Consider the following 56696-nt stretch of genomic DNA (forward strand, 5'->3'; position numbering starts at 1 on the left):
CGGAACGGGCCGCCCGCCAGCGGCGAAAAAACTCAGCCCGGCGGGCGCGGCACAGGCCGGACCACGACGCAAGCCGGTGCCGCGCGGACGGAACGGCCCAAATCGGTCGGGACGAGGTCACGCGTACAAGAAAGGGGTCTGGATTTGGAACGCGGAGTCGTCTAGCCGTTGGGGCGGCGCTCGATCGCCTGGAGGGACCAGCTGTTGCCGTCCGGGTCACGGAAGTAGACGAACCGGCCCCACGGCTGCTCGTCGACCTCGCCGACCTCGACACCGGCGTCCAGCAGGTGTTTGCGGGCCTCGTCGGCGTCGGCGACCACCACCTGGATCTCCTGGGTGCCCGGCGTCTTCTCGGTGAGACCTTCACCGATGGCGATGGAGCACGCCGACCCGTACGGCGTGAGCTGCACGAAGCGCAACCCCTCGCGCACCGTGTAGTCATGGTCGGCGTTGAAGCCGATCCGTTCGTAGAACGCCTTGGCCCGGTCGACGTCGGTCACCGGCACCGGAATGAGCTCGATCTTCCACGTCGCTGTCATGACCTGATCCTCGCGCCTATTGCGGCCATTTCCTGACCGCTACCCGAAAGCCTGACAGGATGTCCCGATGCGCGCAGTGATCTTCGATGCGATAAAGGGCCGGCCCGAGGTCCGCGAGGTGCCCGAACCGAAGGCTCCACTCGGCGGCGTGGTGGTCCGCGTGGCCGCCACCGGAATGTGCCGCAGCGACTGGCACGCGTGGGTGGGCCATGACGAGATCGCCCTGCCGCACGTACCCGGTCACGAGCTGGCCGGTGTGATCGCCGAGGCCGCCCCGGAGGTGACCCGCTGGAGTGTCGGCGACCGGGTGACGGTGCCGTTCGCCTGCGGATGCGGCCGGTGCGAGTGGTGCCGCTCCGGACAGGCGCAGGTGTGCCCCGACCAGGAACAGCCCGGCTTCACCCACTGGGGATCCTTCGCCGAGTACGTGGCCCTGCACGCCGCCGACACCAACCTGGTCGCCGTACCGGACAGTGTGGACTTCGCGGCGGCCGCGAGCCTCGGATGCCGGTTCGCGACGGCGTACCGTGCTCTGGCCGGCCGCGCCCGGCTCACCGAGGGCGAGTGGGTCACCGTCGTCGGATCCGGCGGGGTGGGCCTGAGCACCGTGATGATCGCCCGCGCCCTGGGCGGCCGGGTCATCGCCGTGGACCGCAACCCGGAGGCGCTCGCCGCCGCGGCCACTCTCGGCGCCGAACACACCCTGCTCACCGACGGCACCGACATCCCCGCCGCCGTCGCCGACCTGACCGACGGCGGCAGCCACATCGCGGTGGACGCCGTAGGCAGCGAGCAGACCTGCGCCGACGCCATCCTGAGCCTGCGCCGCCGCGGCCGCCACGTACAGGTCGGGCTGCTGCCACCGGTCGACGGCCACCCCCGCGTGCCGATGGCCCGGGTGATCGGCCGGGAGCTGGACGTGCTCGGCAGCCACGGCATGGCGGCCGCCGACTACCCGGCCATGATGGCGCTCATCGAGCGGGGCGCGCTGGCCCCACAACGCCTGATCGAGCGCACCATCGGCCTCGAGGAGGCCGCCGACCTGCTCCCCCGCTTCGACCGCGCGACGGTCGCCGGAATGACGATGATCGACCCGGCCGACGGTACGGACGCGGGTGCGCTGTGAGCTGGTCGCTGCACCGCCCCGCCGGTTCGGCCGACCGGCAAGCCCGGTGAGCAGCATTCTGATCAGCTCAGATGCCCGGCCCGGCTTGCCTCACCCCCGGCCTGAAGGCCGGAGCACTGGCCCGCATTCCGGTAGCCTCCTCGCCGAGAAGCGCCGGCCGACGACGGGGAGTGCGATGTTCGCGGGTCTGGACGAGATCGACTGGGCGTCCATGACGCACGCCTACGGGCCCGCGACCGCGATGCCGAAGGTGATCCGGGGGCTGGTCTCGCCGAAGAAGGGGCAGCGGACCCGGGCCATGGAGTACCTGGAAGGCGCGGTGCATCACCAGTTCGACGTGTACGAGTGCACGGTCGCGGCGATCCCGTTCCTCATCGAGGCGGCGGCCGCGCCCGAGGTGCGGGGGCGCCACGACGTTCTGAGGCTGCTGGTGAGCATCGGCAGCGCGGAGACCGACGACGTGGGGGAACTCGCCGACAGCGACGGGCGCCTGAGGCGTAGCGCGCAGCAGGCGGTGGCCGCCGGTTTTGAAACCTTTGCGGCGCTGTTGGCCGATCCCCAGCGGAGGGTGCGGCAAACGGCGCCGGAGGCGTTGCTGGTCTGCCACGACCGAGCGGGCGACGTCGCGGATCTGTTGCGCGACCGGATGTCGGTGGAGTCGGACACCGGGGTTCAGACGGCGCTGGTCGAGGCGGTGGGCGTCATCACCCGCCGGGCGGTCTCGGGCCACCAGCACGAGGTGGACGCCGCGTCGCTGCTTGCCTGGCTGCGGGCGGTGTACACCAGCCCGGCGCCGGTCGAGGTGCGGATCGTGGCGCTGAGGGAGCTGCTGCGCCTGGATGCCGGTGACCGGCCCGATCTGGTGCCCACTCTGCTCGGCCTGCTCGACGAGGCCGACGGCTTCGACCTGGGCGCCCTGTGCACGGCACTCGGCGACCGGGTGACCGAGCGCAATCAGGTGCTCAGCACCATTGTCCGCGACGGTCCCGCGGGCCGCCGCAACAGCGCCATGTGGGACACCCGCCGGAGCATGCAACAGTGGCGCGGCGACTACCGGGAACTGCTCGCCGCGTTCGCCGCGCTGCTGACGGAATCGGGGGAAGACCATCTGCTCGCGGTCGGTCTGCTGACCGACAAGGCTTGGCCGCTGACCGCGCCGGTGGCCGACGACATCGCCGCCAGCATCGCACGTTCGTTGGCCGCCGGTGCCTCGGTCTACTGCGGCGGATCGGCACACCCTCAGCATCCTCAGGGCGGGAACGTGTGGCCCCTGGCGCTGACTCTGATACGCCTTGGCGACCCACGCGGGCTGCCGCTGATCCAGCGGGCCTATGAGGGCGACGTCCTGCCGGACCACACCGGCCCACTGTTGAGGCCATACGGCGCCGACGCCGCCGGGCTCGTGCCGGCGATCCGACGATGGCTGCAGCGGTTGACCGCCGACGGTGACCACAAGCCGGCCATGCGCCTGCTCCGGGGTCTGACCCACATCGGTCCCGCCGCCGCCGACGCACTACCCGAGATCGTCGCGCTGCTGCCGTACCAGGACCACTGGTCCCTGCCGCTGAAGGCCCTCGCCGCGCTCGGCCCGGCCGCCGCGAGCGAGGAACCACTGATCCGCGCGAGCCTGGCGGATCCGCGACCGGAGGTCGTCGCGGCGGCGGCGAGGGCGTTGGCCGCCGTGGAGGCGGACGGCACGGAAGACGCGCTGCGGCCCCTGCTGACTCACGACGATCCCGAGGTCTGCCTGGGCGCGGCGGACGCCTTGCGCGCCGCCGGCGCCACCGACGTGCTGGTCGGCTACGAACACGCGTTGCGCACGAACCGCTACGTGCGTCACCACGCGCTGGAAAGCATCGGCACGATGGGCGCGGCGGCCGCACCGATCGCGGCCCAGGTGAAAACCCTGCTCACCGACGCCTGCAGCCAACAATTGGCAGCTACCACCACCCTGTGGCGCATCACCGGCGACCTCGACGCCACCCTGCCGATCCTCAGCGCAGCCTGGCAGCGCAAGCGGGCGGCGCACATCGGTATCGCCACGTGCTGGGCCGAGATGGGTCCCGCGGCGGCCTCGGTCGAGTCGCTGCTGCGCACCGAACTGGCCACCGCGACCCGGGCGACCCACTGGGGCTCGCGCGACGACGCCATCGAGGAAGACGAGGAGTTCCTGCGGGCGTGCACGCGCGCCCTGACCTCGATCACCTGACGGCGTGATCCCCGCTTCCTGATTCCACGGCGATGTGATTCTGTCGAGTCCCCGGCCACACCCCCAACAGCCTTCCTCGCCTGAATGGAGCCTCCGTCGCGGATCAGCCGGGACGAAACCGGCTCAGCGGGTGGCTGCGGCCGGGAACATCGCCGGGACGGAGCGCAAGGCCGCCAAAGGGTACGGACCGGTGGGGCCTGCCCCTCGGCTACCCGCAGGCCGCGGTCGATCGGGATCAGGGTGCCGTCGGGGACACGTAGGCGAGCAGCCGGATCCGGTTCATCGCGGCTGCGAGGTCGTCGGCGGTGGCGGCGAGCAGGTCGATGGCCTCACGGACGTACCGCCAAGCCGTGGTCACTCCGATCTCGAAACCGCAGGCCAGGCGGGCCAGGGTGTCACCGTTGCGCAAGTGGGCCAGGGCGAGCAGTGCCTGCCGGCCGGCCATGTCAGGGTTCCGTGACGGGTCGGCGAGACCGGGCAGAGTGCCGGCCGGGACGGGTAGCCGAGCATGATTGCCGCCATGGCGGGAATCGACCTGAGACTGTTCAGTGCGGCCGTTCACGCGCGTGCTGACGAATGGAAGAACGCCGGGGCCCGCTGGAGCCTCACCGTCGGATCCGAACGGGACGGGTCGGTGGCCTCGATCGACTGCGAGACCGGCCGGGCCCTTGTCCGTCTCGTCGTCAAGGCCGACGGCGATGCCGAGATGAAGGTGGTCGCACAGCCCGGCAGGCTGACCAGCCTCTACTACTACCGTCTCGCCACCGCCGACGACGTCACGACGTGCCTGAACGAACTCACCCGGCAGCTCGATCCGGGGCTCAGGGGTTGATGTCGAGGTCTCCGTCGACGCCGCGGACGATGCGGATCGCGCCGGTGGCCTTCGTGTTGGTCACCGACTGCTCGCCCTGCGGGTGGGACGGGGTGGCCGGGCGCTCGCTGGGCTGCGACGTGACCACCGGCGGGTGATCGCCGAGCCGGGCGTTGCCGGCCACGCCGTCGACCAGGTCGATGGTCGAGCCGGCCTCCACGTTGTCGACCCGCTGGGCAGCCGAGCTGGCGCCGGGACGGGCGAGCAGGAAACTCACCGTCGACAGGCCGAGGCCGGCGATGCCGGCGATCGCGCCGACGACGCTGGCCGCCTTGTCGGCGTCCTCCAGGCCGAGGTCCAGGAAGAACAACCCGACACCCATCAGGATCAGGCCGAACACCATCATCGTGATGATGACGATTCGCCGCTGTTTAGCTGCCATCGCTCCATCATGGCGCAACCGGGCGGGCCGTAGGGGGCCGGTCATTCCCGGGTGATCGGGACACAGTTGCCGGTGAGGTAGCCGTCGTTGTCGTCCTTGACCAGGCCGTGCCCGGCCAGGGCGATCCGGGCGCACACTTTGGGCGCGTCGGCGATCGCCCTGGTGTAGCGCTTGTCGTCGAGGTCCAGGACCGACTGGTCGCGGTCCTCGACGTACCATTCGCCCTGATCGGCCTTGGGGGCGTGGGAGCCCATATCGTGGTCGGCCGGATATTTGCCGTCTCCGCCCCACATGTGCAGGTGGTAGCCACCGCTCACGTCGGGTGTGGACCCGGCCCACTCGACGTCGTAGTCGATGGTGAGTTTCCCGTCGGCGACGACCGCCGAGGTGAGGCACACCCAGCGTTTGTTGCTCTTGATGGCGTCGCTGCACACCTCGTCGGCGGGCGGTCCGGCGTTCACGCTCGGCGAGGTCGGGGTCGTGGCGCCCGCGCCGGTCAGCTGCTTGTCCCGGTCCTTGAGGCCGAACTGGGCGTAGGCGACGCCGGCCGCCGCCAGGACGGCCGTGACCGCGCCCACGGCGATGAGCAGGGTGAGCCGGCGGCGCGATCGGCGGCGTTCGACGGCGGCCCGCCCGGTGGGCGCCGGTCGTGGCTTGACGGTGGGGAACCCGCCGCTCGGCACCGCCGCGGCGCGGGCCTTGACCGGCGCGGCCGGCGGGGTGGGCGAGGCGGCCAGAAAGGCGGTGGGTTGCGCCGGGAACGTCACCGGCGGGGCGCTGACCTGAGGAACGCTCACCGGAGCGGAACTGACCGGAGTAGAGCTGACGGGCGTGGAACTGACCGGCGCGGAACTGACCGGCGCGGAGCTGGCCGGGGTCACCGGGGTGGGTGCCGGTCGCGGCGGCCGCGCGCTCGCGCGGCCGGACACCGGCCCACTGGGCTGCGCCTGTTTGCCGCTGGCCAGCCACGCCGCGCCGAGCGCCACCGCATGCTTGGGATGCGCGTCGACCGCGACCGGCCGGTCGAACTCGGAGGCCACCAGCTGGGCGACGATCGGCATCCGGGACGAGCCGCCGACCAGCAGGATCGAGTGCAGCTCGCCGGGGGTGACGTCGGCGGATCGGATGGCGCGTTTCAGTGCCTCGACCGATCCGTACAGGGCCGGGCGGACCATGGCCTCGAACTCGGCGCGGGTGAGCCGGACCTCGGTGGCGACGTTGGGCAGCAGCACCGGGATGGTGGTGTCGGTGTCGGAGGAGAGCGCCTCCTTGGCGTGCACGCACTCCTCACGCAGCCGGGCCACCGCGGCGATCGCGGTGCCGTCGTCCTCGTCCAGTTCGGCGAGTTTGCCGCCCAGGGCGGCCTGCACGTGGCTGAACACGGCGGCGTCGAAGTCGATGCCGCCGAGCCGCTCGATGCCCTCGGGGCGGCCCAGGATGTCGAAGCCGAGGCCGGTCTTGCGCAGCACCGCGGCGTCGAAGGTGCCGCCGCCCAGGTCGTAGACGGCGACGATCGAGCCGGGATCGATGCGCTGCTGCTGGGCGTAGCTGACCGCGGCCGCCTCCGGCTCGGTGGTGTAGGTGACCGGGCCGTCCAGGTCGGCCATCCGCACGGCCTGCCGCATCAGGTCCGTCTTGTAGGGACCCCAATTCGCTGGGTACGAGACACAGGTCCCCGCCGGAGCGCCACCCTCCCGGGCGATCACCTGGTCGGCGACCGCGCGCAGCATGCGGGCGGTGAGCGCCTCGGCCGACTGCGGCACCCCGCCGAGCAGGATCGGGGTGGTGTCGCCCATCCGGCGTTTGAACTCGCGCGCGACCCGGTGCGGTTCGGTCAGGCCGCGCCGGCTGGCCGCCTCACCGGTCAGGAACGTCTCGTCCTCGCGGAGCAGGACCACCGACGGGATCGCGGCGCTGTGACTGCCGAGCGGGACGATCTCGGCGTGCCCGTCGCGCCAGGTGGCGGCCGCGGTGTAGGTGGTGCCGAGGTCTATGCCGAGTGCGTACATCGCCGGATGCTCCGTATCGTGTCGTGACGGTTGGGGGTACGTGTGGGGGTTTCCCCCAGGCAGGCGGGCGCGCGGCGCTCATAAGGTAGAGGCATGGAACCCCTCCGTGATGTGTTCGCCGGGCTCGCCGGCCCGGGCAGCGCCCCCGGCGACTTCCTGCGCGAGCTGCCGGAGGAGCTGGTCGCCGAAGCGGTGGTCAGTTACGCGGACACCGCTCCGGTCGAAATCGCCGAGCATCTGGCGTCGTTCGTGAGCGCCCACAGCGTGGTCGGCGCGGAGACTGCCGACGAGCTCGGCTGGCTGGAGCTGCTGACGACCGCCCCGGTCGAGGCCGGGCCGGAGATCGACGAGACGGACCTCGATTTCGGTACGGGCGCCGACGCCGTCGAGGTGGACCAGCCGGACCTGTTCGACGTGGAGAGCCCGGTCGCCGACGAGTTGCCGGAGACCGGCGACGAGGAGCCGGGTGAGGAGATCGGCCTGGACCTGACGGTCGACTGGCCGGAGATCGACGACCTGCCGGATGAGCTGGACGACGACGCCGACGACATCCTCTGAGCGGTTCATCGCCGCTGCTCCAGCCGGGCCAGCATGCCCTCGCAGGAGCGCACCGCCACGCGGGCGGCGACGGTCATCTCGTACGAGGTCAGCGGGTTCTCGGCACGGCGCTGCCAGCGGGCCAGCGCCTCCCGCGCGGTGGCGCTCTGTTCCTTCTCGGGCGCGTCCGCGGGCAGGTGCAGGCGGTCGCTGACGGTGCTGCCGGAGCCGCCGATGAGGCGTTCCAGGTCGGCGACCGCGTCCGGTTTCCCGGTGATCCATCCGGCCCGCAGGCTGGACAGCACCCGCAGCTCGTTGAACGGGTGCGCGGACGCCATGATCTCCTCGACCGCGGCGGCCACCGCCTCGCTGCCCGGCCGGGGGCGGTCCCGCACGATCTCGGCCATCGCGAGCAGCGCCGACCGGCTCTTGAGCACGTCGGCGCGGTCGTAGAAGAGCGAGCCGATGATCTCCTTGAGTTCGGTGAGGCCGCTGCGGTCGGTGAGTTCCTTGGCCAGGGCGGTCGCGGTCGTCGCCACCTCCCGGCGCAGAAGGGTGCTCGTCAGCCGTACCCCGTAGAGCCCGAAACGGGCCAGGAGCGCCTCCCGCTCGAGTGAGGTCAGACCCAGCTCGGGCATGGCCGACGCGAAGCGATCGGCCGAGAGCAGCAGCTCCTCTGCCTGTTTGACCGCCAGGGCGGCGATCTTCCGCAGCTGCGAGACCTCGGTCTCGGTGAGCGTCACGGCCGTTTCGGCGAGAAGACCCGCGACCGGTACGACGGACTGCACGAGCCGGCGCACGTTCCCGTCGGTGCCGAGCCGGGTCGCGATCCGTCGCGCCGACGCCATCGAGTCGGGACGGCCGGCCCCGATCTCGTCGGCCCGGGACAGCACCCCGATCGCGTTGACCGGGCTGGGCCGGGAAACCTCGGTGTCGTGGAAGGCGCGCAGGAACTCGATGTCGCCCGGATGCAGGTGCCGCAGCAGGTAGACGACCGCGTCGGCGGGTGTCTCCTCGTCGTCGGGGGCGAGCAGCTCCCAGGTGTGCCGGGCGGTCTGCTCGGACAGCGAGCCGATGCCGGGCGTGTCGATCAGGGTGACGGTGCGCAGTGCCCGCGACGGCCAGGTCACGGTGAGCCGGTCGATGTCGGCGGCGCTCAGCCCGTCCAGGTCGACGTCGATGGCGCCGTCGTCGCGGGTGAACCGCAGCGGCCGGGCCGGTCCCTTCTTGAGGGCGGCGTGCACCTGGTAGGCGTGGCCGTCCTGGTACCAGGTGACGATGCGGGTGCACTCGCCCGCGTCGGTCGGCGCCAGCCGTTCCCCGACGAGGGCGTTGAGCAGTGTGGACTTGCCGGCTTTGACGCGGCCGGCGACGGCCACCCGCAGCGGGGCGGCGAGCCGGTCGCGGATCGCGCCGAGCCGGGCCGCGTCGGCGGTGCCGCGGTAGGTGGCGATCGCCTGGTCGAGCACGGCACGGGTACGGTCGACGAGGTTCATGCCGCCACCGCCTGGGCGCGCTGCCGCAGTTGCTGGACCCGGGCCAGTTCGGCGTCCACGTCCTTGAGCCGTTTCTCCCGGTCGGCCTGGGTGCGTTTGGCGGCCTCGGCGGCGCTGTTCAGGGCCTGCGTGTTGGCCTTGTTGAGTTCCTCGGCGAGGCCGCTGTAGTGGTCGCGCAACTGCCGCTGGACCCGGCGCAGGGTGTCCCGGGAGTCCTTGCCGGCCACGAAGCTGACCTCGTCGCAGTAGCGGCGGATCGCGTTGCGGGCCTCGGCACGGCGTTTCGTGACCTGGCGTTTCTTCTCGTCGCGCAGGCCGCGGTGGCCCATCACGAGACCGATGCCGATGCCGATCGGGCCGAGCGAGACGCCGACCAGGCTGCCCAGGATGATGAACATGAGGGCGCCGCCGTACGCGCTCTTCAGCGCCACCATGGCCTGCTTGGTGAGCTTCATCCGCTCCAGGTCGATCTTGTGCTGGAAGTCGGCGACGGTGGCGAGCGGGGTCGGGTCGGTCACCGACGGCCGCCGCATGATCATCGTGGACGCCTCGTGGAAGTGGTCGCCCACCCGTACGCCCAGGTCGGTGGCCCGGTCGCGGAGCAGCTCGTAGTTGGCCAGCAGCTCGTCGGCCATCCGCGACTGCAACCACGCCTCCATCTCGGCCCACGTGTCGGCCGGGTCGCCCTCCTCGATGGCGGTGTCCGCCTCGGCGATGACCACCCGCACCCGGGCCCGCAGGTCGTGGTCCACGTCGGAGGTGAGGTCGGTGACGCCGTCGCTGAGGGTCTGGTTCCATTTGGCGGCGGCGCTCTTCAGGGACTCGACGCGTTCCTTCACGCCGGTCAGCTCGCGGACCACCCGGGCGGCGGCCTCCGGGTCGGCGAGCGCCGCCCGTTCCGCCTGGAATCGGCTGTCGAGTTGTTCGCAGAGCGCGAGCACCTCGGCCGACGCCTCGCCGGCCAGCCTGTCGACGGCCGAGGCGCCGATCTTCTCGGTGAGGAAGGCGACCAGGTGGGTGAAGCCGGACTCGGCGTTGAGGGCGGTGTCGTTGGCCTTCACCGCGCGCGAGCGCAGTGTCGACGACACCGGCATGAGCGGCATCGGGCAGTGTGCCGCCAGGTGCCGCTCGTTGAGTTCGCGGATGCGCCGCCACGCCGGGTAGAAGTCGGTCTTGGTGACGACGCACGCCACCACCGGGCACAGCGACCGGGCGCGTTGCAGGAAGTCGACCTCGCTGCGGGTCAGCTCCTGGGCGGCGCCGGTGACGAACAGGACGGCGTCGGCCATCGAGACGGCGGCCAGGCTGGCGGCGGCGTGCGGCGAACCGAGCCCGCCGACGCCGGGGGTGTCCACCAGGACCAGGCCACCGGCGAGGATCTTGCGGGGGATGCGAACCTCGACACCGGACACCCGGTCTCCGTTCACTCCGCCGGCGCCGCCTTCGAGGACGTACCGGCGGACGTCGGCGACCGGGATCGGCTCGCGGCGGCCCGGCTCGTACAGCAGGGCCGCCTCGGGTTTCGCACCGTGCCGCACGTAGGTCGGCACCGCCGTGGCCACGTCGTCGTCGACCGTGCAGACGGTCGCGCCGACCAGGGCGTTGACCAGGGAACTCTTGCCCTGTTTGAACTCGCCGGCCACGACGACGTGCAGCACCGGGTCGGCCAGGGACTCCTTGGCGGCGGTCAGGCGGGTGGCCGCGTCGGGTCGGTCGTACGCCGTACAGGCGTGCAGCGCCAGATCGATCAGGGCAACGGCCTTCGCGACCTCGGCCACGGTTCCTCCAGGGTCAGGCGCCGACGACGGTGGTGTCGTCGCCGCTCTCGATCGTGTCGTCGTCCGACGTCACGGTGGTGGTGTCGATGTCGGTGATGTTGGTGTCGTTGTCGCTGACGGTGGTGTCGTTGTCGTTGATCGTGGTGTCGTCGTCGGAGACGGTCGTCACGGTGGTGTCGTTGTCCTCGTTGTTGCCGCTGGCGTTGCCGCCCACCGAGATGGCCGAGCCGTCGTCGGCGGTCACGTCGGACAGGTTGGTGGCGTCGCTGCCGTCGCCGAAGGTGACCGCGCTGTCCTCGATCTCGGCGTCCGGCAGGTTCGCGACGTCGCCGTCACCGAAGTTGAACACCGACTCGTCGGCGCCCCCGTCGACCTGGGCGGTCTGGTTGCCGTCGCCGACCACGGCGTCGTCGAGTTCGTCGGCCACGATGCCGGTGTTGACGCCGGTGTTGACCGCGCCGGAGATGTCGTCGCCGGCCTGCACGGCACCGTCGCCGGTGTTCGCCTGGCCGAAGTTGTCGCCGTCGATCAGCAGGCCCCCGTCGCCGCTCACCGAGTTGATGTCGCCGTCGACGATCGTGGAACCGTCTCCGGTGGCCGCGTTCACGTCGCCGTCGCCGACCGTGGCGACCGCGCCGTCACCGGTCGCGGCGTTCACGTCGTCGCCGCCGGCCACCGCGCCGTCACCGGACGCGCTGATGTTGGTGGCGTCGATGTCACCGAAGACGTTGCCGTCCACGTCGAGGTCGAGGCTGTTGTCGGTGATCGTGGTGACGGACAGGTCGAGGTTCTGGGTGATCGTCTCGTCGCCCTCGTAGGTGGCGTAGGTGACGTAGTTCAGGTGCTGAACCACGTGCTCGACGGACTGGGTGCCGGCCGAGTGGGCCGAAGCCCCGCCGCCACCGCCACCGCCTCCGCCGCCGGAGTAGTTGCTCAGCGCCGACCGGGCCTCGGAGGAGACGCCCGGCTCGGTGGCGGCGTCGTTGACGACCGCTGGAACGTCCACGGCCGACAGGTCGACATCGGTGACGCCCTCGGCGGTCAGGGTGCCGTTCGGGTCCTCGGCGTACCGGGCCGCGAAGTCACGGTCGGTGATTAGGTTGACGACGAAGTCCTTGAGGAGTTCAGCTGCGTTGACGGTCATGATCTCTCCTAGCTCGGTGTGTGTCCCGTTCCTTCATCCGGGCACGGCACCAGCGTGCGACCCGTGAGCCGGTCCGGGCATCGGGGTGTCCCCCGTGGTATAGGGGGTGCGCTAGGGGATCCACAGTGTGGTGTCCGAGATCCAACCCATCGGATCGCGGAATCGGTGCAAACCGGCGCTGTCTAGCCGTCCAGCATCTCGCGGAGCATGGCCAGCAGTTCGGCCCGGGTGTTCGCGCCGAGCTTGCCGCGGATCCGTGCCACGTGGTGCTCGACCGTCTTCGGCGCAATATATAGCTGAGCGCCTATCTCACGGTGCGTGCTGCCCGCCAGGACGAGACGCGCCACGGTGACCTCGCGTTCGGACAGTCCGCCACCACCGCCGGGGCTGTCGGCCTCCGGTTCGGACAGTTCCCGGGCCCGCTCCAGCAGACGGCGCGCGGCTCCTGCGTCGTCGGTCCGGATGGCGGCCTGCCCGGCCAGCCGGGACGCCTCCCACGGCAGCTCCGCGGCGTGCAGGTCCTCGGTGGCGGCCAGGATCTCGTCGGTGTCCACGGTTCCGGCCAGCACCTCGGCCCAGCGCCGGGCCGCCACACACTGCGCCCGCGGGCGGGTCCCGCCGGTCGTGGCCATCCGCTCGGCCGTCTCGGCGGCGGCGCCGGCGTCCTCGGTGACGATCGCGGTCTGCAGGCGCAGCCAGTCCAGCGCCACCGACCAGGCGGTCGGCCGGCCCAGACCGGTGACGATGTCGTCGAGCAGGTCCAGCACCGGGGTGAGGCGGGCAATCTTGCGGAGCCGGGCCGCGGCCACCGCCAGCTCCTCGAGCGGTTCCAGCTGCCAGAGATCCACGGTACGGCGCGCGAGCAGCGGTTCGATCCCGGTCCACGCGTCCCGCAGCCCGGCGATGTCCCCGCGCCGGCGGGCGATCCCGGCGGCCAGCGCGGCCCGCAGCAGGCGGTCCCGGCCGGACGGTTCGGCGCCCGGCGGGAACCGCAGCTCGTGCAGGGCGGTGTCGTAGTGGCCCGCCCGCATCCGGGCCCAGGCCAGCAGCAGCCGGTGCCGCTCGTCGGCCGCCGGTCCGCCGACCCGGGCCGCCCTGGCCCGGGTGAGCAGGTGCTCGGCAGAGGCGACGTCACCGGCGGCGACGGCCACCACGGCGGCGATCGCGTGCGGCGTGTCCGGCAGAACCAGTTGCGGGGAACCGCGTTCCATCGCCTCGGTGGCCTCGATGAGCAGCGGCAACGCCCGCTCCGGCTCGGTGGCGGCCAGCGCCCCTTCGGCGAGGCGAACGAGCGCGGCCGGTGCTGGGGAACCAGTCGAGGCCGGGGAACCGAGCGTGGCCGGAACCGGGCGGCCGAGGGCGACCAGCGCGGGCACCGCGAGCATCGGCCCCGGCCCGCCGGCGGCGAGCAGCAGCTCGGCGGACCGCGCGGCCCGGCCCTCCTGGGCGGCCACCGCCCCGGCGACCAGTTTCTCCCGGGACGTCGTGAGGGTGAGCTGGTCGACGTCGACCGGCAGGCCGAGCAGCGCGCTCGCCTCGGCCCGGCCGGCCGCCAGCTCCGCGGCCCCGGTGCTGGCGTCCGCCGCGTCGTCGAACCAGCCGATCGCCGCCGCCGGATCGATGAACCGCAACCGCTCCCCCGCCGCCCGGTAGACGTCCGCCGCGGCCGGGGTCGCCGCCCGCGCCGCCCGCAACTGACCGGCCGCCGCGACCGGATCGGCGCCGGCCGCCAGCAGCGCACCCGCCACCGCGTCGTGGATCCGCCGCCGTTCCGCGCCGGGCAGCTCGGCGAGCACCGCCTCGGCCATCACCGGGATCATCCGCTCGGACGGCAGGAGCAGACCCTCGTCCCGCAGCGTCCGCAGCGCGGTGGCCAGCCCGGTCAGATCGAGTCCGCAGGCGGCGGCGAGCACCGGATCACCGAGATCCAACCGCAGCGCCAGCACCCGCGCCACGGTGACCGCCGCGTCGCCGAGCACCGCGAACCGCCGCTGCACCCGGGCCAGCAGCGCGGGAGCCACGTCATCGGCCGGCGCGGTGACGATCGCGACCGCGACCACCGGGATCCCGCCGGAGGCCTCGTGCACGGCCTCTGCCACCTCGGGCGACACCGGCCGCCCGGTCACCGTGGCCACCAGCCGGGCCATCGCGCCGGGGTCCAGCGGCCCGAGCACCTCCACACCACCCGCGGAGGCCGCCTCGTCGAGGGCGGCCAGTTCCGGCCGGTCGATCGTGGGCCGGCGGGAGACCGCCATCGGCACGCCGGCCCGGCACAGGGCGGCCAGTTCCCGCAAAGCGACGGCATCCAGCCGGTGCGCGTCGTCGACCACCACCAGCGGCGCGTCCTCGAGCGCGGCGGTAACCCCGCCGGCGAACCACACCGATCCGGTCACGGCCGCGGCGAGCGCACGGAGCCGATGGGTACGGCCCGCGCCGTCCACACCGACCACGACCGTCACATCGCGACTCTACCGGTGTTCTACGTCACTCTGGTTTCCCACAGATCCGGCCGCCGCCCGCCGACTGTCCGCCCATGACCTCCACCGGCATCCGGATCTTCCTGGGCGGCGCGATCGCGGCGGTCGCCGGTCTGATGCTGACCTGGGACACCACGATCGGCAACGTCCTGTACGTGCTCACCTACCTGACCCTGTGCACGATGGCCTGGCTGGCCGTACGCCGGATCCCGCCCGGCCCGGAGCGCCGGCCGTGGCTGCTGGCCGCCGTCGCACCGGCGCTGTGGCTGACCGGCGACGTCGTCGAACTGGTCTACTACTACCTGGGCAGCGTCCCGCCGGTGGGCGTGGCCGACGCGTTCTGGCTGGCCGGATACCCGCTGCTGGCGGGGGCCCTGACGATGATGGCCCGCCGCCGCGCCCCGAACAATCTGCGCGGCGCCGTCCTGGACGGCCTCACCCTGACGGTGGCCGCCGCCCTGGCTAGCTGGCAGTACCTGATCCTGCCGTACCTCGGTTCCGGTCTCGGTGTCGCCGAGACGATCGTGCCGCCGCTCTACCCGGTCGCCAGTGTGGCGTTGCTGGCCGCGGTGCTGTTCATCGCCCTGTCCCCCGGCGACCGGGGTGTGCCGACCGGCCTGATGGTCGGCGCCGTCGTGCTGTACCTGGCGATCGACGTGGCCTACAACGTGCTGCCGCTGTTCATGGACTACACCGTCGTGGCCCGGATCGGCCCGCTGATCCTGCTGGGCAACGCCATGATCGTCGCGGCCTGCCTGCACGGGAACCGGGCCGAGCTGACCAGCCCCGGACACAAGATCCGGATCCTGCACCCGGCGCGGGTGGTGTTCCTCGGCCTGGCGCTGCTGGCCACGCCGGTGCTGGCGATGCTCCAGGGCGACGCGGTCGCCGGGCTGATCGCCGCGTCGCTGTGCACGGCGTTCGTGCTGACCCGGTTCACCATCGCGGTCCGCGAGCAGGAGAAGGCGCAGGCGCTGCTCGCCTTCCAGGCCCGGCACGACACGCTCACCGGGCTGGCCAACCGGGCGGTGCTCACCGACGAACTGGAGCGGCGGTCCGGGCCGGTCGCCGTGCTCTACCTGGACCTGGACGGGTTCAAGGAGGTCAACGACAGCCACGGCCACGAGGCGGGTGACCTGGTTCTGGCCACTGTCGCGCAGCGGCTGTCGGCCGCCGTACGGGCCACCGACCTGGTGGTCCGCCTCGGCGGCGACGAGTTCGTGCTGTTCTGCCCGAACCTGCCGGAGGCCGAGGCGGTCCGGCTGGCCGAGCGGGTGCTCGTCTACGTGGCCCAGCCGATCCCGTTCCACGGCGAGACCCTGGACATCGGGGTCAGCGTCGGCATCGCGGCCTACGGCCCGGACGACACCGCCGACGGCCAGGACGTGCTGCGCGACGCCGACATGGCCATGTACGAGGCGAAGAAGCTGGGGCGGGGCCGCTGGGTGATGGCCGGTGCCTAGTGGACCGCCGCGGCCCGCGTCTTCGCCTTGCCGATGAGGTCGCGGACCAGCTTCTCGGAGCCGTCCATGTTCTCCCAGCCCATGTCGGCGACCACGACGACGACATCGTTGACCCGGGCCAGGGCGGCGTAGTGGTTGACCGTGGCCGGCTCCTCGTCGGCGTAGCTGAACCGCTGCCCGATCCGGACCAGCATCGTGTCGCCGTCCGATTCGATGACGTCCCATTTCCGTTGGCCCTCGGCGAGCCCGCCCCGACACTTCTTCAGGGCCGCGTCGATCTCCTGGATCTGCCGGGCCGCCCCGCCGGGCTGGTGCCGGCCGATGAACTGCACGACCACGGTCGGGACGGTCTCCGGGGTGCTGCCGGGGACCACGTACCGCTTCGCCACGGCGGCGGTGCGGGTGGGGTCGCTGGGGTAGCGGCCCCCGCACGGGCGCAGCGGGCGCACGTAGGCGTACTCACCCTGGGGAAGGGTCTCCGCCGTCGCACCGCGTACATCCTCGGGTTGCAGCAGGGCCGCGGCCGGGATCCCGGCCGGCGCCGGAACGGAGGCCGGGACCGACGGCGCCGGAGCGGAGGCGACCTGTGCGGCGGGCGCCGGATCGGGGCTGGAACCGCACCCCGCGATCGCCGCGACCAACAGTCCGGCGCTCACGGCCCGGCGGATCCTCGTGTTCGTCATGTCCTCCACCTTGCGCCCCTTTGTAAAGTGGTGCCGTACCGCCCGGTAGCGGCTCGTCCAGTCCATCGTGTTGGAGGGTCCGCCATGTCGATTTCCGTCCGCCCGTTCACCCGCGGCGACCGGGAACAGGTCACCGGTCTGGTCAATGCCCACATCGCCGCGGTCGTACCCGGTGTGTCCGTCTCCGTTCAGGTGCTTCTGAGCCAGTTGGAACGGGAGCCGGGCGAGTTCATCGTCGACCGCTGGGCCCGGGAGCGGATCACGCTGGTCGCCGAGCAGCGCGGCCGGGTCGTGGCGGCCGCCCATCTGATCCGGTACGGCGACGGCCCGGAGACCGGGGAGATGTACCGCAACGCCGGCGAGATCCGGTGGCTGGTGTGCTGGCCGGACGCCCCGTACTGGCCGGATTCGCTGGCGGCCGGCGACGCGCTCGCGGTGGCCTGCCACGCCCAGCTGCGGCGCTGGGGTGTGACCCGCAGTTTCGCCGAGGGTGCGCTGCCCGCCCCGGGGGTGTACGGCGTTCCGGAGCAGTGGCCGCACATCCGCGCCATCTACGAGCGGATCGGGTTCCGCAACGACGGGCGGGTCGAGGCCGTGCTGCTCGCCCCGGTCGACCGTCTCGCCCGGCCGGCCGCGCCGGTGGACGGGCTGACCACGAGCCGCACGGTCGGGATCAACGGCACCCGGATCACCGCGCTGCTGGACGGCGCCGAGGTCGGCTACATCGAGGTCGACACGAACCTCGACACCGGCCCCCGGATGTCCCGCGTCGGGGCATGGGCGGAGGTCGGCAACCTGTGGGTAGAGCCGGACCACCGCCGTCAGCGGATCGGCACCTGGCTGCTCGGGCAGGCCGCCGCATGGCTGGAACTGGGCGGTGCCACACGTCTGCTCGACTACGCCGACGTGACCGAGGAGGACTACACGGAGTTCCTGGTCGCGGCCGGTTTCACCGTGCTGACCCGGACCACCCGCGAGTTCACCGCCGATGGCTGACCAGGAGAATGTGATCATGAAAGTCACCCGGCGGCAGGTCCTCACGCACGGTGTCACGGCCGCCGGGGCGCTCGCGCTGGGCAGCGCCGCCACGCTCTCGGCGACGCGATGGGCCGGGCTGGGCGCCATCCCGGCCACGTCCGCGCCGGGCGCGCTCCTCGACGACGCGAGCCGGATCAACCCCACCGCGGTACGGGGTGTGCTGTTCGCCGATCCCACGCCGGAGCGGACCGCGCGGACCGTCACCCCACTGCTGCGCCGCATCGCGACCGGCGAGGACCCGGCGATGGCGGTCGCCGGCGTCCGCCATTCGATGGGCGGCCAGAGCATGCTGGCCGGCGGCTGGGTGCTCGACACCCGGCCGATGAACCGGATCGACCTGGACCGGGCCGCCGGCGTGGTGCGGGTCGGCGCGGGCGCCACCTGGCGGGATCTGATCCCGGTGCTGAACGAGGCCGGGTTCTCGCCCACGGTGATGCAGTCGAACCACGATTTCTCGATCGGCGGCTCGCTGAGCGTGAACTGCCACGGCTGGCACGCGTCGCATCCCCCGATCGCGAGCACCGTACGCCGTCTGCTTCTGCTGACCGCCGAGGGTGACGTGCTCACCTGCTCGCCCACCGAGAACGCCGAGCTGTTCGGCCTGGTCCTGGGTGGCTACGGCATGTTCGGCGTGATCCTCGAGGCGGACCTGGAGGTGTGGCCGAACGCGATCTACGAGCCGCACTTCGTGTCGGTGCCGACCAGCGAGTACGCCGCCCGGTTCGCGGCCGGGACCTCGGAGATGGCGTACGGGCGGCTGTCGGTCGATCCGCTGAGCTTCCTGGAGGAGGCGATCCTGGTCCGCTTCACCCCGAAGGCGGGCACGGTCGGCACCGTCCTGCCGCTGACCCGGCCGTCGGCGCCGGAGTTGCAGCGGGCGATCTTCCGCGGCTCGGCGGGCAGCGACGTGGGCAAGACGCTGCGCTGGTCACTGGAGCGGGAGGCCGCGCCCTGGCTGGCCGCCCCGATGAGCCGCAACACCATCCAGAACGAGCCGGCCGCCGTCTTCGCCGACCGGTCCGAGGAGACCAGCGACATCCTCCACGAGTACTTCGTGCCCCGGCAGCGGCTGTGGGACTTCGTGCAGACGGCCCGGGACGTGATCGCGGCCAGTCCGATGGAGCTGCTCAACGTCACCGTCCGGGATGTCCGCGCCGACACCCGCAGCGCCCTGGCCTACGCCCGCGAGGACGTGTTCGGCCTGGTCATGAGCTTCCGGCAGGAACGCACCGCCCGCGCCGACGACCGCATGCGCGAGCTGACCCGGACGCTGATCGACGCGGCGGCCGCGGTCGGCGGCACCTTCTACCTGCCGTACCGGCTGCACGCGACCGCCGGCCAGGTGCGCCGCGCCTACCCCGGCTGGGACGCCGCGATGGCCACCAAACGCCGCCTGGACCCGAAGCCGGTCTTCCGCAACGGCCTCTACGAGGCGTACGGCCGCTGACCGGTCACACGCCGAGGACCGGCCGGCACTCCTCGACGCCGGACAGGGTGATGTCGGTGCGGCGGCGGGCCGACCAGGCGTCGCGGGTCAGGCGCCAGCGGATCAGTTCGGCGGGTTCGCCGCGGCGGGTGGCCCAGTTCGTGCCGTTGCGGACGTAGCCGAGCGCCTCGGACACCCGGTTGGAGGCGTGATTGTCGACGAACGCCTCACTGCCGGCCTCGCGGGCGCCGAACCCCGCGAAGGCGAGGTGCAGGATCGCCGCCCGGGATTCCCTGCCCAGGCCACGGCCGCGGACCGAGGGCGCCAGCCAGGAGAACGAGTGGACCGTGCCGAGCGTCGTGAAGTCGTCGGCGATCAGGTCCTGCATGCCGATCGGCTCGCCGTCGTGGCAGACCACGAAGTACAACCGCCAGTAGCCGTCGTCGATCCGGGACCGGCCGGACCAGATCCGGCGCATCCAGTTCCACTCCCGGGCCGGACTGTCCTGGTAGAGCGACATCGGATCGTCGAACGGCAGTGGCTCGCCCTCGACCAGGACACCGGCCCGGACCACCGGGGCGAGCCGCTCCAGCATCTCGTCGGTCGCCGCCGCGAGGGTGATCCGCGGGGTGCGGACGGCGAGGTTCAGCGGCGGGTAGGCGGACGTCACGGCTTGCGGCCGACCGCGGTCCACACGTTGATGTCGGAGCGGTCCGGGATGACCGCGCCCGGCTCGGGCCGCCACTCGCTGGCCGGGACCACGCCGGGATCGACCAGGTCGAGGCCGTCGAAGAGGGCGGCGAACTCGTCCCGCGGCCGGGTCCACACGTCGGACCGGCCCGTCTCGACCAGCTGCCGGTAGAGGGCCTGCTGCTCGGGGGAGCCGAAGTCGCTGGTGGCGTGCGTGGCGACCAGGAAGCTTCCGGACGGCAAAGCGTCGAGCAGGTCGCTGACGATCCGCTGGGCGGCGCCGTCGCCGTGGATGAAGTGCAGGACGGCGATCAGCATGAGGCCGACCGGCTGCTTCAGGTCGAGGGTGTCGTGCAGGACCGGGTGCGACAGGATCGCGCCCGGATCGTTGAGGTCCGCCTCGATGTAGGCGGTCCGCCCCTCCGGGCTGCTGTTGAGCAGGGCCCGGGCGTGGACCATGACGAGCGGGTCGTTGTCCACGTACACGATCCGGCTGCCGGGGTGGTGCCGTTGCGCGACCTGGTGGGTGTTGTCGGCGGTCGGCAGGCCGGTGCCGATGTCGAGGAACTGCCGGATTCCGGCCTCGGCGGCGAGGAACCGGGTGGCCCGCTGGAGCAGCGCCCGGTTGGCGAGCGCGCCGAGACGCACCTTGGGGAAGTGTCTTTCCAGCTCGTCGCCGGACGCACGGTCGGCGGCGAAGTTGTCCTTGCCGCCGAGCCAGTAGTTGTAGCGGCGCGCGGGGTGTGCCTGGGTCGGGTCGATGCCCCGGGCGGCAGCGGTCCTGTCATCCACGCCGCTATCTAACACCCATAGATCCACAGTGGCGAGCCGGGGCCGGACGCTCGGCCAGAGCGAGATGGGATGATCGGCGGCTGCCCGGACAACTCCCGGACCATTACGGTGAGTACATGCCCGATTACTACGTGGCCTGGTGGAATCTGGAGAACCTCTTCGACGAGGAGAACTCGCCCCACCGCACCGAGAAGGTCGCCCGCGCCATCCACAACGACATCGCCGGATGGACGCCGGAACTGCGCGACCAGAAGATCGCCCAGCTCGCGTCGGTGATCGTCAAGATGAACGACGGCGCCGGCCCGGACCTGCTCGGCGTCTGCGAGGTGGAGAACCGGTTCGTCCTTGACCTGCTCGCCGAAGCCGTGCACACCGAGCTGCCCGGCCGCAAGTACGGCATCGTCCACGCCGACACCGGTGACGCCCGCGGCATCGACGTCGCGTTCCTCTACAGCCTGGACCGGTTCGCCGTGCCGGCCGCCGGCGACGTGTTCTTCCACGTGGTGATGCGCCGCAACGCCACCCGCGAGATCGTGCAGGTCAACTTCCGGACCACCACCGGCCAGACCCTGGTGGTGTTCGGCAACCACTGGCCGTCCCGCTCCGGTGGCCAGTTCGAGTCGGCCGGGTACCGCCACATCGCCGGCGAGACGCTCGCCTACTTCCACTCCCGGGCCCTGGAGGTGCTCGGTCCCGGCACACCGGCCCTGGCGATGGGCGACTTCAACGACGAGCCGTTCGACGTGTCGATGGTCAAGCACGCGCTGAGCACCCGGCAGCGGCGGCGGGTGATCGAGGCGGACACCCCGCGCCTGTGGAACCTGATGTGGCCGGAGACCGGCGTCCCGGACGGCAGCTTCTACTTCGAGAACGAGCCCAACCAGCTCGACCAGTTCCTGGTCAACGTCAACATGGCTGGCGAGACGGACCCGCTGCGGGTGGATCCGGCCTCGGTGGAGGTGCTGCGTTTCCCGGGAACCGTCGACACCGGCACCTATCCGAAGCCGCGCCCGTTCGGCGGCATGGGCCACGACGTCGACGTCACCGGTTTCTCCGACCACTTCCCGATCGGCATGCGGGTCACCGAGACGGTCTAGTCGTCGAGGCCGGCGAGGACGTCGAGGAGGCGGTCCACCTCGTCGACCGTGTTGTAGACGTGCAGGCTCACCCGTACCGATGAGGTCTTCTCGCCTTGATGGGCCTGGCAGTGGCCGTCGGAGCGGACCATGAACCCCTCGGCGGCCAGGATGAATCCCAGGTCGTTGGAGCCGATGGCGTGGTGGCGGAGGGTCACGATGCCGTGCCGCTGCTGCACCGTCGAGTCGGCGGCCAGGCTCCGCTGGCAGCCCAGCACCTCGTAGGCGGGCAGTTTGCGCAGCCCGTCGGTGAGCCGGGCGCCCAGCGCGACGGTCCAGCGGGCGATCCGGTCGAGGCCGGCCGCGTCCAGCCAGTCCAGGGCGGCGACCAGGGAGACGATGCCGCTGGTGTTGGGGGTGCCGCTCCAGCCGCCGGGCGTGAAACGGGCGCCGCGCCGGTTGGCCGCCCAGAGCACGCCGGTGCCGGGCAGCGCCATCGCCTTGTGGCCGGAGAAGACCACGAAGTCGGCGTCCATGGCGGCCACGTCGACCGGCAGGTGCCCGGCGCTCTGCGCGGCGTCCACGCAGATGATCACTTCCGGTCCGGCGGCGGCCCGGAGGCGGGCCAGGTTCATGTCGCCGCCGTAGACGTGATGCACGTGCGTGGCCGCGATGAACCGGGTCCGCTCGGTCATGAGGCCCGGCAGCGCCCGCATGTCGTAGTCGTGTGCCGCGTCGTAGGGCATCTCCCGCACGGCGACCCGGACCCCCTGCCGGGCCAGCAGGTCCACCGCCTCCTGCCAGGGCATCGTGTTGGCGGTGTGGTCGGCGAACGGCACGATGATCTCGTCGCCGTCACGCAACTCCCCCACCAGCCAGTCGCGGGCGACCGTCCGCAGCCCCTCGGTGGCGCCGCTCACGAAGTGCACGCCGGACCGCGACGGCGACGGGTCGCCGAGGAACACCGACACCCGTTCGCGGGCCTGGTCGATCAGGGCCGTGGTGCGGTTGGCCCATCGGTAGGTGCCCCGTCCGGCGTTGGCGTTCTCGCTGGTCAGATAGCCGGTGACGGCGTCCAGGACGGCTTGCGGCTTCTGGGCGGTGGCCGCGCTGTCCAGATAGACCTGCCCGGGGTCGGCGACGAGGATGGGGAACTGCTCCCGCAGGCCCTCCTGCCAGCACCGCAGCTCGTCGGGGAACATGGTCAGTCCCTCACCAGTTCCGCGCCGGCGTCGCGCCACGCGATCACCCCGCCGGACAGGGAACGGGCGTCCGGGTGGCCCATCCGGGTGAGCAGGGCGGCGTACCGGGCCGACTTCTCCCCCACCGGGCAGACCAGCAGCACCGGGCGGCGGCGGCTGAACGGCAGCCCGCCGCGCAGCATCTCCTCGAACAGGTCGTCGACGATGTTGACCGATCCGTCCAGGTGCAGGGCCCGGTACGCGAACGGGCTGCGCAGGTCCACGATCAGCGGCTGCTCCTTCTCGATCCACTCCTGTGCCCCGGCCACGTCGACGGTCCGGGCGGCGGCCAGCTCGTCACCGGTGAGGGTGCGCACCGAGTGGGCGCGGGCCGGCTGCCGGAACAACTCGGGACGCCGCTCCCGCAGGTAGCTCATGTAACTCTCGACCCGGTCGCAGACGATGAACACCGCGGTACGCCGTTCGGTCAGCCCCGCGTCAACCCCGCGCAGGTAGCGGACCGCCCCCTGGTAGGCGCCGCCCCCGGTGGGCCCGGCCAGGGTGCCGCACCGCCGGACCAGGGTGAGCAGCCCGTCGATCGCCTCGTCCGAGCTGACCGCCTCGATCGTGTCGTACACCTCCGGGTCGAACAGGCCGACCTCGTGCACCTCGTCGAGGTTGCGGATCCCCGGGATGAAGTCGGACTTCCCGGCGACCAGCCCGACCACGGTCACGTTCGGATCATGCCGGCGCAGCACGCGGGCCACGCCGGTGGACGAGCCGGCCGTGCCGACGCAGGCGATGAAGTAGTCCGGCGCCCGCCCGTCCAGATCGGCGATGATCTCCGGTCCGGTGCCGCGCAGGTGGGCTTCCACGTTGAGGTCGTTGAAGTACTGGTCGGTGTGCAGGTAGCCGCCACCGGCCGCCGACACGGTGTGGTACATCCGGGTCAGCGGATCGTCGGTGTCCGCCGGATCCAGGCACTCGGACCGGCCCGGCAGCTCGTCGATCTGCGCGCCGAGCAGCAGCAACAGATCCTTGACCTCGGGGATCCGCATCCGGTTGGTGACGCTGCGGAAGGTCAGCCCGTGCATCCCGGCGATCACCGCGAGGGCTTTGGCGGTGTTGCCGCTGGAGAGCTCGACCACGGTGTCGCCACGGTCGGCCGCGCCGGCGAGGCGGTGGCGGACCATGTTCCACGCGGCCCGGTCCTTCACCGATCCGAACGGGTTGAACAGCTCCATCTTGGCGTACAGGTCGATGTTGCGCAGGCCGTGCACGGCCTCGTCGATGCGCACCAGTGGGGTGTCGCCGATGATGTCGGTGACGCTGTCGTACCTCACCCGGTCTCCTCCCGGCCCGTCACGGGCCAGTACCGCTCGTCCAGGCACCACCGCCAGTCGCCGCCGTGCCGCCAGGCGGCCACCGTGCGGGCGGTGGGCTGCATCAGCGCGCTCCCGGCGCTGAAATCCATCAGGTAGCCGGCCGTGTTCGCGAACACCAGCAGGTCACCGGCGCGCGGCGGGCGCGGCAGGAGCACCCGGCGCCGGGTGATCAGGTCGGCTTCCAGGCACAGGTTGCCGGCCAGGAAGACCTCCACCGGGCCGTCGTCCGGCCGCGGCTCCCCGCGGGGCACGAGGATCGGATCCATCAGTACGCCGTGCGCCTCCAGAGCGACGTCGTTGCTGTTCGCGGCCACCCGGACCAGCCCGTCGCGCACCTCCTCCACGCGGGTGAGGACCGCGCCACACTGGTCGAGCAGTGCCCGGCCGGGTTCGAGGTGCAGGTCGTACAGGTTGTCCAGGACCAGCGCGCCGAGCGGCCGGCGGTGCGCCGTCGACGCGGTGGCGAGCAGCCGGTCCAGATAGGCCGGCCCGGCCACCGCCCGGTACGCCGGGTACACCGCCAGGGCTCCGCGCAGCCGCCCGCCCTCGTTGCGCAGCCCGTAGCCGTGCCCGTCCCAGGTGATCGGCGGCCGCTGCCCGAGGACCGCGCCGGTCAGCTCGGTGGTCCACGCCTCCCACTCCCGGCTGTCGGCCAGGTAGTTGACGCCGAACCCGCCGCCGACGTCGACCGCCCGCGGGCCGAACCCGCGCCGCTGTGCCTCGGCCATCGCCTCCAGGCAGCCCTCCAGGGCGGCCGCCTTCTCCGGGATCCCGTTGGTGTCCAGGTGGTAGGCGGCGCCGTGGAAGTCGAGCTGCTCACGGTGCTTGTCCAGCACCGTCCAGAGCGGATCGAGAGCGGAGACCGGTACGCCGAAGCGGCTGGCCCGGCTCAGCACGGTGGTCCCGGTGGAGGCGAACCCGGACAGCCGGGCCATCACCCGCACCCGGGGCAGGCCGTGCGCCGCCACGATCCCGGCCAGCTCGGCCAGCTCCGGCACCGAGTCGGCGCCGACGGTCACCCCGGTGCGCGCGGCCAGCCACAGGAACTCCCGGCTCTTCGGCCCGGTCGCCATGATCCGGCCGGGGCCGATGCCGGCGCCGAGCGCGTGCTGCAACTCCCCCAGCGAGGCGACGTCGATCCCGGCGCCGGTGGTGGCCAGGGCCCGGACCAGGGCGCTGGACCGGTTGGCCTTGTGCGCGAAGTAGACGGTGCCGCCCAGGTCGTACGCCCGGAGGGTGGTTTCGAAGTCTCGCACGTTGGCGGCGAGCCGGTCCGGCAGCACCAGGTTCAGCGGCGAGCCCAGGGTGTCGAGCATCCGGTGGAGGGTGTCGTGACTGTCGAGGATGGACCGCAGATCGCCGTCGACGCGCGGTTGGAGATATGGCGCCATCTACACTCCCGCCCGACCGCGCTTCGCGCCGGTCCATCCCAACGTAATCGATGCGCCGGGCTTGACGTAACCTTTCGAACCCACAGTATAACGAAAATCGTTTTCAGTAAGCGTCTTCCGGTGGACACGCGGCGACCGCTATGCTCGGCCGCACACCTACACCAGCGATGAGCAGGGAAGATGGCGACCGTCACCCCGTTGTTCGGATTCTGGCCGCACGTCACCGGCGCGGTGGCGCACGGTCTGCTGGCCGGCCGGCCGTCGCGGCTGGTCACCTGGTCCACCCTCGACGAGCTGCTGACGATCGCCGGCCGGCACGACGACGGCGACCTGCTCGTGGTGTTCCCGGAGACCTGGGAGCCGGACCGCCTCCGCCTCGACTGGGCCACCGCCGACCCGCCGCCGGGCGTGTCCCTCGGCCGGACCGTCACCGCGGTCGCCGCCGACCTGCTGCTCGACGCGCTGGCAGACGAGACCGTCCTGCCCGAGGCCGGCGACGGCCGCGGCATCAGCGACATCGTGGCCCACCAGATCGAGCAGGCCGACACGATCGTCCTGGCCGACCTGCCCGACGACGACCCGTGGGAGGCCGACCGGCTGCGCGTCCTGCTGCACCGGCTCGCCCCGTGGGCAGCCGTGCTCACCACCGCCGACACCCACCCGCCCGCCGTGGCCCACCGTCCGGTCCCGCTCACCCCGGTCACCCGGGGCCTGCGCGGCCGCCCGGTCGGCCTGCACGAGCCACTGCCCGTCAACGGCGTCGTCTCGTCCGTCTTCAAGGCCCGCCGCCCGTTCCACCCGGAACGCCTGCACGCGGCCCTCGACGACGTGCTCGACCAGGTGCTGCGCTCCCGCGGCCACCTCTGGCTGGCCAGCCGCCCCGACCTGGTGATGTCCTGGGAGTCGGCGGCCACCCCGCACCTGGCCCCGGCGAGCGTCTGGCTGGCCGGCCTGAGCGACGAGGAGTGGCAGACCGTCCACGCCGAACGCCGGATCGCCGCCGACCTGGACTGGGACCCCTACTACGGCGACCGCCACCACCACCTGGCGTTCATCGGCTTCGACCTGGACCCGGTCCGCCTGCACCGCACCCTGACCGCCTGCCTGCTCACCGACGAGGAGCTCTCCCGCGGCGAGGCCGGGTGGCGTCACCTGCCCGACCCGTTCCACCAGGGCGTTGACCGGGCGGAAACCGGGGACGCGACAGGCTGATCGGCGGGGGTGGAAGGCATGCGGATTCTGGTGGCCGAGGACGAGCGGTTCCTGGCCGAGATGGTGGCCGAGGGGCTGCGGGAGCAGGCCATGGCGGTGGACGTCGCCTACGACGGCGCGGCCGCGCTGGAACGGCTGGCGGTCAACGAGTACGACGTACTGGTCCTGGACCGCGACCTGCCGCAGGTGCACGGCGACGACGTGTGCCGGCAGGTGACCGGCACGCCGGTCCGGATCCTGATGCTGACCGCCTCCGGTGAGCTGCACGAGCGGGTCGACGGCCTGAACCTGGGCGCCGACGACTACCTCGCGAAGCCGTTCGCCTTCGACGAGCTGGTGGCGAGGATCCGCGCGCTGGCCCGGCGGACCGCCCGCCCGCTGCCACCGGTGCTGCGGCGTAAGGGGATCACGCTGGACAGCGCCCGCCGTGCGGCCTCCCGGGACGGTCGCCGCCTGCCGCTGTCACCGAAGGAGTACGCCGTGCTGGAGGTCCTGATGCGCGCCCAGGGTGCCGTGGTAAGCACCGAGGACCTGCTGGAACGCGCCTGGGACGAGCACATCGACCCGTTCACCACGGTGGTCAAGGTGACGATGAGCAAACTGCGGTCGAAACTCGGTGACCCGCCCGCGATCGTGACGGTCCCGGGCGGCGGGTACCGGCTGTGAGCCACTCGGTGCGCGCCCGGATGACCCTGCTGTACGGCGGGTTCTTCGCGCTCATCACGATCGGGGTGCCGCTCGCCGCCCTGGGTTTCCAGGCCCTCGTCGTCGGCCACGGCGGGGCCGTTTGCACGGAGGCGGACTGCCCGGATCCGCCCATGGACGAGCCCCGCGACGGCGGCCGGATCACCACCCTGGTCGCGATCGCGGTGATCGTGGTGCTGGCGTTCGCGGTGTGCTGGTGGCTGACCGGCCGGATGCTGCGCCCGCTGCACCGGATCACCGATGCCGCCCGGCGCCTGTCGCTGTCGACGCTGCACGAGCGGATCGCCCTGACCGGCCCGGACGACGAGCTGCGGCGGCTCGCGGACACCTTCGACGCGATGCTGGACCGGCTGGAACGGGCGGCGAGCAGCCAGCGCCGGTTCGTCGCGAACGCCTCGCACGAGTTGCGCACCCCGCTGGCCGTGCAGCGGACCGCCATCGAGGTGGGCCTGGCCGATCCAACGCCGGAGAGGTTGGAGCGGATCCGGGCCGAGCTGCTGAGCAACACGCTGCGCTCGGAGCGGATCATCGACGGCCTGTTGCAACTCGCCAACGGGGAACGCGGTCCGGACGCGCCGGCGCCGGTGGAGCTGGCGACCGTGGTGCGGCAGGTCGTCGCGGAGCACCCCACCGGCGCGGTCACCGTCCGCACGGCGCTGACCCCGGTCACCGTGCTCGGCGACGAGGTGATGCTCGCCCAGATGGTGTCGAACCTCGTTCGTAACGCGATCCGCTACAACGTGCCTGACGGAGGCGTACAGGTCGTCCTGCTCGAAAAGGGTGAGCTGACGATCAGCAACAGCGGCCCGCGGGTGGCCGAGGAGACCGCCGGGGAGCTGTTCGAGCCGTTCCGGAGTCGGTCCCGCGACGGCGCCGGGCTGGGTCTTTCGATCGTGGCCGCGATCGTCCGCGCGCACGGCGGCACGGTCACGCTGCGGCCGAACCCGGAGGGCGGGCTCACCGTCCGGGTGTGCCTGCCGCCTCATCCAATGTGAGCACGAAGCGGCGCCAGTCCTCCCGGCTGTCGGTGAACCCGAGGCTCTCGTAGAACAGGTGCGCCGGATGCCGGTGACTGCTGCTGGTCACCTCCAGGAACAGGCAGCCGGCCGCCCGGGCCCGCTCCTCGGCCGCCCGGATCAGCAGCCGTCCCACCCCGCGGCCACGGCTGGCCTCGTCGACGACCAGCGCCGCGAGCCGCCCGAACTTGCCGGTGACCTCGAGCAGCGGGGTGACGTGCAGCGCCGCCACGCCGACCAGAACGCCGTCGTCGTCGGCGCCGAGCAGCGCGCCGGCCCGGTCGCCGAGCCAGTAGTCGAGGCGATGGCGGACGTCACGCTCGGTCGACGGGAAGCCGAGCTGGTCGAGGAGAACGGCGAGGCGGGCAACGTCGCCTTGATGGATGGGCCGGATGTGCATGACCAAGACCATAGGGCGGTGTTCGCTGTGATCAAGTGGGTATGAGGTGTCCGACCGTATTCGCTCCGACAGAGGAGTTGAACAGATGAGTGCCGTCACCGACCCGGCCACCGTCGCGGAGTGCCTGCGTGTGGGCGCCGGATTCTCCCAAGGTGACCGGAACTGGCTGGTCGAGCAGTTCAGCACCCTGGACGCCCGGCTCGCCGGGTTCCACGCCGACGCCACCGAGCTGGAGATCATGGTGAAGGACCGGGCCGCCCGCGGCCAGAAGGTCACCCTGGAGTGCTGGCTCAGCGGCGGCGAGAAGATCGTCACCACGTCCTCCGAGGAGGACCTGCACGCGGCCGTCATGGACGTCCGCGACGATCTCCGGCGGCGCATCGACGACGTCAAGGGCAGGCACAACCGGAATCTGCGGGAGGTGCCCCAACCCGCCGTGGCCGAGGAGTAACACGGTTCGGCTGGTGACCGCCCCGCTACCGTGACGGTATGCGTGAAACGCCGGTAGAACTGATCGAGCTCCAGGCCCTTCTCGACGCCTCGCTGTCCCGCTCCACCGACCACCTCCAGTCGATCTTCACGGATCGCACGGTGACGGCGGAGCAGCTCACCGGCGTCCTGACCGGCATGTGCACGCTCGCCCTGTCCACCGTGACGGCCAAGGGCGAGCCGCGGATCAGCGGGGTCGACGGCCACTTCCTGCACGGCAGGTGGGTCTTCGGCACCGCCCGGACCGCGGCGAAGGCGCGCCATCTCGCCGCCCGCCCGGCCGCCAGTGTCGCCCACCTGCGCGGCGAGGATCTGGGCGTCTTCACCCACGGCACGGTCGAGACCCTGAACCCGCTGGGCGGCGCCCCGGCCGACGACTGGCCGGAGTTGCTCGCCTATTTCCAGGACTTCTACGGCGCGGATGCGTTCGACTGGGAGCTGGAGGTGGTCTACTACCGCCTCCACCCGCACTGGATGACCGTCTACGCCCCCGACATCACGAAGCTCACCGCTACTTCGTGAAGACCAGGTCCAGTAGTTCCGGGCCGGCCACACGCAGGGTGGCGCCGCCGTCGATCGGCTCGACGAGCGCCCGCCTGCAACCGTCCTTCTCCACCGAGACCGAACCGCCCCGGGTCAGCTGGAGGAGGGCGAAGCCGCTGGCCGGGGTGGTGCAGGCGGGCGCCGGCGCGGACGCGACCAGTGCCTTGCGGACGGCCTCCCACGCGCCGTCGTCCAGCAGGCCGCCGGAGCGGAAGTCACCGGCCGGCTTGTCGCCGCCACGCTCCTTCTCCGGCACGAAGTAGACGCAGCGCCGGACCTCGGTGGCGGTGGGCAGCGACTCGATGTCCACCTCGCGGACGTTGTCGAACATCCCGGTCGCCCAGGTCATGTCCCCGTACGTCTGGGAGCAGCCGGCCCTCGCCGCGGCGTCGGACTCGATCTCGCTGACCACTTTGCTGGAGACCTCGGTGGTCTGCAGCTTCTCGAAGACGTTGCGGAACTCCATGCGGGGCTTGCCGCAGTCGTCGATCGGGACGCCCGGCCGCACCCACCGGCCCTGTGCGTCGAGCAGCACGAGCCAGGGCACCGCCGGCAGGTCGGCGGTGCAGGCCTCCGCGTCGTAGTCGACGTCCGGCAGGCGCAGCGCCGGAAGCAGCGCGCTGAGGTCGTCGGTCTTCGACTCGAACGCGACGTAGTCGCTACCGCCGGACGGCCGCTCCTTGACGGTGTTGCCGCAGATGACGGCGCTGACCGGCTGGAACGAGTCGTCCAGCAGCGGCATGGTGAGGGCCTCCTGCGCCCCGTCGGCACCGATCGGGTCCTCCGGCCGGTGCCTGTCGCAGGACTCCCACCGGTCGTTGACGGTGAGGGTCCCGATCCGGTCCGCCGACAGGAGATCGCCGGTTTCGCCGGGCCGGGCGCAGCCGCCCACGAGAAGGGTGAGCATCGCGATCGTGGCGACTGTCGCGCGAACGGGCATCCGGGTCCTCCAGCATCGGCGGTTCCTGCGTTCCGCCGGTCTGACGTGCCCGGATGCCCGCCGGTTCCGTCAGCGCAGCGAGTCGACGTCGATCACGAACCGGTAGCGCACGTCGGACGTCAGCACCCGCTCGTACGCCTCGTTGACCCGGTCGGCGTCGATCAGCTCGATCTCCGGGGCGATGCCGTGCTCGGCGCAGAAGTCGAGCATCTCCTGGGTCTCGGCGATGCCGCCGATGCTCGACCCGGCGAACGAGCGCCGGTTGCTGAACAGCGTGAACACCAACACCTGCAGAGCCTCGGGCGGCGCGCCGACGTTGACCATCGTGCCGTCCAGGCGCAGCAGCCGCAGGTAGGCGTTGACGTCGATGGGCGCGCTGACCGTGTTGACGATCAGGTCGAAGGTGTCGGCGAGCGCCTCGAACGTGGCCGGGTCGCTTGTCGCGTGGTAGTGCTCGGCCCCGAACCGCAGCCCGTCGTCCTTCTTGCCGAGGGTCTGCGACAGCACGGTGACCTCGGCGCCCATGGCGACGGCGATCTTGACGGCCATGTGCCCGAGACCGCCCATGCCGACCACGGCCACCTTCTTCCCGGGCCCGGCCTTCCAGTGGGCCAGCGGCGAGTAGGTGGTGATGCCGGCGCAGAGCAGCGGGGCGGCGGCCTCGTGCGGGATCGCCTCCGGCACGCGCAGGACGAAGTCCTCGTCGACGACGATGTGGGTGGAATAGCCGCCCTGGGTGACGGTGCCGTCCCGGTCGGTCGACGCGTACGTCCCGACGTTGCCGTTCAGGCAGTACTGCTCCTGGCCGGCGCGGCAGTTGGCGCACTCCCGGCAGGAGTTGACCATGCAGCCGACCCCGACCCGGTCGCCGACCTTGTGCCTGGTGACCTCGGCGCCGACCTTCGTCACGTGGCCGACGATCTCGTGGCCGACGGTGAGCGGGTACGGCACCTCGCCCCACTCACCGCGCACGGTGTGGATGTCGGAGTGGCAGATGCCGGCGTAGCTGATCTCGATGAGGACATCGCGGGGTCCGGGGTCGCGCCGCTCGACGGTGGTGCGCACGAGCGGTTCGGTGGCCGACGGAGCCGCGATGGCGTTGACGGTGAAGATGGTGTCCTCCGAGGTGGTGATGTCTCTCCGTACTGAAGATCTTGCCTGGGAAACAGCGTGCACGACCACTCGGGAGGGGTGTACTGACAGGGCATCCTCCATCCTCGGTGCCAAACTGGCACCAGTGTTGTGCCATAAGGCCTTGCGCATGTGCCATCTCAGTGCCACAGTAGTGCCATGGACTTGACCACGTATGTGAACAACCTCGGACGCGAGTTCGCCGCGCTCGCCGAGGCCGGCGGCGAGGAAGCGCGTGCGCTGGTCGAGCGCCTGACCGGCCCGCTGGAGTCGGCGATCCGGATGACGCTGCTGGAGACGCTGACCGCCGCCGCCGACGAGATCACCCGCGACCTCGCGCCCGGCTCGGTGGAGCTGCGCCTGCGCGGCCGTGATCCGGACTTCGTCGTCGCGCTGCCCCCCGCCGAGCCGGTGGCACCGACCGGTGCCACGCCCGACACCAAGGCCGACCCGCAGTTCGCCGAGGACGGCCCGGCCACCCGCCTCAACGTCCGGATGCCCGAGCAACTCAAGGCCGCGATCGAGGAGGCCGCCGCCCGCGAGGGCCGCTCGGCCAACGCCTGGCTGGTCCGGGCCGCGGCCGCCGCCCTCCAGCAATCGGAGCCCTCCCGGCCCGCCGAGCCGTCGATCCCCGGCCCGCCCGGCAGGAAGACCTTCAGCGGCTGGGTCCGCTGACCCACCGCACCACCCTCACACCCGTCCCACCTGCGGAGACGGTCCACGTACCGATGATGTGGAGACCACCATGCCAAAATTCGGCACCCCCGGCCCGATCACCCTCGACCTCGACCTCGGCGGCGCCGACGTCCAGATCACCGCCACCGACCGGACCGACACCCTGGTCGAGGTCCGCCCCCGCAACGCGTCCGACGAGTCCGACACGAAGGCCGCCGAACAGGTCCGGATCGACCACACCGACGGCACCCTGCGGATCACCGGCCCGAAGTACCGCCCGCTCGAGTTCTCCCGCCGGTCCAAGGCGGTCGACGTGACCGTCGAACTGCCCAGCGGCTCGACCGTCTCCGCCGACGTGCAGGTCGGCAACTACCGGTCGGCCGGCCGGCTCGGGGACAGCCGGTTCAAGACCTCCGCCGGGCACGTATCCGTCGAGCACGCCGCCGGCCTGCGCGTCACCACCGCCGCCGGGCACGTCACGGTGGGCCGCGTCACCGGTGACGCCGAGATCTCCAGCGGCAGCGGGCGGGTCCGGGTCGGCGAGGTCGACGGCGGCGCCACGGTCAAGAACAGCAACGGCGACACCACGATCGACGCGGCCGGCGGTGACGTACGGGTCCGGTCGGCCAACGGCGCCATCACCGTCGGGCGGGCCGGCGCCGGTGTCGACGCGAAGACGTCCAACGGCGAGATCCGGATCGGCGAAGTGGTCCGCGGGTCGGTCACGGTCGGCACCTCCATGGGCGACCTGGACATCGGCATCGCCGAGGGCACCGCCGCCTGGGTGTCCGTCGACACCGGGTTCGGGCGGGTGTCCAACCAGCTGGCGAACACCACCGGCCCGGACAGCGGCGACGAGACCGTCGAGATCCGCGGCCGCACCTCGTACGGCGACATCACCATCCACCGCGCGTGACACCCCCCGAAAGGACCACCATGACCTCCGCGATCACCGTGACCGGGCTCCGCAAGTCGTTCGGCGACCAGGTGGTGCTCGACAACCTCGACCTGACCGTGGCCGGCGGGACGGTGTTCTCCCTGCTCGGCGCGAACGGCGCCGGCAAGACCACCACCGTCAAGATCCTGTCCACGCTGCTGCGCCCGGACGCCGGTGACGTCCGGGTCGCCGGGCACGACGTCACCCGCGACGCCGACGCGGTCCGCGCCGCGATCGGCGTCACCGGCCAGTTCTCCGCGGTCGACAACCTGCTCACCGGCGAGGAGAACCTGCGGCTGATGGCCGACCTGCACCACCTCGGCCGGCGCGACGGCCGGCGGAAGGCAACCGAGCTGCTGGAACAGTTCGGCCTCACCGACGCCGGCGGCAAGGCGGTCTCCACCTACTCCGGCGGCATGCGGCGGCGGCTCGACCTGGCGATGACCCTGGTCGGCAGCCCGCAGGTGATCTTCCTGGACGAGCCGACCACCGGCCTCGACCCGCGCAGCCGCCGGGACATGTGGCAGATCGTCCGGGACCTGGTCGCCGGCGGCGTCACCATCTTCCTCACCACCCAGTACCTGGAGGAGGCCGACGAACTCGCCGACCGGATCGCCGTCCTGGCCGGCGGCAGGCTGGTCGCCGAGGGCACCGCCGACGAGCTGAAACGGCGCATCCCCGGCGGGCACGTCCGCCTGCGGTTCGCCGAGCAGCGGTCCCACGACAAGGCCGTACGGGTGCTGGGCCAGACCGCCCCGGACGGCGACGCGCTCGCCCTGCGGGTGCCCAGCGACGGCAGCGTCCGCTCGCTGAAAGCCCTGATCGACCAGCTCGAGGCGCACTCCCTCGAGGTCGGCGAACTGTCCGTGCACACCCCCGACCTCGACGACGTCTTCCTCGCCCTCACCGACGACAAGGTGGCCATCGCATGAGCACCCCGACCCTCACCGCCGCCCCGGCGCTGCGTTTCCACCCGCTGCGCGACTCGGTCACGATGCTGCGCCGCAACCTCAAGCGCATGCTGCGATACCCGTCGATGACCGTCCTGCTCATCGGCATGCCGGTCATCTTCCTGCTGCTGTTCGTCTACGTGTTCGGCGGCACGATGGGCGCCGGTCTCGGCGGGTCCGCGGCCGACGGGCGCGCCGCCTACGCCAACTACCTGACCCCCGGCATCCTGCTGATGACCGTGATGTCCACGGTGCAGGGCACCGCCATCTCGATCGCCATGGACATGACCGAGGGCATCATCACCCGGTTCCGGACCATGCACATCGCCCGCGTCTCGGTACTGACCGGGCACGTCATCGGCAGCCTCATCCAGGCGATGCTGGCGGTCGCCGTGGTGACCGGCGTGGCCCTGCTGGTCGGCTTCGACCCCACGGCCGACCTGCTCGGATGGCTGGCCACGGCCGGCTTCGTCGCGGCCGTGTCGTTCGCCTTCATCTGGCTGGCCGTCGCCCTCGGCCAGGCCAGCGGCACGGTCGAGACGGCCAGCAACGCACCCATGCCGCTGATCCTGCTGCCGTTCCTGAGCAGCGGCTTCGTACCCACCGAGTCGCTTCCGGCCGGCATCCGCTGGTTCGCCGAGTATCAGCCCTTCACCCCCATCATCGAGACCATGCGCGCCCTGCTCGCCGGCAACCCGCCCGGCAACGACCTGTGGATTTCGCTCGGCTGGTGCGCGGTCATCGCCCTGGGCGGCTACCTCTGGTCCAAGCGTCTGTTCAATCGCGAATCCAAACTCTGAACCGGTTTATCGCGGCGGGCGGCCGGGAAGTACCCGGTCGCCCGCCGTAGATTCCTGACCGACCGAGGGAGCAATCCGGATGACCGTCCTCGCCGACACCGCCGTCCACGACGAGGCCGCCACCAGCACCGACCGTGCGAGTGAGCTGATCAGCGCGATGGCGGCTCTGCCCGCCGGCCACCCGTCCCGGCCCGCCCTGCGGGACCGCGCCATCGAGGCCTGGCTGCCGCTGGCCCGGCACCTCGCCAACCGGTACGCGAACCGCGGCGAACCCCGCGACGACCTCCACCAGGTCGCCGTGGTGGGTCTGATCAAGGCGGTGGACCGTTTCGAGGCCGACCGGGGCGTCGACTTCAGCGGCTTCGCGATCCCCACCATCGTGGGTGAGCTGAAGCGCCACTTCCGGGACCGCACCTGGTCGGTGCGCGTGCCCCGCCGCCTCCAGGAGCTGCGCCTGGCCATCACGGCCGCCAACAGCACGCTGAGCAACACTCTGGGCCGCTCCCCCACGGTCGCCGACATCGCCGCCCACCTGGGCATCAGCGACGACGAGGTGGTCGAGGGCCTGGAGGGCGCCCGCGCCTACAACTCCACCAGCCTGTCCACCCCGGTCGCCGAGACCGGCACCGAGCTCGGCGACACCCTGGGCGGCGAGGACGCCGGCTACGAGGCCGCCGAGTTGCGCATCGCCCTCGGCCCGGCGCTGTCCAGCCTGGACGAGCGGGAGCAGAAGATCGTCACGCTGCGCTTCTACGGCAACCTCACCCAGCAGCAGATCGCCGACCGGATCGGCATCTCCCAGATGCACGTCTCCCGGTTGCTGGCCAAGGCGCTGGTCAAGCTGCGCGGTCAGCTCGAGGCCATCGCTTAACTTTTCCGGTACGCCCAACCCCGTCCCGCCTTATCAGGACCGTTCCGCCAGCCCACGCGATCTCGCTGCCCGCTCCCGCCTGTGCCGCCCCCGCCGGGCTCAGATCGGTGGTCCCGCAGGCCGGCCACCCCGCCGCTCGCACGCCTCCGGCTGGTTGTGGGTGCTGTCTCAACGGCGTTGAGACAGCACCCACAACCAGCCGGGTGGGGTTGTCCTCCGTACAAAACGGGGAGTTGACGCCAGTGAGTGCGGGACCCGGGCGGCCGAGACTCGGCGTATGACCATTCGGAGTACTACCGCTGTCCGGCCCGCCGCCGTCGATCTGGCTTTCTGGCTGTGGCTGGGCGCTCTCGGGGCCGGCCTCGCCGAGATGCTGCTGCGCTGGGAGGAGGCCGGGCCCGCTGGCATCGTTGTGCGGACCGGCCTCTACGCCGTACTCGCCCTCGTGATGGTGCGGATGCGGGACGGCCGCAACTGGGCCCGGCTCACCCTCGCCGTCGGGCTCGGAGTGCTCGGCACACTGTCGCTGATCATCGAACCGATCGGCTGGCTGCTCGACGGCAACGACCTGGGCGCGGCCATCGAACGGGCCGACCTCACCGCCCTGCTCGTGGCCGGCTCCCGGGTGCTGCATCTGCTGTGTGTGCTGGCCGCGACCCCGCTGATGTTCACCGGCCCGGCGGCCGACTATTTCAAGACGACCCGGACCGCCACCCAGTGATGTCTGCCGATCCGGCGGATCCGGTGAAGCCAGGGCACCGTGGCGTTGTAGAGGAACGCCGGGGACGGGATACGTCCTCCGGACAGCTCTCCACAGTGCCGCCACCGAGCCGGGCAACCTCGTGCAGCGCGGCCTCCACCACCCCGCGGCGACGAGCTCTTGCCGTGGCCGGCGCGCTCGCCGCGATCAGCGGCCTCCACCACCCCGCGGCGACGACACTTCGTGTGCGCGCAGAAGCAGGTGATCCGCCAGTGCGGCAGAACGCTCAGACCCACCAGCGGTGTTTGATCCGTGACAGCTCGCCGGCCGTCGCCTGGCGTCGATGTCAAGTCGCCTGTTCGCTTGCTTCCCGCCTTCGCCGCGAGATTCTGCCGTTCACCGCCGGCCGTCAGGACCATCCGTGAGCGTCGATGTAAATCTTGAACGATCGTCGCCGGACGGTGCGATCTTGCGCAATCGCGGTCATCCGGATACATCCGATAGCCCAAGGCCTTCCAGGAAGAAGAGATCATCGGCGATGATCTACCGCCGGGAGCCCCGCTCTTGGCCGCCTGCTCCCATTTCCGCAATCCCTCAACCGAGGAAGGGCGGCGGGGCCGATCTTGGTGAGTTGACCACCCCGGGAGGTGGTCAACTCACCAAGATCGTAAAAAGAGTCCGATTGATGCCGCAGCCATCCGAATGCGCGACTCGACATCGCGGCCACCCACAACCGAGAAACAGGCTCTCCGGCTACCTCGGTCTTCCACATGAGCTGGTAAGTGGGGTCTCCCGCTCACGCGGAGTTCCGACCGGTCGGGCTTACGGAGGTGAACGCACACGAAAGCCGCCGAGTGGGCGGCCGTCGCGGCGATAGGCCACGTAGGCGACCACGACAATGCCGCCGTGTGCACCCACCCTTGATGTAATGCGACCACCCACCCCAGGGCGACCAGCGCAACGGCCGAGGGCGGGCAACCCACGCCTGACCAGCCAAACCGCAACCACCCACCCACCCACCCAGAGCGACCAGCTCAACAGCCGCGAGCGGGCAACCCTTACCTGACCAGCCAAACCGCAACCATCCACCCCAGAGCGACCGGCGCAACGACCGCGAGCAGTGCCTGGCCTCAACACCGCGACCACCCCCAGCGTGATCAAGACGGCCGTGGGCGGCGGCAAATGAGGAAGTGGCCGGTCGGCTCGGCCTGCCCGGGCACCGATCTACGCCCGGCGGGCGCGGCACAGGCCGCAGCGGGCAGCAAGATCGCGCCGAACGAACGGGACAGCCCTGATGAGACGAGGACGAGGACACCCGTACAAGAGAAAGGAGACGGAAGCGAAACGCGGACCTCGACCACGAAGATTTCTAGCGGAGCGGGACGCGCTCCGCCACGGTGTCGTCGAGCCGGGTGCCGCGGGTTTCCGCCGCGTAGCCGGCGACCGCGAGTGCGGCCAGCAGGAACGCCGCCGCGAAGACGGTCAGCGCGACCGGCAGGGAGAGGGCCAGCAGGGCGCCGCCGGCCAGCGGGGCGGTGACGGCGCCGATGCGGGCGAACCCGCTCGCCGCGCCGAGGCCGGAGGCGCGCAGCTGCGTCGGATAACGCTCCGGGGTGTACGCGTAGAGCGCGGCCCAGGCGCCCAGCGTGAAGAAGTTCATCAGCCCCGCGGAGAGCAGCACCATCGCCGACGTGTCGGCCACCGCCCAGCCGAATGTGGCGACGGCGGCCGCGGCCAGATACCCGGCGAGCACCGGTTTCCGGCCGGCCCGTTCGACCAGCCAGGCCGCCGACAGATAGCCGGGCAGCTGGGCCAGCGCCAGGAAGAACACGTACTGGTAGCTGCGCAGGAACCCGTACTCGTCGGCGAAGATCTGCGGCAGCCAGGCGAAGATTCCGTAGTAGCCGAAACCGATCAGCAGCCACACCGTCCACAGCAGAAGGGTGGTCCGGCCGAGCGCGCCGCGCAGCAGGTCGCCCGGGGTGGCCGCGCCCTGGCCGGCCGGCAGTTGGAGCGGCCTGGCCGGTGGCGTGACCCCGTTGATCCGCGCCACTTCGGCCACCAGCACGGACGCTCCGGCCACGTCGCCGCGGGCGAGCAGGTAGCGGGCCGACTCGGGCACCCGCAGCCGGGCCCACAGCACCAGCAGCGCGGCGGCCGCCGAGGTGGCCAGCAGCCAGCGCCAGCCCACCGTCGGCATGATGATCAAGGCGAGCGCGGCCGCGGCCACCGTGCCGACCGCCCACCAGCTCTCCAACAGCACCAGCCAGCGGCCCCGGTCGCGGGTCGGCAGGTATTCGGTGAACAGTGCGAAGTCCAGCGGCATCGCCCCGCCGAGCCCGAATCCGGTCAGTGCCCGCAGTACCGCGAGCCAGACCGGGCCGGGCGCGAACGCGGACGCCACCCCGAACACCGCGAAGATCGCGATGGTGAGCTGGAAGCCGAGGCGCCGGCCGACCCGGTCGGCCATGATCCCCCAGAACCAGGCGCCGGCCAGCATCCCGGCGAAGGTGGACGCCACCACGAGCCCGGCCTGCCCGGAGGTGAGGCCGAATTCCTCGGTGACGCCGGGCAGCGCGAACGACAGCAGCAGGATCTCGGCGGCGTCGGCGGCCCAGGTGATCCCGCACAGCAGGAAGAGCCGCCGCTGGAACCTGCCGAACCCGACCCGGTCGATCGCGTCCTGAATGTGCACGCCAGCTCACGCTACCCGCGCTTCCCAACCGCATGACCGATTTCGGCCATCCGGGGACATCCGGTCGGTGGCGACGGCCGGGCCGTCCGTCGTGGTCGCCGACCGGTTACTCCGCCGCGACCCGGGTCCACCGGTCCCCTAAGGCGCCGGCGCTACCCGTCGGTGGTCTCGACGCGGGCGATGAGCAGCTTCAGCCGCGCGATCTCCTCGGCTAGCGCCGTCCGCCCGGCCGCGGTGAGGGTGATCCAGGTCCGCCCCCGCTTGCCCTCGTAGCCCTTCTCGACGTCGATGAGTCCGGCCGTCTCCAGGACGCCGAGGTGCTGGGACAGGTTTCCGGCGGTCAACTGCAACTGGCCACGCAGGTAGCCGAACTCGACCCGCCGCGCCTCGTGTGCGATGGTCAGGATGCCGAGGCGGACCCGCTGGTGCACCACGTCGTCCAGGCCGGTGACCGGGTGCGACGGCTCGGTCTCGGCGGTCATCGCCGCCGGGCCAGTGCGAATCCGGCCGCGCCGAGCAGCAGCACCAGACCGTTGATGACCTGCTGTGGCAGGAACTCGGCCTGCACGCTCTGATGCGCCTGCCAGCCGAAGTCGATCGGCACCAGGACCACGGCCAGGTAGCCGAGGGTGAACAGCAGCAGTCCGGTGTTGCGCTCCAGCCGGGCCAGCACCAGCAGCGCGACGCCGATGATGCCCCACGGCGCGACCAGCCGGTCCAGGACCAGCCACCCGTACGGCAGCGGTTCGGTGGGTGGCGGGTTGTCGGCGAGATAGACCCGGACGGCGATCCAGGCGGCGAGGAAGACGAGGATCAGGGCGGCGCCGGTGATCGCATAGGGCAGGACGCGGGCGTCCACCCCGCGGGACCGGGCGATCCGCCGGTAGACGTAGGCGATCGCCGCATACGCCACCAGCAGTGCGGGCGGCCAGTAATACAGCACACCGTCACGGGAGAACTCGCACTCGCCGGTGGGCGCGCAATCGACCTGCATGCCGAACCAGTCGAACGGGATCGCCGCGAACGTCACGACGGCCAGCACCAGCAGTGCGACCCAGGTCACCCGCTGGTCGCGCCGGACCCGGTGGGCGAGGTCGTGCACCTCGGACAGCAGCCGGCGGGGGTCGCCGGGCACCGCATCAGTTGTCATGCCAACAGGTTTCCATCACAAACTGATTTGCACAAGTGCAACCCTCAACTCCGGGGGTACGAGGACCGAAAGACATCAGTGTCCGCCACGGGAAGGAGTTCCAGGTTGATGCGCTCGGTGCCGACGACCGACCTCACCATCGGTGCGCTGCTGGAGGAACGGCTCGTCCGCTCGGTGTTCCAGCCGATCGTCGACCTGTCCACCCGTACCGTCATGGGGTTGGAAGCCCTCGCCCGCGGGCCTGCCGGAAGCACCCTGGAATTCCCGGACCGGCTCTTCGCCGCGGCCCGCGAAGCGGGACGGCTCGGCGACCTGGACATGCTCTGCTTCGAACGCGCCATCGAAGGCGCGATGGCGGCGCCGGTCGCGCCACCCCTGCTGTTCGCCAACGGCGAGCCCGGCGTCATGGACCAGCCGCTGTCGCCGCGGCTCATGGAGCTGTTCGCGGCCCGGCCCCCGTTCCGGACGGTCCTCGAATACACCGAGCGCGCCCTGCCGGCCGTCCCCGGCAGCATGCTGCGGCTGGCCGGATCGATCCAGCTCGGCGGCAACGGCATCGCCCTGGACGACGTCGGGGCGGACCCGATGTCGCTGGCGTTCCTGCCGATCCTCGAACCCGAGGTGATCAAGCTCGACATGAGCGTGATCCGCGACCCGGACACCGAGCACTCCCGGACCGTCGCCTCCGTGGTGCGGGCCGAGGCCGCGCGGACCGGCGCCGTGGTGATCGCCGAAGGCATCGAGACCGAGGAGCACCTGGCCACCGCCCGGCGGCTCGGGGCTCGCTGGGGGCAGGGCTGGCTGTTCGGCCGGCCCGGGCCGATCGAGAACGTGCGGGACTTCGACCCGGCGGGAGCCGGCGCGCTGCGTGCCTCACGGCCGGGATTCCACCAGCCGGTGGGTACGCCGTTCGAGGTCGCGACCCGGAGCCGGCCGGCCCGCCAGCGGGTTCCCGGGGACGTCGAGGCGGGGCTCATCCGGCTGCGGGAGACCGCGATCGATCACGACTGCGCGGTCGTCGTGGTGTCCCACCCGGGGCTCGCCGGGCTCCTCCAGGGGCTCGCCGCGCCGGGACGGGCGGTGGTGCTGCTCGATCAGCCGATCGGGGGCGAGTTCGTGGCGGCGGTGGTCGGGCCGGGCTTCGGGTACGCGATGTGCGCCCGCGACAGTGCCATGGTGACTGTGGACGACCTGCCCACGGCCGCCGCGGTCAGCCGGGTGCTGCTGTCGCACACCGCCTAGGTCCTGCGGACGATCCAGGTGCTCGCCGCCGTGAAAGCCGGGGTGCCGTCGGTCTCGTCGATGCCCAGCTCGCCGTCGGCCCGGTAGTGGATCACCCGGGCCGGGTAGTTGTCCGAGCGCAGCGTCACCCGGCCGTCGTCGCCGGTGAGCGGGCACCAGGTGGCGTCGGCCCGGAAGATCGCGCTGCCGTCCGGCGCCGCCAGCTTGATCCGGAAGGCGTAGTGGCGCAGGTAGCGGCCGTCGGCGGCACGCAGTGAGAGACAGTCGGGGTCGGACAGTCCCTCGACCACGGTGAAGGCGGTCCGCCGGGTCCGGGTCCGCACCAGTGTGGCCAGTTCGGGGCCGGAGGCCAGGAAACGGCCCGGGGTGGCGACCAGTTCCAGGGAACGGGTGCCGGTCAGCGTCAACGGGGCCGCGGTGCCGGTCGGCGTGGTCGGCCTGGTCACCGCGCTCGGCGTGCTCACCGCGGCGGGTGTGCTCGCCGGGCCGGGCAGCATGACCACGCCGGCGGTCAGGGTGGCCACCGCCGCCACGGAGACCGTCGCCGCCTTGGCCGTCACCGGCACCGTCGCTGCCTTGAGCGCCGCCGTCGTCTGGGCCGCTGCCGTCGCCTTGGCCGCCGCCGTCGTCCTGGCGACGTTGCTCAGTGCCGCACCGGCCAGAGCGGCCGGCACGGCGACGAGAGCCAGGTCTCCCAACAGGCGGTCCACCGGGATCCGGTCACCGTCGGCCCGCATGCAGACCCCACATCCGCGTACGTGCCGCGCGAGCCGTTTGCGCCACAGCGGAGCCGGCTCCCCGTCCCAGCCGTCCGCCGCCCGGGTCAGCCCGGCACAGACCCGCTCGGCGGAGAGCGCGGCCACGACAGCCCGCGCGTTCTCCAGTTGCTCCCGCATCCGGTGCACGCGGACCCCGGCGTGGGTGAGGCCGACCCCGAGGGCGTCGGCCGTCTCCTGCCGGGTGATCCGCCCGGCCAGTTCCTGCCACCACAGGGCGAAGAGGCCGCGGTCATCGGGATCCAGCCACCGGCCGGCCCGCGCCACCTCCCGCCGCTGATCGTGCAGGCCGAGCCGCAGAACGGCCAACTCCTCGAAACCGCCACCGGACTCGGGAAGATCCGCCGCGTCGTCGAGCGGCACGGCCCGTACCGCCTCCCGGTCCCGGCGTCCACGATGCGCGCTGATCTCGCGCATCGTGATCACCAGCAGCCAGGACCGGAACCGGTCCGGATCCCGCAGCGAGCCCAGATCCCGGACGACGTCCAGCAGCACCTGCTGGACGACGTCGTCGGTGTCCGCGTGCCGGTACAGCGCACTGCCCACGACGTTGTAGACGAGCGGCAGACACGCCCTGATCAGCTCCTCCAGTGCCCGCTGATCACCCGCACGGGCCGCGCTGACGAGGCGTCGGCAGGTCTCATCAGCGATCATCTTCTATCCCGTCACAGGATGGGCACCACCGGCATGATCATGCCGTCGGCGCCGAAACGCAACGGGTCGATCGTGACCTCGCGGTTGGTGCCGTCACCGGCCGGGATCGCGAACCGGTGGTAGGCGACGTACCAGGTGTCGGTGCCGGGCGCCTGCACGATCGAGTGGTGGCCCGGCCCCTTGATGCCCAGATTCAGGTTCTTCGACAGGATCGTGCCGCGGTGCGTCCACGGGCCGAGCGGTGACGTGCTGGTGGCGTACTCGACGTGGTAGTTCTCCGAGCGCGTGTCGTCCACCGAGTAGGTCATGTGATAGACGCCGTTGCGCTTGACGACGAACGGCGCCTCACGGAAGTTCGGCAACCCGAAGGTGGTCACCCTGGCCGGATCGAACGAGATCATGTCGGCATTCAGGGGTACGGCGTACGCGTACCCGTTTCCCCAGTACAGATAGGACTGGCCGTCATCGTCGGTGAACACCGCCGGGTCGATCATCTGCCCGCTGCGGAACCCGGCCGCGATCAGTGGACGGCCCAGCGCGTCGGTGAACGGCCCGGCCGGGCTGGTCGAGGTGGCCACGCCGATGTTGGTGTCGCCGCAGAAGTAGAGGTAGTAGCGGCCGTTGCGGTAGGCCACCGTCGGCGCCCACGCCCGCCCGCTCGACCAGTCGACCTGGGTGGCCAGATCGAGGACGGTGCCGTGATCGGTCCAGTTCACCAGGTCGGTGGAGGAGAACGCCTTGAACCGGGTGCCGCTCCAGCCGGCGTACCCGTCGGTGGTCGGATAGATGTAGTAGCGGCCGTTCAGGTAGGCGATGTTCGGGTCGCCGTACAGGCCTTTGATCACCGGGCTGCGGCGGCCGGCCACCCACGGGGTGGTGACGCGGAACGAGCTGTCCGCCGCGAACGTGCCAGGATTCGTGGTCGAGGGGTCGACCCACAGCTGGTTGTCGCGGTGGCGCAGGAACCGGCCCGGGTAGTTCGACGACTCCAGGCGCACCGAACCGCTCACCGACCCGTCCCGTACGCAGAAGGTGGCGTCGGCGAGGAACGTGGCCGTGCCCGCGTTGGTCTCCAGGCGGACCCGGAAGTCGCGGTGGCGCAGCCACATGCCGTTGGCCGCCTGGAACGAGACACAGCCGGCGCCGCCGGCCAGACCCGGCGTCACGGTGAAGGTGGCGTCGCTCTTGAGCTGGGCCGTGCTGCTCGAGGTGACCGCGGCGACGCTGCCCAGGTAGTCGCTGTGCCGGATGTACCGGCCGGTCAGGTTGACCGACTCCAGCGACCGGGCGCCGGTCGGGATCTCGGCGGCCGCCGCCGGGCCGGCGGCGACGGCCACGACCATCGACGAGCCCAGGAGTACGGTCGCCGCGCGGGCGAGATTGCGCATGGTTGCTCGCTTTCCGGTCAGCTGGTCAGGCGGAAGGTGGCGTCGGCCCGCCCGGTGGCGGTGGTGATCTCGTCGAGCCGCAGCAGGTAGTTGTAGTGCCGCAGGTAGCGGGTCGGGTTGTTGTAGGACCGGAACGACACCGCCGAGGAGTCGGCGAGCCCGGCGACCCGGGTGAAGGTGGCGTCGGCGGCGAAGGCGGTGCTGCCGTCGTTCGGGGCCAGAGCGAAGTCGAAGTTGCTGTGCCGCAGGTAGTAGCCGGGGAAGTTGGTGGACTCGATCGACACCCCGCTGGCGCCGGCCAGGCCGGGCACCAGCCGCCACTGGGAGTCGGCCAGCGGGGATACGCCGGCGTCGATGCGGGCGTCGAGGTTGCTGTGCCGCACGTACCGGTCGGTGAAGTTGTACGACTGGATCCGGTTGACCCCGGTCGTGAAGGTCGCCCACCTACCGTGCAGCGCGGTGTACTGCGCCTGGGTGATCGGCAGGATCGTGCCGTGCCGCTTCCGGCTGGCGCCCAGCGCGTACTCCGAGGTGCCGCGGATCCGGTAGGCGCTCAGCGAGGCCGGATTCGTGGTGGTCAACGGAAGATAGCCACGGCCCGACGAATACTGGTCGACCCACAGGCCCCACTCGTTGCGGTCGTTGAACTTGTGCAGGATCGGGCCCTCCACCTGAGCCCCGGTCAGGCCGAGCCCGGACAGGTCGCCGAGCCGGGTCCAGCCGCCGACGATCTGGTTGCTGCCCTCGATGGTGATCTGCCCGTCGCCGGACGCCCGCACGTACCGGTAACCACCCGCACTGCCCGCGATCTCCAGGATCTGGGTGTCGATGATGCCCTGCGTGCCCGGCCGGTCGATGTAGACCTGCGGGCTGGTGAAAGTGCGGAAGTCGGTGGTACGGGAATAGTAGATCCGCGCCTTGTCGGTAATGGTCGCCCAGTAGACGACATAGTTTCCGGCCGCCGGGTCGTAGACGGCTTCCGGCGCCCAGGCGCAACCGGCGCCGGAAATGGCGCCCGCGACGTTCACCAGGCGCGGCGCCGACCAGGTGGTCAGGTTGGTGGACTCCCATACGACCAGGGAGGTGCTGCCGCTGTGCTGCGCGACGTCCCAGCCCTTGCCGCTCGCGATCCGCAGGTCGGTGGCGATCAGGTAGAACCGGTCGCCGGCCGGGGAGCGGACCAGGGCCGGGTCGCGGACGCCCTTCTCCCCCACGCTGGACAGCAGCACCGGCTGCGACCCGTTCAGGTCGGTCCAGTGCAGGCCGTCGGTGCTGGTGGCGAAGTACATCTGCTCGCCGGTGGCGCTCTCACCGGTGAAGTGCGCCATGAGATAGGCGGTGTACACGTCGGCGGCGGCCGCGGGCCGCGCCGGGAGACCGACGGCGGCCGTGACGACGGCGCCACCGATCGCCGCGAGCAGTTCCCGCCGTCGTGGCTGATAGCTCATGAAATGCCTCCGGGAATGGCATGCCCTTGTTAAGCCTTTATTAAGAGCACATGTTATCGCTAACACATTGGCTGTCAAGGTGGTCAATTCCTAAAGGCACGTGTATTCCGGGAGCGCGCACATTACAGAAATCCGCACACGATTTCCCATCATTTTCCGGCGACCTGTTACCGTTCCGCTCCATGTGGAGCGAGGAGATCGTGGCCCGGCGACCGGCGTGGCGGCACACCCCGTCCGGAGTGGTGTTCCGGGAGGTGCCGGGCGGCGTCTTCCGGATGGGCCTGTCCGATGCGGAGATCGACGCGGTGCGCGCCATCGAGCGCGCCGGTGACACCGAGGACACCGTCGAACCGTTCCTGGCCGGCGCCGATGAATGCCGCCCGGTCCGCGAGGTGAAGGTGAAGCCGTTCCTGCTGGCCCGGCACCCGCTGACCGTCGACCAGGTGCGGCACTGGATGCCGGACTACCACGACTTCTACGCCCGCGCGGACACCACCGCCGCGCGCCTGAGGGGCGACCTCGGCGATCTGCTGGCCGCCCTGCCCTTCCGCCTGCCCAGCGAGGCCGAATGGGAGTACGCGGCCCGCGCCGGAACCACCACGCTCACCTTCCGCGGCGACGCCAGACCCGGCGAGGACCAGCTCCTCGACGACTTCGGCGACGAGACCCGCACCGCCGCCGCGGAGAACCAGTTCGGCCTGGCCGGCATGGGCTCGGCCGGCGAACTCTGCGCCGACGTGTGGATCCCCGGCTTCGACGGCGCCCCGCTGGACGCGAGCCCACGCACCGGCGACGGCCCCCTGACGGTCCGCGGCGGCGCGGCCGACCTCTACCCGTGGCAGGGCTGCGACGAATGGCTCCTGCTGCTCTCCGCCACCCGCTACGAACACGACTCCTTCACCGCGATCCGCCCGGCCGCCCCTCTACCACCCCACTGACCGGCGGTCAGGCGGCGGCCGGGGCCGGGCCGGTGCTTTCGCGGCGGAGGACGCGGATCGGTGGGCCCGGGTAGTCGGCCGGCTGGACGCCGTCGAGGGTGGCGATGACCACGCGGGCCAGGCTCAGGCCGTGGTCGTGGACGTCGATGCTGAGCGCGGACAGCGGCGGCACGGCCAGTTCACACAGCGGCGAGTCGTCGTGGACCAGCAGGCTCACCCGCTCCGGGACCGGCACCCCGCTCCGGATCAGCTCCTGCTCGGCGGCGACCGCCATCACGTCGTTGTCGAAGATCACCGCGGTGGGCGACGGCGAACCGGCCAGCAGGTCCTGAACACCGCGCACCCCGGCCTCGGCCCCGTAGTCGCCCTCGACGATGCGCGCCTCGACGCCGTGGCGGTCGGCCGCCGCGTGCATGGCCGCCGTGCGGTCGGCCGTGTGCACCAGGTCGGCGGGCCCGCTGACCCGCCCGATCACCCGGTGGCCGAGCCCGGCGAGCATCTCCACGGCGACCGTCATGGCGCCGGCGTCGTCGGTGACCACCCGCGGAAAGGCCGCCGTGTCGGCCCGCCCGGCGAGCACCGCGGGCAGCCCCAGCCCGGCCAGGAACTCCGGCCGGGTGTCGTCGTGCACCAGGTTGACCACGACGACGGCCTGCACCGTCCGGTCGCCGGCCCAGCGCTGATAGGTGGCCAGCTCGGCCTCCAGGTCCGGCACCACGAGCAGCAGCACGTTCGCCCCGTAGGGTGCGAGCGCCTCCTCCATGCCGGCGATCAGCTCCATGAAGAACGGCTCGACACCGACCCGGGCGGCGCTGCCGGTGAGCACCAGCCCGATCAGGCCACCCGGGGTGGGCATCGTCAGCCGACCTGCGCCGGAGCGGCGAGCGCGTTCGCCGACCGCAGCACCTCGGGCGCCGCGAACGCCTCGCCGTCCACGGTCGCGGCCGTGGTGACGGTGAACGTGTGCGTCTCCCCTGGCAGCAGGTCGACGAGCATGTCGTCGACGACGGCGTCGGGCGCGACCCGGTCGGCGAGCACGGCCACGTCCCGGGCGAACGATGCGGCGGTCACAGTGATCGAGTATCCGCCCTCGACGGCCACCGCGTGTGCCCGCACCGCCGCCGGGTCGTACCGCAGATCGAAGTCCTCGGCGAACAGGTGGGTGGCCCGCAGCCCACCGCTGTCGGCAACGAGCACCTCCCGGTCGGGTTCGGCGGCCGCGAGCAGGCCCGGGTCGACCTCGATCAGACCGACCGACCGGGCCGGCACGTCCACCTGGGCGGTGACCGCGGCCAGCTCGGCGCCGTCGAAGCGGACCCGCCGCAGCCGGGCGCTGTCGCGCCACGGCTCATCGCGATCGTTGATCACGGCGAGCACGGTGCGGCCGTCACGCTCCTGGAAGGACAGCAGAACCGGGGCGTACGTGCGGCGCAGCGCATACCAGGCCGGTTTGAGCCGCCCGGAACCGTCCACGACGGCCCACGAGGTGACCGGCCAGCAGTCGTTGAGCTGCCACAGGATGCTGCCCATCGTCCGTGGGGCGTGGCCGCGCAGGTGGGCGACCGCATAGGCGGTGGCCCGCGCCTGGTTGAGCTGGGTGGCCCAGTGCCAGGCCGCGAAGTCGGACGGCACCGCCATGTGGTGGGCCAGCCCGCGGTCGAGTTTGCCGTTGCCGTCCTCCGCCTTCTGGTGCAGCAGGAAGGCGGCCGAGTCCTTACGCAGATCCTCCGGCGCGAGCGTGGCGGTCAGCGTCGACCAGGCGGGCGGTGCCTGCCAGCCGAACTCCGAGCAGAACCGTGGCACGAAGTTGTCGTGGACGCGGTAGTCCTCCCGGTTCCAGGCCTCCCACTCGTGGCGGGTGCCGAACCGGTCGTCGTTGGGGTGCACCACCTCGGGATCGTGACCGGGGCTGGACGGGCTGCCCGGGTGGTAGGGCCGGGTCGGGTCGAGCTCGGCCAGCAGCGCCGGGAAGTCCTCGTAGTAGTAACGGGCGCCCCAGGTCGCGCCGTTCAGCGCCTCTTTCCACTGCCAGTCCTCGTGGCCCCAGATGTTCTCGTTGCCGCCGTTCCACAGGATCAGCGACGGGTGCGGGGCGAGCCGGGTCACGTTCTCCCGGGCCTCGGCGAGGATCTCCGACCGCATCGGCTCCTCCTCGCTGTAGGCCGCGCACGCGAGTGGGAAGTCCTGCCAGACCAGCACGCCGAGCTCGTCGCAGACGTCGTAGAACTCGTCGGACTCCCAGATGCCCCCGCCCCAGACGCGCAGCAGGTTGGCGTTGCCGGCGACCGCGCGCCCCACGGCCGCTTCGAGCCGCTCCCGGGTGATGCGGGTGAGCAGGTGGTCCTCGGGGATCCAGTTGAGCCCCAGGACGAAGACCTCCCGGTCGTTGACGATCAGTGTGAACCGGCTGCCGTGCTCGTCGGGGCTCTCGTCGAGCCGCACGTCGCGGAAGCCGACCCGGGCGCGGTGCTCGTCGAGCACGTGGTCTCCGGTGACGAGGGTGACCTCGACCGGCACCAGCGGCTGCTCACCGAGGCCGACCGGCCACCACACCGGCGCGTCCGGCACATGCAGCTCCACGGTCGCCCGGCCGGCGACCACGTCGACCCGGGCGGTGCGCCCCGCGGCCCGCACCTCGACGGTCAGCGGCGCCTCCGACGCCCGCTCGACGGCGACGTGCACGGTGAGCCGGTCACGGGTGGCCGACGGCCGCACCGACGCGAACCGGGCGGTGTGCCAGCGCTCCAGCCGGACCGGCTTCCAGATGCCGGCGGTCTGCAGGTCGGGGCCCCAGTCCCAGCCGAACGAGCAGGCCATCTTGCGCACCGCGTTGAACGGATGAGGGTACGGCCGGGGACGGGAGCCGGCCTGCTCCTCGAACCGCTCCGCGTGCTCCAGCGCCGAGTCGAACCGCACGCTCAACGGGATCTCGCCGTCGCGCAGCAGGTGCCGCACGTCGAACCGGTAGCCGCGGTGCATGTTGGCGGTCCGCCCGACCTCGGTCCCGTCGACCTCGACGGTCGCCACCGTGTCCAGCCCGTCGAAGACCAGGTCGACCCGCTCGCCGGGCGCGGCCGGGGCGGCCGTGAACGTGGTCTCGTAGAGCCAGGCGCTGCGGTGGAACCAGGCCAGCCCGGCCTCGTTGGCGCCCAGATAGGGGTCGGCGATCAGACCCGCCGTGAGCAGGTCGGTGTGGACGGTCCCCGGGACGGCGGTGGGCAGCCGCGACGCGGCGATCTCCGATGGGACCCGGCCACCCGCGGAACGGACGGTCCAGCCCTGGTGAAGGTCGGTCTTGAGCATCGGTGGTGCCCCCTGCGTGAGGAAAATCGGGTTGCCGCCGCGCCGCGACTCCCACATTCTTAAGCAACTGAACGAAGTCCGTCAACGATGATGAGACCGGAGGTCCGATGGCCGATTTCGTGCACCTGAGCGCCGCGGGCGTGAGCCTTGTGCTGGACTTTCGCGGCCCCTCGCTGCCAGCCGTCGTGCACTGGGGCGAGGCCCTGGGCGACCTCGGCCCCGAGCAGCTGGCCGAGGTCGCGCTGGCCACCGAGCCACAGCCGATCGGGTTCTCCGCCGACACCCCGGTCCGCGTCTCCATCGTGCCCGAGCAGTCGGCCGGCTGGCTCGGTCATCCGGGTCTGGCCGGGCATCGCGACGGCACGGCGTGGTCCAGCGCGTTCACGGTTGCCGGCGTGGATCGGAGTGCTCTGGGCGTACTGGTGAGGGGTTTCGACGAGACCGCGGGCCTGGAGCTGGCGATCGAGATCGAGTTGCACCCGGCCGGGGTGTTGCGCGCTCGCGCGCGGCTGACCAGCACGGCGCCGGGCACCTACTGGCTCGATCATCTGACGCTGTTCCTGCCGGTGCCGTCGGAGACCACCGAGTTGCTCGACTTCACCGGCCACCACCTGCGGGAGCGATCCCCACAACGGACCACGTTCACGCACGGCCTGCGGGTCCGGGAGAACCGCACCGGCCGCACCGGCTACGACTCCGCCTACCTGCTGTGCGCGGGCACGGCCGGGTTCGGCAACCGGCACGGGCGGGTCTGGGGTGTGCACACCGCGTTCTCCGGCAACTCGCGCACGGTCGCGGAGCGCAACTATCACGGGCATTCCGCGCTCGGCGGCGGTGAGCTGCTGCTACCCGGCGAGATCGGGCTGCGCCCGGGCGAGTCCTACACGACCCCGTGGGTGTTCGCGGCCTTCGGCGCGCACGGGCTCGACTCGGTGTCGGAGCGTTTCCACAGCTACCTGCGGTCCCGCCCGGGCCATCCCACCCGGCCACGCCCGGTCGTGGTCAACACGTGGGAGGCGGTCTACTTCGATCATGATCTGGGCCGGCTCACCGAGCTGGCCAAGGCGGCCGCGACCGTCGGCGCCGAGCGGTTCGTGCTGGACGACGGCTGGTTCGGGTCCCGCCGCGACGACACCTCCGGCCTCGGCGACTGGACGGTCTCGCCCGACGTGTGGCCGGACGGGCTCGATCCCCTGATCAGCGTGGTCCGTGACCTGGGCATGGAGTTCGGCCTCTGGGTCGAACCCGAGATGATCAATCCCGACTCGGATCTGGCCCGCGCCCACCCCGACTGGATCATGGCCGCCGGCGACCGGCTGCCACCGACGGCGCGATCCCAGCAGGTGCTCGATCTGCACAACCCCTCGGCGTGGGCCTACCTGCGCGACCGGTTGGACGCGCTGCTCAGCGACCACGACATCGGGTATCTGAAATGGGACCACAACCGCGACCTGGTCGACGCCGGCCATCCCGCGTCCGGGCGCGCCGGTGTGCACGACCAGACCCACGCCGTCTACCGGCTCCTCGACGAGCTGCGCGCCCGGCATCCCGGCGTGGAGATCGAGTCCTGCTCGTCCGGCGGCGGCCGCGTCGACCTGGAGATCCTGGCCCGCACCGACCGCATCTGGGCGTCCGACTGCATCGACGCCCACGAGCGGGTGGCGATCCAGCGGTGGACCAGCCTGCTCGTGCCGCTGGAGCTGATCGGCTCGCACGTGGGCGCGCCGCGCTCACACACCACCAACCGCGAGCTGCCACTGGACATGCGCGCCGGCACCGCCATCTGGGGCCATCTCGGCATCGAGTGGGACCTCACCAGGGCAACCCCTGGGGAGCTGGCCCGGCTGGGCGAGTGGGTGGCCCTCTACAAGGAGGTCCGGTCGCTGCTGCACACCGGCACGCTGGTGCACGGGGATGTGGCCGATCCGGCGTATTCGCTGACCGGCGTGGTGTCCGAATCCGACGCCCTGTTCGCGGTCACCGCGACCGCCACCAGCGAGGTCTACCCACCGGGCGCCGTGGCGCTGCCCGGCCTCGACCCGGCCCGGGTCTACCACGTGCGACCACAGCCACCCGGCGACGTGCCCGACGGCAACGCCGCGGCCTGGGGCGCCGCCCTGCCGTGGTGCACGCCCGCCGGCCTCCGGCTGAGCGGCCGCGCCCTCGGCACGGCCGGCCTGCGGCTCCCGGTCCTCTACCCCGACCGGGTCATGCTGATCCGCGCCACCCCGGCCGTCCGTGGCGATGCCGAAGCCGTTTGACGACAGGCGGGATCGATGATCGAGTGGCGGAGTCCGCGTCTCGGACGTGGCGGTGCCACCACCCACGCCTGTGCGGGCAGGATGGTGGCGCGATGACAAAGGGGTTCGGCGACATGGTGGTGGCTGGGTGAGGGAAGCGATCGGTGACGCTACGCCGGTGGGCCGGCCGGGCCGGGGCCGCCGTCCCGCGGCGCGGGAGAGCATCCTCGACGCGATCCGCGCCTCCGAGCCGCTGAGCCGCGTCGAGCTGGCCGCGATCACCGGACTCACCGAGGCGGCGGTGTCGATGACCGTGCGCCGCCTCCTCGATGAGGGCCTGGTCGTGGAGACGGGCCGCGCCCCGACCGGCGGCAAGCCTCGCACCCTGCTGCGCCTGGACCCGGCCGCCCGCCTCGCGGTCGGCGTCCACCTGGACCGGGACGTCACCACGTTCGTGCTGACCGGTCAGACCGGTGGCGTCATCTCCCGCCTCGCCCGTCCCGCACCGCCCGGCGACCTGCTCCCCCACCTCGGCGACGGCATCGGCACCCTGCTGGCGGCCTCCGGCGTGGACCGGGCCCGCTGCCTCGGCCTCGGCGTCGTCTGGCCCGGCCCCCGTAACGGCAACGTCCGCCGCACGCCCGATGCCGACACCCCACCGGCCGCGGGCGGCGTACCGGGATCGACTGAGATATCCCACTTCGGAGGGCCGGGCGCTCCATCGGTCTCGCTGAGCCCGGAGGCCACACCCCACACCCGTCGGCCCCCATCCGCGCCCACCACGACCGGCCCGGAGGCAGCGCGCTCCCACCAGCCGCGGGTCGACCCCGCCGCGGAGGCCCGACCACCGGCGAGCCAGACGAACTGGGTCACCTCGCCCGGCGCCGCGGAGGCCCGACCACCGGCGGCCCGGACCGACCGGGCGACCTTGCCCGGCGCCGCGGAGGCGGCGGGCACACCGGCCTACGTGGTCAGCGCGGAGGCGCTGCCGCACGCGAGCGACGACGCCGCCCACCAACGCGGTTGGGACGCGCCGCCGCACCTGCGGGGATGGGACGCCGACGAGCTCGGGCGGCGGCTGGCCGAGGAGAACGGCTGGCCGGTGCTCGTGGAGAACGACGCGACCGCCGCCGCCGTCGGTGAGTACTGGGTGGCGCGGGTCGGGCCGGAGCAGGCGTTCGCGGCCCTCTACATGGGCAGCGGCATCGGCGCCGGGATCGTCGTCGAGGGCCGGGCGATGCGGGGCGGCCACGGTGCGGCGGGCGAGTTCGGCCACGTGTGCGTCCAGGTCGATGGTCCGGAATGCTGGTGCGGCAGTCGCGGGTGCCTGGAGATCCTGGCCGGGCCCCGCACCGTGGTGGCCGCGGCCCGCGCCGACGGCACGGCGGCCGCGGAGGCCGGCCTCGACCAGTCCGCGCCGCGGAGCGTGACCGCCGATTTCGCCGCGGTGGCCCGGGCCGCACGGGCGGGCGCTCCGCGATGCCTCGCGCTGCTGGAGGATTCCGCACGGTACGTCGCGGCCGCCGCCGAGTCGGTGGTGAACCTGCTCGACATCGACCTGGTGGTGCTCACCGGCCCGGGTTTCGCGGCGGCGTCGTTCGTCTACGGCCCGGCCATCATGCGCCGCGTCCAACCCGCGGACCGCCGCACCTGGCACCGCTCGGCGACGGTCACCGTCTCCCTGGCCGCCGCGACCGCCTCGGCGACCGGCGCCGCCGCCCTGGTCCTCCAGTCCCACCTGCGCCGCTGACTCCCGGCACTGGGCGGGTGAACCCCGGCTGGCTCTCAGCGCTGTCTCGGACACCGGGACACAGCCCTCACCACCAGCCGACCGATCCCGAACCGGCTGCCGGCGCTGCCGAGCCCGACCCGAACGACCGGCCCGGCCGGTACGGGGTGAGTGGTCCTAGGATGCGGACTGTGGACGGGGCGCTCGGGAGACTCTCGCCGGAACAACGGGGCCTGCTGGAGCGGTGGATCCCGGGCGCGATGGTCGAGAAGGACCACAGCTGGGGCATCGTCGAGACCACCGTGCTGGAGATGACCCGGGGTGGCGCCCGCTTCATACAAGGGCATCGAGGCGTGCGAGGCCCAGGGCCACCGGATGATCGACGAGGCACTCACGGCGGCGTGACGGGCGCGAGGCCGCTGAGCACGTCGTCGCCGACGGACAGCAACCGGTCGAGTTCGGCGGCGCTGCTCAGGCTCGGGTAGAGGAAGCTCGCCTGCCCGTCGGCCACGTCCACCGCCGGGTAGCCCGCCCAGCCGAGCCGGTTCAGCAGATCCGTGCCGGTGAGCAGCCCCGCGAGGCTGCCGGAGGCGTCGTAGCCGCCACCGCGCTTGGGGTCGAGGTGCAGGTCACCGGCCAGTTCCGGCGCCTCCATGGTGATCACCACGGCCAGCACCGTGGTGCCGTGGTCGATGCCGAGCCGGGAGGTGAGCCCGGAATCCACGACCGCGGCCACCACCGCGGCGCTCGCCTCGCGCTGGCGGAACTTCCCGCGGGCGGCCCCGCGCTGCCGAAGATCGGGCAGTCCGGCGAGGCGGCCGACCGGCACGGTGGGCTGGTAGGCGGCCGGATCCCACGTCCATCTCCGGGCCAGCGCCTGAGCGCGCAGGGTCCGCACGCTCTGACCGGAGACGCGCAGTTTCCCGATCTCCTTGCCGGCCATCCCGAACGCCAGCACACCCCGGACGATCAGGGCGGCGAGCCCCACCATGGCGCCGATCACTGCCCAGTCCATACTGCCCCCCGACATCGGTTTCCGGCCTACCTCGTTGGTACTCCGCAAGGTCAAGATTCCGGCAAAACCACAGCATGCGTACGCGAAATGGTCCGGCGGGACGGCACGTGGACAGGTAGCCGGGCCGCCGGCTTCGACGAGCGCAGATCGTGATGACCGTGTCTGGTGAAACTGGACGGTGATGGCAACTTCTTGCAAATCCTGGCAGTGGATCCTTGACTTTTAGTACCTATTTGCCCGCTTTTCAAGGGCAACCCCTCGGCTCGAGCCCTGAATGCCCGTTAACATTTATGTCATCGGATGCTAGCGTCTCGGAAACATTGCAAGGTCTTGCATCGATCACGGTCGGCAGAGGGCGCCACTCACCGACTTCCTCGTACCACTCGTCCCCACGAGGAGGTCTTCCGCAATGAATCCCCGCTCGGCCACGATGACGACACGACACCCGGCCCGGCGCCTCGCCCTGGCCCTCATCCTGCTCATCGGTGTCACCGTGGCGCTGTCCGGCGGCATCGTCACCGCGCCACCGGCCCGGGCCGCGATCGACGCCCAGAGCCTGGGAGCGCGCTACAACGGCACGGGCAGCAACATCACGTTCCGGGTCCACTCGGCGACGGCCACCCGGATCGCGGTCTACCTCTACAGTGCCGCCACCGGCGCGCAGGAGAAGGCCAGCTACGTCCTGACCGAGAACAGCGACACCTTCGCCACCACCGTCAGCGTGGCCGACCTGGCCGCCCGCGGGATCACCGGCACGGTCTACTACGGCTACCGCGCCTGGGGGCCCAACTGGACCTACAACGCAGGCTGGACGAAGGGCTCGACGGCCGGATTCGTCTCCGACGTCGACTCCGCCGGCAATCGGTTCAACCCCAACAAGCTCCTGATCGACCCGTACGCCAGGGAGATCAGCCACGACCCGCTCACCCCGAGCCGGACCAGCGCGAGCGGATACCGCTCCGGCGCCAACCGCGCGACCGACACCGGCACCTTCGCCCCCAAGGGCATCGTCCTGCCCGCGGCGACCGGCGCGACGGGCACGAAACCCACCAGGGC

Annotated in this window: 48 protein-coding genes and 2 pseudogenes (1 of these 50 running past the window's edge); 24 read left to right on the plus strand and 26 right to left on the minus strand. The window is 71.7% G+C overall.

Annotation, left to right across the window (positions count from 1 at the left end):
- Positions 1 to 161 precede the first annotated feature (161 nt).
- The gene (locus IEZ13_RS39330; RefSeq protein ID WP_183226745.1) at positions 162 to 539 is read right to left on the minus strand and encodes a VOC family protein; all 378 of its coding nucleotides are present in this window, start codon (positions 537 to 539) and stop codon (positions 162 to 164) included.
- A 67-nt stretch (positions 540 to 606) separates the two neighbouring features.
- On the opposite strand from IEZ13_RS39330, the gene IEZ13_RS39335 reads away from it, so the two are divergent.
- Complete coding sequence (locus IEZ13_RS39335) at positions 607 to 1665, plus strand: alcohol dehydrogenase catalytic domain-containing protein (RefSeq protein ID WP_183226744.1); 1059 nt, start codon at positions 607 to 609, stop codon at positions 1663 to 1665.
- 46 nt (positions 1666 to 1711) lie between these two features.
- A complete protein-coding gene (locus tag IEZ13_RS39340; protein WP_183226743.1) occupies positions 1712 to 3874 on the plus strand; it encodes a HEAT repeat domain-containing protein in 2163 nt (720 codons plus the stop codon).
- 221 nt (positions 3875 to 4095) lie between these two features.
- Here IEZ13_RS39340 and IEZ13_RS39345 read toward each other — a convergent pair.
- Positions 4096 to 4313 (minus strand): annotated as a pseudogene (locus tag IEZ13_RS39345) (helix-turn-helix domain-containing protein); the annotation flags it as partial.
- An 81-nt stretch (positions 4314 to 4394) separates the two neighbouring features.
- On the opposite strand from IEZ13_RS39345, the gene IEZ13_RS39350 reads away from it, so the two are divergent.
- Positions 4395 to 4706: a hypothetical protein gene (locus IEZ13_RS39350; protein WP_183226742.1), complete on the plus strand. Its 312-nt coding sequence runs from the start codon at positions 4395 to 4397 to the stop codon at positions 4704 to 4706.
- Here the strand turns inward: IEZ13_RS39350 and IEZ13_RS39355 are convergent.
- Positions 4696 to 5127 carry a hypothetical protein gene (locus IEZ13_RS39355; protein WP_183226741.1) on the minus strand — a complete coding sequence of 144 codons (432 nt, stop codon included), beginning with the start codon at positions 5125 to 5127 and terminating at the stop codon, positions 4696 to 4698. The two genes, IEZ13_RS39350 and IEZ13_RS39355, sit on opposite strands and share 11 nt — an antisense overlap.
- Before the next feature lie 971 nt (positions 5128 to 6098).
- Positions 6099 to 7136 (minus strand): annotated as a pseudogene (locus IEZ13_RS48035) (Hsp70 family protein); the annotation flags it as partial.
- Between the two features lie 93 nt (positions 7137 to 7229).
- Between IEZ13_RS48035 and IEZ13_RS39365 the strand changes: the two are divergent.
- Complete coding sequence (locus IEZ13_RS39365; protein ID WP_183226739.1) at positions 7230 to 7694, plus strand: hypothetical protein; 465 nt, start codon at positions 7230 to 7232, stop codon at positions 7692 to 7694.
- A 5-nt stretch (positions 7695 to 7699) separates the two neighbouring features.
- Here the strand turns inward: IEZ13_RS39365 and IEZ13_RS39370 are convergent, their stop codons facing one another.
- From IEZ13_RS39370 to IEZ13_RS39385, 4 genes are all read right to left on the minus strand, one after another.
- Positions 7700 to 9169 (minus strand): dynamin family protein, encoded by a 1470-nt coding sequence (locus IEZ13_RS39370; RefSeq protein ID WP_183226738.1) that lies wholly within the window; start codon positions 9167 to 9169, stop codon positions 7700 to 7702.
- Entirely contained in the window at positions 9166 to 10947 is a 1782-nt protein-coding gene (locus IEZ13_RS39375) for a dynamin family protein (RefSeq protein WP_183226737.1), read from the minus strand. Before IEZ13_RS39375 ends, IEZ13_RS39370 begins: the two co-directional genes overlap by 4 nt.
- 13 nt (positions 10948 to 10960) lie before the next feature.
- Positions 10961 to 12091, minus strand: a complete 1131-nt coding sequence (locus IEZ13_RS39380) for a hypothetical protein (protein ID WP_183226736.1) — start codon at positions 12089 to 12091, stop codon at positions 10961 to 10963.
- A gap of 182 nt (positions 12092 to 12273) precedes the next feature.
- Positions 12274 to 14550 carry a helix-turn-helix transcriptional regulator gene (locus IEZ13_RS39385; protein WP_183226735.1) on the minus strand — a complete coding sequence of 759 codons (2277 nt, stop codon included), beginning with the start codon at positions 14548 to 14550 and terminating at the stop codon, positions 12274 to 12276.
- 74 nt (positions 14551 to 14624) lie between these two features.
- Between IEZ13_RS39385 and IEZ13_RS39390 the strand changes: the two genes are divergently transcribed.
- Complete coding sequence (locus tag IEZ13_RS39390) at positions 14625 to 16031, plus strand: GGDEF domain-containing protein (RefSeq protein ID WP_183226734.1); 1407 nt, start codon at positions 14625 to 14627, stop codon at positions 16029 to 16031.
- On the opposite strand, the gene IEZ13_RS39395 is transcribed toward IEZ13_RS39390, so the two are convergent.
- Positions 16028 to 16714: a hypothetical protein gene (locus IEZ13_RS39395; RefSeq protein ID WP_183226733.1), complete on the minus strand. Its 687-nt coding sequence runs from the start codon at positions 16712 to 16714 to the stop codon at positions 16028 to 16030. The two genes, IEZ13_RS39390 and IEZ13_RS39395, sit on opposite strands and share 4 nt — an antisense overlap.
- 84 nt (positions 16715 to 16798) lie before the next feature.
- Here IEZ13_RS39395 and IEZ13_RS39400 point away from each other — a divergent pair, with 84 nt between their 5' ends.
- Both IEZ13_RS39400 and IEZ13_RS39405 read left to right on the plus strand, forming a co-directional pair.
- Positions 16799 to 17710 (plus strand): GNAT family N-acetyltransferase, encoded by a 912-nt coding sequence (locus IEZ13_RS39400; RefSeq protein ID WP_183226732.1) that lies wholly within the window; start codon positions 16799 to 16801, stop codon positions 17708 to 17710.
- Between the two features lie 16 nt (positions 17711 to 17726).
- Complete coding sequence (locus IEZ13_RS39405) at positions 17727 to 19199, plus strand: FAD-binding oxidoreductase (RefSeq protein ID WP_183226731.1); 1473 nt, start codon at positions 17727 to 17729, stop codon at positions 19197 to 19199.
- Between the two features lie 4 nt (positions 19200 to 19203).
- On the opposite strand, the gene IEZ13_RS39410 is transcribed toward IEZ13_RS39405, so the two are convergent.
- Positions 19204 to 19848 carry a GNAT family N-acetyltransferase gene (locus tag IEZ13_RS39410; RefSeq protein WP_229795609.1) on the minus strand — a complete coding sequence of 215 codons (645 nt, stop codon included), beginning with the start codon at positions 19846 to 19848 and terminating at the stop codon, positions 19204 to 19206.
- Entirely contained in the window at positions 19845 to 20660 is an 816-nt protein-coding gene (locus tag IEZ13_RS39415; RefSeq protein ID WP_229795611.1) for an SAM-dependent methyltransferase, read from the minus strand. Before IEZ13_RS39415 ends, IEZ13_RS39410 begins: the two co-directional genes overlap by 4 nt.
- A 116-nt stretch (positions 20661 to 20776) precedes the next feature.
- Here IEZ13_RS39415 and IEZ13_RS39420 point away from each other — a divergent pair, with 116 nt between their 5' ends.
- Complete coding sequence (locus IEZ13_RS39420; RefSeq protein WP_183226729.1) at positions 20777 to 21757, plus strand: endonuclease/exonuclease/phosphatase family protein; 981 nt, start codon at positions 20777 to 20779, stop codon at positions 21755 to 21757.
- On the opposite strand, the gene IEZ13_RS39425 is transcribed toward IEZ13_RS39420, so the two are convergent.
- The 3 genes from IEZ13_RS39425 to IEZ13_RS39435 are packed head-to-tail and all read right to left on the minus strand — an operon-like array spanning position 21754 to position 25693.
- Positions 21754 to 22938, minus strand: a complete 1185-nt coding sequence (locus tag IEZ13_RS39425) for an aminotransferase class V-fold PLP-dependent enzyme (protein ID WP_183226728.1) — start codon at positions 22936 to 22938, stop codon at positions 21754 to 21756. The genes IEZ13_RS39420 and IEZ13_RS39425 overlap by 4 nt on opposite strands.
- 2 nt (positions 22939 to 22940) lie before the next feature.
- The gene (locus tag IEZ13_RS39430) at positions 22941 to 24260 is read right to left on the minus strand and encodes a pyridoxal-phosphate dependent enzyme (protein ID WP_183226727.1); all 1320 of its coding nucleotides are present in this window, start codon (positions 24258 to 24260) and stop codon (positions 22941 to 22943) included.
- Positions 24257 to 25693 (minus strand): type III PLP-dependent enzyme domain-containing protein, encoded by a 1437-nt coding sequence (locus IEZ13_RS39435; protein WP_183226726.1) that lies wholly within the window; start codon positions 25691 to 25693, stop codon positions 24257 to 24259. The genes IEZ13_RS39430 and IEZ13_RS39435 overlap by 4 nt, the downstream gene beginning before the upstream one ends.
- A 180-nt stretch (positions 25694 to 25873) precedes the next feature.
- Here IEZ13_RS39435 and IEZ13_RS39440 point away from each other — a divergent pair, with 180 nt between their 5' ends.
- Genes IEZ13_RS39440 through IEZ13_RS39450 form a run of 3 tightly spaced genes read left to right on the plus strand, consistent with a single transcriptional unit; the run spans position 25874 to position 28605 of the window.
- Positions 25874 to 26905, plus strand: a complete 1032-nt coding sequence (locus tag IEZ13_RS39440; protein WP_183226725.1) for a GTP-binding protein — start codon at positions 25874 to 25876, stop codon at positions 26903 to 26905.
- 18 nt (positions 26906 to 26923) lie between these two features.
- A complete protein-coding gene (locus tag IEZ13_RS39445; RefSeq protein ID WP_183226724.1) occupies positions 26924 to 27571 on the plus strand; it encodes a response regulator transcription factor in 648 nt (215 codons plus the stop codon).
- Complete coding sequence (locus IEZ13_RS39450) at positions 27568 to 28605, plus strand: sensor histidine kinase (protein WP_203834070.1); 1038 nt, start codon at positions 27568 to 27570, stop codon at positions 28603 to 28605. The genes IEZ13_RS39445 and IEZ13_RS39450 overlap by 4 nt, the downstream gene beginning before the upstream one ends.
- Here the strand turns inward: IEZ13_RS39450 and IEZ13_RS39455 are convergent.
- Positions 28568 to 29026 carry a GNAT family N-acetyltransferase gene (locus tag IEZ13_RS39455; protein ID WP_183226723.1) on the minus strand — a complete coding sequence of 153 codons (459 nt, stop codon included), beginning with the start codon at positions 29024 to 29026 and terminating at the stop codon, positions 28568 to 28570. The two genes, IEZ13_RS39450 and IEZ13_RS39455, sit on opposite strands and share 38 nt — an antisense overlap.
- Positions 29027 to 29111: 85 nt before the next feature.
- Here IEZ13_RS39455 and IEZ13_RS39460 point away from each other — a divergent pair, with 85 nt between their 5' ends.
- On the plus strand, positions 29112 to 29477 hold the full coding sequence (locus IEZ13_RS39460) for an HPF/RaiA family ribosome-associated protein (protein ID WP_183226722.1): 366 nt from the start codon (positions 29112 to 29114) through the stop codon (positions 29475 to 29477).
- 38 nt (positions 29478 to 29515) lie between these two features.
- Positions 29516 to 30037, plus strand: a complete 522-nt coding sequence (locus tag IEZ13_RS39465; RefSeq protein ID WP_183226721.1) for a pyridoxamine 5'-phosphate oxidase family protein — start codon at positions 29516 to 29518, stop codon at positions 30035 to 30037.
- Here the strand turns inward: IEZ13_RS39465 and IEZ13_RS39470 are convergent.
- Both IEZ13_RS39470 and IEZ13_RS39475 read right to left on the minus strand, forming a co-directional pair.
- Complete coding sequence (locus IEZ13_RS39470) at positions 30027 to 30998, minus strand: hypothetical protein (protein ID WP_183226720.1); 972 nt, start codon at positions 30996 to 30998, stop codon at positions 30027 to 30029. The genes IEZ13_RS39465 and IEZ13_RS39470 overlap by 11 nt on opposite strands.
- Before the next feature lie 69 nt (positions 30999 to 31067).
- Positions 31068 to 32111 (minus strand): NAD(P)-dependent alcohol dehydrogenase, encoded by a 1044-nt coding sequence (locus IEZ13_RS39475; protein WP_229795618.1) that lies wholly within the window; start codon positions 32109 to 32111, stop codon positions 31068 to 31070.
- Between the two features lie 177 nt (positions 32112 to 32288).
- On the opposite strand from IEZ13_RS39475, the gene IEZ13_RS39480 reads away from it, so the two are divergent.
- The 6 genes from IEZ13_RS39480 to IEZ13_RS39505 all read left to right on the plus strand — a co-directional run bounded on the left by IEZ13_RS39480 (position 32289) and on the right by IEZ13_RS39505 (position 37083).
- Positions 32289 to 32804 carry a ribbon-helix-helix protein, CopG family gene (locus IEZ13_RS39480; RefSeq protein WP_183226718.1) on the plus strand — a complete coding sequence of 172 codons (516 nt, stop codon included), beginning with the start codon at positions 32289 to 32291 and terminating at the stop codon, positions 32802 to 32804.
- Between the two features lie 70 nt (positions 32805 to 32874).
- Positions 32875 to 33720 (plus strand): DUF4097 family beta strand repeat-containing protein, encoded by an 846-nt coding sequence (locus tag IEZ13_RS39485; RefSeq protein WP_183226717.1) that lies wholly within the window; start codon positions 32875 to 32877, stop codon positions 33718 to 33720.
- Positions 33721 to 33740: 20 nt separating this feature from the next.
- Positions 33741 to 34673: an ATP-binding cassette domain-containing protein gene (locus tag IEZ13_RS39490; protein ID WP_183226716.1), complete on the plus strand. Its 933-nt coding sequence runs from the start codon at positions 33741 to 33743 to the stop codon at positions 34671 to 34673.
- The gene (locus IEZ13_RS39495; protein WP_183226715.1) at positions 34670 to 35491 is read left to right on the plus strand and encodes an ABC transporter permease; all 822 of its coding nucleotides are present in this window, start codon (positions 34670 to 34672) and stop codon (positions 35489 to 35491) included. The genes IEZ13_RS39490 and IEZ13_RS39495 overlap by 4 nt, the downstream gene beginning before the upstream one ends.
- Positions 35492 to 35570: 79 nt before the next feature.
- Complete coding sequence (locus tag IEZ13_RS39500; protein ID WP_183226714.1) at positions 35571 to 36362, plus strand: RNA polymerase sigma factor SigF; 792 nt, start codon at positions 35571 to 35573, stop codon at positions 36360 to 36362.
- 277 nt (positions 36363 to 36639) lie between these two features.
- Positions 36640 to 37083, plus strand: coding sequence for a hypothetical protein (locus IEZ13_RS39505; protein WP_183226713.1), 444 nt, complete (start codon positions 36640 to 36642; stop codon positions 37081 to 37083).
- Between the two features lie 1348 nt (positions 37084 to 38431).
- On the opposite strand, the gene IEZ13_RS39510 is transcribed toward IEZ13_RS39505, so the two are convergent.
- The 3 genes from IEZ13_RS39510 to IEZ13_RS39520 form a co-directional block, all read right to left on the minus strand.
- Positions 38432 to 39757, minus strand: a complete 1326-nt coding sequence (locus tag IEZ13_RS39510; protein WP_183226712.1) for an MFS transporter — start codon at positions 39755 to 39757, stop codon at positions 38432 to 38434.
- Positions 39758 to 39909: 152 nt separating this feature from the next.
- Positions 39910 to 40239, minus strand: coding sequence for a transcriptional regulator (locus tag IEZ13_RS39515; RefSeq protein ID WP_183226711.1), 330 nt, complete (start codon positions 40237 to 40239; stop codon positions 39910 to 39912).
- Positions 40236 to 40907: a hypothetical protein gene (locus IEZ13_RS39520; RefSeq protein WP_183226710.1), complete on the minus strand. Its 672-nt coding sequence runs from the start codon at positions 40905 to 40907 to the stop codon at positions 40236 to 40238. The genes IEZ13_RS39515 and IEZ13_RS39520 overlap by 4 nt, the downstream gene beginning before the upstream one ends.
- 108 nt (positions 40908 to 41015) lie before the next feature.
- On the opposite strand from IEZ13_RS39520, the gene IEZ13_RS39525 reads away from it, so the two are divergent.
- Positions 41016 to 42149, plus strand: a complete 1134-nt coding sequence (locus IEZ13_RS39525) for an EAL domain-containing protein (protein ID WP_183226709.1) — start codon at positions 41016 to 41018, stop codon at positions 42147 to 42149.
- On the opposite strand, the gene IEZ13_RS39530 is transcribed toward IEZ13_RS39525, so the two are convergent.
- Genes IEZ13_RS39530 through IEZ13_RS39540 form a run of 3 tightly spaced genes read right to left on the minus strand, consistent with a single transcriptional unit; the run spans position 42146 to position 46415 of the window.
- Positions 42146 to 43579 (minus strand): sigma-70 family RNA polymerase sigma factor, encoded by a 1434-nt coding sequence (locus IEZ13_RS39530; protein ID WP_183226708.1) that lies wholly within the window; start codon positions 43577 to 43579, stop codon positions 42146 to 42148. The two genes, IEZ13_RS39525 and IEZ13_RS39530, sit on opposite strands and share 4 nt — an antisense overlap.
- An 11-nt stretch (positions 43580 to 43590) precedes the next feature.
- Positions 43591 to 44967 (minus strand): family 43 glycosylhydrolase, encoded by a 1377-nt coding sequence (locus IEZ13_RS39535; protein ID WP_183226707.1) that lies wholly within the window; start codon positions 44965 to 44967, stop codon positions 43591 to 43593.
- A gap of 17 nt (positions 44968 to 44984) precedes the next feature.
- The gene (locus IEZ13_RS39540) at positions 44985 to 46415 is read right to left on the minus strand and encodes an AbfB domain-containing protein (RefSeq protein ID WP_183226706.1); all 1431 of its coding nucleotides are present in this window, start codon (positions 46413 to 46415) and stop codon (positions 44985 to 44987) included.
- Between the two features lie 182 nt (positions 46416 to 46597).
- Between IEZ13_RS39540 and IEZ13_RS39545 the strand changes: the two genes are divergently transcribed.
- Positions 46598 to 47353, plus strand: a complete 756-nt coding sequence (locus tag IEZ13_RS39545) for a formylglycine-generating enzyme family protein (protein WP_183226705.1) — start codon at positions 46598 to 46600, stop codon at positions 47351 to 47353.
- A gap of 7 nt (positions 47354 to 47360) precedes the next feature.
- Here IEZ13_RS39545 and IEZ13_RS39550 read toward each other — a convergent pair whose 3' ends face one another.
- The gene (locus IEZ13_RS39550; RefSeq protein ID WP_183226704.1) at positions 47361 to 48209 is read right to left on the minus strand and encodes a LacI family DNA-binding transcriptional regulator; all 849 of its coding nucleotides are present in this window, start codon (positions 48207 to 48209) and stop codon (positions 47361 to 47363) included.
- Positions 48210 to 48211: 2 nt separating this feature from the next.
- Complete coding sequence (locus IEZ13_RS39555) at positions 48212 to 50656, minus strand: glycoside hydrolase family 2 protein (RefSeq protein WP_183226703.1); 2445 nt, start codon at positions 50654 to 50656, stop codon at positions 48212 to 48214.
- A 107-nt stretch (positions 50657 to 50763) separates the two neighbouring features.
- On the opposite strand from IEZ13_RS39555, the gene IEZ13_RS39560 reads away from it, so the two are divergent.
- A complete protein-coding gene (locus IEZ13_RS39560) occupies positions 50764 to 52917 on the plus strand; it encodes an alpha-galactosidase (RefSeq protein ID WP_183226702.1) in 2154 nt (717 codons plus the stop codon).
- 127 nt (positions 52918 to 53044) lie between these two features.
- Positions 53045 to 54646, plus strand: a complete 1602-nt coding sequence (locus IEZ13_RS39565) for an ROK family transcriptional regulator (protein ID WP_183226701.1) — start codon at positions 53045 to 53047, stop codon at positions 54644 to 54646.
- A 370-nt stretch (positions 54647 to 55016) separates the two neighbouring features.
- Here the strand turns inward: IEZ13_RS39565 and IEZ13_RS39570 are convergent, their stop codons facing one another.
- A complete protein-coding gene (locus IEZ13_RS39570) occupies positions 55017 to 55640 on the minus strand; it encodes a hypothetical protein (RefSeq protein WP_183226700.1) in 624 nt (207 codons plus the stop codon).
- Positions 55641 to 56070: 430 nt separating this feature from the next.
- Here IEZ13_RS39570 and IEZ13_RS39575 point away from each other — a divergent pair, with 430 nt between their 5' ends.
- Positions 56071 to 56696: the beginning of a glycogen debranching protein gene (locus IEZ13_RS39575; protein WP_183226699.1), read on the plus strand. It continues 1699 nt past the right edge of the window; 626 of the gene's 2325 nt are visible here — the first part of the coding sequence; its start codon is at positions 56071 to 56073; its stop codon lies off the right edge, out of view.

This window comes from Actinoplanes campanulatus, from assembly GCF_014647795.1.
Lineage (GTDB): Bacteria > Actinomycetota > Actinomycetes > Mycobacteriales > Micromonosporaceae > Actinoplanes > Actinoplanes campanulatus.

Excerpts from the sequence above, each read along its gene's own strand:
- IEZ13_RS39330 (WP_183226745.1), bottom strand. The coding sequence starts at position 539 with ATGACAGCGACGTGGAAGATCGAGCTCATTCCGGTGCCGGTGACCGAC.
- IEZ13_RS39335 (WP_183226744.1), top strand. The coding sequence starts at position 607 with ATGCGCGCAGTGATCTTCGATGCGATAAAGGGCCGGCCCGAGGTCCGC.
- IEZ13_RS39350 (WP_183226742.1), top strand. The coding sequence starts at position 4,395 with ATGGCGGGAATCGACCTGAGACTGTTCAGTGCGGCCGTTCACGCGCGT.
- IEZ13_RS39355 (WP_183226741.1), bottom strand. The coding sequence starts at position 5,127 with ATGGCAGCTAAACAGCGGCGAATCGTCATCATCACGATGATGGTGTTC.
- IEZ13_RS39365 (WP_183226739.1), top strand. The coding sequence starts at position 7,230 with ATGGAACCCCTCCGTGATGTGTTCGCCGGGCTCGCCGGCCCGGGCAGC.
- IEZ13_RS39370 (WP_183226738.1), bottom strand. The coding sequence starts at position 9,169 with ATGAACCTCGTCGACCGTACCCGTGCCGTGCTCGACCAGGCGATCGCC.
- IEZ13_RS39380 (WP_183226736.1), bottom strand. The coding sequence starts at position 12,091 with ATGACCGTCAACGCAGCTGAACTCCTCAAGGACTTCGTCGTCAACCTA.
- IEZ13_RS39390 (WP_183226734.1), top strand. The coding sequence starts at position 14,625 with ATGACCTCCACCGGCATCCGGATCTTCCTGGGCGGCGCGATCGCGGCG.
- IEZ13_RS39395 (WP_183226733.1), bottom strand. The coding sequence starts at position 16,714 with ATGACGAACACGAGGATCCGCCGGGCCGTGAGCGCCGGACTGTTGGTC.
- IEZ13_RS39400 (WP_183226732.1), top strand. The coding sequence starts at position 16,799 with ATGTCGATTTCCGTCCGCCCGTTCACCCGCGGCGACCGGGAACAGGTC.
- IEZ13_RS39405 (WP_183226731.1), top strand. The coding sequence starts at position 17,727 with ATGAAAGTCACCCGGCGGCAGGTCCTCACGCACGGTGTCACGGCCGCC.
- IEZ13_RS39420 (WP_183226729.1), top strand. The coding sequence starts at position 20,777 with ATGCCCGATTACTACGTGGCCTGGTGGAATCTGGAGAACCTCTTCGAC.
- IEZ13_RS39425 (WP_183226728.1), bottom strand. The coding sequence starts at position 22,938 with ATGTTCCCCGACGAGCTGCGGTGCTGGCAGGAGGGCCTGCGGGAGCAG.
- IEZ13_RS39435 (WP_183226726.1), bottom strand. The coding sequence starts at position 25,693 with ATGGCGCCATATCTCCAACCGCGCGTCGACGGCGATCTGCGGTCCATC.
- IEZ13_RS39440 (WP_183226725.1), top strand. The coding sequence starts at position 25,874 with ATGGCGACCGTCACCCCGTTGTTCGGATTCTGGCCGCACGTCACCGGC.
- IEZ13_RS39445 (WP_183226724.1), top strand. The coding sequence starts at position 26,924 with ATGCGGATTCTGGTGGCCGAGGACGAGCGGTTCCTGGCCGAGATGGTG.
- IEZ13_RS39455 (WP_183226723.1), bottom strand. The coding sequence starts at position 29,026 with ATGCACATCCGGCCCATCCATCAAGGCGACGTTGCCCGCCTCGCCGTT.
- IEZ13_RS39460 (WP_183226722.1), top strand. The coding sequence starts at position 29,112 with ATGAGTGCCGTCACCGACCCGGCCACCGTCGCGGAGTGCCTGCGTGTG.
- IEZ13_RS39465 (WP_183226721.1), top strand. The coding sequence starts at position 29,516 with ATGCGTGAAACGCCGGTAGAACTGATCGAGCTCCAGGCCCTTCTCGAC.
- IEZ13_RS39470 (WP_183226720.1), bottom strand. The coding sequence starts at position 30,998 with ATGCCCGTTCGCGCGACAGTCGCCACGATCGCGATGCTCACCCTTCTC.
- IEZ13_RS39480 (WP_183226718.1), top strand. The coding sequence starts at position 32,289 with ATGGACTTGACCACGTATGTGAACAACCTCGGACGCGAGTTCGCCGCG.
- IEZ13_RS39485 (WP_183226717.1), top strand. The coding sequence starts at position 32,875 with ATGCCAAAATTCGGCACCCCCGGCCCGATCACCCTCGACCTCGACCTC.
- IEZ13_RS39490 (WP_183226716.1), top strand. The coding sequence starts at position 33,741 with ATGACCTCCGCGATCACCGTGACCGGGCTCCGCAAGTCGTTCGGCGAC.
- IEZ13_RS39495 (WP_183226715.1), top strand. The coding sequence starts at position 34,670 with ATGAGCACCCCGACCCTCACCGCCGCCCCGGCGCTGCGTTTCCACCCG.
- IEZ13_RS39500 (WP_183226714.1), top strand. The coding sequence starts at position 35,571 with ATGACCGTCCTCGCCGACACCGCCGTCCACGACGAGGCCGCCACCAGC.
- IEZ13_RS39505 (WP_183226713.1), top strand. The coding sequence starts at position 36,640 with ATGACCATTCGGAGTACTACCGCTGTCCGGCCCGCCGCCGTCGATCTG.
- IEZ13_RS39515 (WP_183226711.1), bottom strand. The coding sequence starts at position 40,239 with ATGACCGCCGAGACCGAGCCGTCGCACCCGGTCACCGGCCTGGACGAC.
- IEZ13_RS39520 (WP_183226710.1), bottom strand. The coding sequence starts at position 40,907 with ATGACAACTGATGCGGTGCCCGGCGACCCCCGCCGGCTGCTGTCCGAG.
- IEZ13_RS39525 (WP_183226709.1), top strand. The coding sequence starts at position 41,016 with ATGCGCTCGGTGCCGACGACCGACCTCACCATCGGTGCGCTGCTGGAG.
- IEZ13_RS39530 (WP_183226708.1), bottom strand. The coding sequence starts at position 43,579 with ATGATCGCTGATGAGACCTGCCGACGCCTCGTCAGCGCGGCCCGTGCG.
- IEZ13_RS39535 (WP_183226707.1), bottom strand. The coding sequence starts at position 44,967 with ATGCGCAATCTCGCCCGCGCGGCGACCGTACTCCTGGGCTCGTCGATG.
- IEZ13_RS39540 (WP_183226706.1), bottom strand. The coding sequence starts at position 46,415 with ATGAGCTATCAGCCACGACGGCGGGAACTGCTCGCGGCGATCGGTGGC.
- IEZ13_RS39545 (WP_183226705.1), top strand. The coding sequence starts at position 46,598 with ATGTGGAGCGAGGAGATCGTGGCCCGGCGACCGGCGTGGCGGCACACC.
- IEZ13_RS39550 (WP_183226704.1), bottom strand. The coding sequence starts at position 48,209 with ATGCCCACCCCGGGTGGCCTGATCGGGCTGGTGCTCACCGGCAGCGCC.
- IEZ13_RS39555 (WP_183226703.1), bottom strand. The coding sequence starts at position 50,656 with ATGCTCAAGACCGACCTTCACCAGGGCTGGACCGTCCGTTCCGCGGGT.
- IEZ13_RS39560 (WP_183226702.1), top strand. The coding sequence starts at position 50,764 with ATGGCCGATTTCGTGCACCTGAGCGCCGCGGGCGTGAGCCTTGTGCTG.
- IEZ13_RS39570 (WP_183226700.1), bottom strand. The coding sequence starts at position 55,640 with ATGGACTGGGCAGTGATCGGCGCCATGGTGGGGCTCGCCGCCCTGATC.